The following is a 57,671-nucleotide window of genomic DNA, read 5'->3' as shown; positions in this document are numbered from 1 at the left end:
TTCAGAATTTCCTCTTTACTCTTATCTTTTTTCAACATCTTGAGTGCTTTCTGCTTCTCGTGACCAAAGATAAGGTACAAATCCTTTATTTCTATTTTACTCATATAATATATTGGTTTAGATTATAATATTTGTTTTGTTTTCAACTGCCGCATTCCTTATTCTCACTTACGATAAACAAGTTGAATGTTCGCATGGTTCAGTCATGTCACATGATAACATGACGGTCCGACGTTTTTTAAATGGTTTAAAAAAAACAGACAGAGTAGTTTAAAAGGAATAGAATTTGATAAGATTATCCTCTCAATGAACAGTAGAAAACAGTATTTTCATAAATAAATAACAGTCTGTTCTTGCATATTGTTGGCACAAAGGTAAGGAAAATAGATTAAATATGCAAATTTCATTCAGATACGGAGTAATTCCAAAGATGCTTTTTCAAGTCTACGCATCCATTTTGCTTGAAAGAGATCCCTTCTTCCAACAAGAGTTGTTTCTGCTCTGTCCACCCCGGAACAAGGCGTCCCGATGCATTGACAACCCGGTGACAAGGCACAGATAAATCATCCGGAATCTGTTTCAAAGCACGCCCCACCATACGGGAACATTGAGGCATTCCCAATAATGCGGCAATTCCCCCATAGGTAGAAACTTTACCTACCGGAATTTCCCGAGCAACCTGATACACCTCTTGACAAAAGGATGCGGAGAGACTCGCTTTGTCTACTTTATAATCTTTCATCGTTTAGACTTTATTTATTTCATTTCCAAAGCTAGATAAAAAGAAGAGAATTTGCAAATAATAAGAACAACAGTACCCAACAAACACCTGTTTCATGTTTGGGAAATTTGTACCTAAAACACAATAACATACGCTTATATGCTTGATTTACCATATCTCAATCAAAGAAATAAGTTCTATCCTTTCCTCTTCAGCAAATCTGTCGGACTTTCTCCAAACTGCTCTCTATAACATTTGGTAAAATAAGAAGGAGAGCTGAAACCGACTTCATAACCAATCTCTGCCACTGTCATATCCGACGAAGCAAGCAAGGAAGCAGCTTTCTTTAAACGAGCGATACGAAGCAATTCATTCGGAGAATAATTAGTCAAGGATTTTATTTTGCGATAGAGCTGCACACGACTTAATCCCATATCCTTACCCAAATCCTCTACATTCAAATTTGAATCTCCCATCTTTGCTTCAATTAAAGCCTTGAATTTTTCCACAAAGTCTTTATCCATATCGCAAACATCCTCTTTCGCCAACGTTTGTCCGTCACCAAAGAACTGTTTCAGGCGGCGATGTGAATCTATCAGATTACGAACGCGTGCCAACAGCAATTGCGAACTGAAGGGCTTGGAGATATAAGAATCCGCACCTCCGTCATATCCCTGAATCCGTTGTTCATCCAAAGAACAGGCTGTCAATAAGATGACAGGGATATGGCAGGTTTGCAGTTCGCTTTTCAGCCGACGACAACACTCTATTCCATCAATACCAGGCATCATCACATCAGAGATTATCAAGTCCGGGACGTATTTCATTGCTTTGCGGATGCCCTCCGAACCGTCTGCTGCTTCAATTACAGTATAATCGGTATGGAGTAATCCGCGTACATACGAACGGATATCTGCATTATCATCAATTACCAAAACGGAAGGCTTGGAAGAATCATAGCCTTTTTCCAGTTCCTCTTCTTCGGCAGCTAAAGTTTCATTCAGGTTGGAAGAGGCAGGAGAACCGGGAGAAGCAGGATTTAAAGGAACTGCAGAGATTGATGACTTTAGAGAATCTTCGGCCAGAATAGTCTCACAAGTCTGTACCGGTAAATCAACGGTAAAGACAGTGCCCTGCTTTTCATCACTTTCCACAGAAATTGTACCTTTATGCAATTCAACGAAAGCTTTGACCAATGCAAGCCCGATTCCCGAACCGGCATGGTGCATGTCTATTTTATAAAAACGATCGAAAATGCTCCGAATATGTTCGGCGGAAATCATTGAACCGGTATTGGCAACAGTAAAACGAATCCAGCGAGTATCCTCTTTCGTTAAGGAAGATAAACGAACCGTTATCTTTCCATTTTCCGGTGTGAACTTGAACGCGTTGGAAAGCAGATTAAAATAAATACGTTCCAACTTTTCCATATCCGCCAATGTATGGTAATCCGTATCCGGCATATTATCAAAAGAGAAATGAATGTGTTTCTTCCGGGCCGCTGCAAGGAATGATTCGTTCCAGCCCTCAAAAGAGGAAAGAACATCTATCTGAACAGGTGTATATTCCATCTTACCGTTCTCGTATTTACGGAAATCCAGAATCTGATTGACAAGACGTAAGAGGATATTCACGTTTCGTTGAATCAGCATCAACATTCGATGCTGATCTCCACTTAGTGTATGATCGGCCAATAAATGTTCTACCGGATCGGCAACCAATGTAAGCGGAGTACGGAAATCGTGAGATATATTTGTGAAGAACACCAGTTTGGCATGCGTTGCCTCTTCCAGTTGATGAGAAAGCTGGATGAGCTGATCCCGTTGCTCTTCCAGTTTGTCCCGCTGTTCTTCTAATTGGTCACGTTGTTCCTCTAACTTGTCCCGTTGCTCTTCCAGCTGTTTCTTCTGCTCGGAAAGTTCCTTATTCAGACGATTTTTAGCACGGAGAGATTTATAGACTACCAATAATAAGCCTGCCACCAATAGAAGAATAACCAAACCGCCATACATCACCACCTGCTGTGTAGCAACCCGAGACAGATATCCGCCGATACGTCCGTTCAATGTTTCAATCTTCTGATCCAGTTCCGAGATGTGAGTTGTCTGAAGTTGCATGACATGCGCATTCGTACGGTCGACCACCGCAGTGTTCATGACCGTTTCCCGGGGATAAGGCTTTTTCTCAAGGATATTCATTGCCAGTTGCATCACTTTGTCGCCATTGGTCGGATAAATAAAAGTTGCATTCAACACACTGTCGAGCACCATTTCCAATCCGTTGCCTTTGCCGGGGAGAGCATCGATACCGACAAAAATCATTTCCTTCTCCCGTCCCACTTTCTTTGCAGCCTGATAAGCTCCTGGAGCGATACGGTCATTATGCGCATACACGGCATCTATCTTCGGATGCCGACGGAGCATACTATCCATTTCCACTTCCGCCGGTTCACGCTCCCACGCAGCATCCGCTTTATCAATCAGTTTGATATCCGGAAAGTTACTGATAGCAGCCATAAATCCTTGATGGCGTTCCATGGCAGGAGTTGAGCCACCCAGTCCGGTAAGTTCCACCACATTCCCTTTTCCTTTCAGGCTTGACGCAATATAATTGCCTACCGCACGTCCTATTTCATAATTGTCGGCACCAATATAAGCAGTATATTTATCAGAAAGAATCTTCCGGTCTACCAGGATGACAGGTATTCCCTTTTGATAGGCTTCCTCTACAATCGGAGTCATGGGGGCCGCTTCGTTGGCAGAAATAATCAATAAGTCAACCCCTTCATCTATAAAATAATGAACGTCCTCCGCCTGTTTGCGATTATCATCCGCAGCCGACCGGATTTCAACCGATACTCCATCATAAAACATTGCTTCGCGGAGAATTTCATCATTCATCTTATGCCGCCAGGAGTCATCGCTGCATTGCGCCACCCCGATACGGAAACGGTGTGTGTCCTGCCGACAAGCCGTCATGCCAAGAAGACAGAGCAAGACTGCTATCCACTTCGTATATCCCATCATTCTAATCATTCTCATTTTTTTCGTATTTCTTTCTATGACCTAAATAGACGATTGAGAACAAAAATAAGAAATAAAACTGTGAGTATGCTATCTATCACCCAATTATTCTCATCATTACCCTCCAAAGAAATGCAAAACAGTTCCCAATATTCAACCGGAAATTATTAACAAAAGTATAAAGCGTAAGACAAACACTCAATAAATGTTATAAAACATCTCTTTTTATTTGGATTATTTGCAGATTTAGCAGAAGTCCGTATCTTTGCAATGTGTTTTTCATAGTATTAGATTTAAGGTTAACAAAGGTTGGAGCAAGGCGTTGCTCCTTTTTTTATGTCTGTACGGCTACGCCTTGCACTCTGTATAACACCTACAACCTATATGACAGTTGATAAGACCTAGTTTTCATCCCATTCCCTTTCCAGTTTGCCATCAATGGTATAAAGTTTCCAACGTCCTACCCGGTGACCGTTCTTATATTCTCCACATTCGCGGAGCTTGTTATTCTTCACATAACGAGATTCAAAAGGACCGTTTTGCCGTCCGTTGACGTATGTAGAAGTTTCCCAATAATCAAAGCGATTGTCCACCACTAACTGGCGTGCTTTTCCGTGCAGTCTGCCAAACTGATAGGTTGCCTCGTACTTCAATTCGCCATTTTTCAAGTCATATTCACGATAGATTCCGTCCTTGCGGTCATTTTTCAGATAATATTCTTTGGTACGCATCCCTGTCTCGCCACTGTATGAAACGTGCAGGCCTTCTTCTTTTCCATTCAGATAAGTTTCAATTACAATGGTATCGCCACTCTCTGCAATCTCTGTCCAACGACCGTTCTTCTGCCCATTCTTATAACTACCCAATACATGAGGAGCTCCAAAAGTAAAGATGGACGAATATTCTCCATCCTTCAACCCTTCGTTATTATAATAAACCGTTTCGTATAGTTCATAAGTACCCTTCATGAAAGTATATTGTTTCCCTACTTGTTTACCATCCTTATAATTATGGTCCATCCGCAGAGTTCCGTCATAATCATACGACAAATGTTTTCCATCCTCCTTGCCCATCCGGTAGTTTTTCTCACTTTCTATTTTTCCGTCAGTAAAGAACGTTTTGCTCGTACCGTTCAACTTTCCTTCCTTATAAGACTTTTCTTCTTTCAGTTTACCGTCAAACTTAGAATAGATTTTAAATAAGCCATTCTTCCGTCCATCTTTGTAGACGCCTTCATTTATCAGAATGTTATCCAAATGCTCTTCATATTTGCCATCATAAAAACCATCTTTAAAAGAGGCCAGTATATACGCAGAGTGATAACCGTCAATGATACGATGTTCGCCGTTGAGCGGTTTTTCCGTCATCAAGTCTCGGTACAAGAATCTTCCGTCGCCTACATTAACGACAGATACCTGATCGATTTTAAACTCTTTTTGTGCTAATGAGGGAAGGGCTATGCATAGAAGCAAAAATACATTCCAGCATTTCGAGCGGAATAAAATAGAAACGTGTTTCATAATGTGACATTCTCTTTTTAGTTATTATCTTGTGAATCGTGCAAAGATATACAATTAGCTAAAAATCTAACAATAAAAAGAGAAGAAAAGAGGTGATATCCGAAAAGATTTGAATTAAAAAAATCCTCCTTACTACAACATACCGTAGTAAGAAGGATTTTCACTTTTGGATTCTTTTCGTCCCTACATTTACATCAATAGAGAAATTACATCAGCCTGTCTTTCAAAACCTGCGGAAGTTCGGGCATTGCACCGCTTTGCGTGCAGACATAAGCAGAAACTTCAACGGCAAGTTTGTGAGCTTCGGGAACCGGTTTTCCATTCAAAATGGAAGCACAGAAAGCAGCCGTAAAAGAATCACCTGCCCCCACCGTATCGGCAACCGGAACTCTCGGCGTCTCCTGGAAAGAGACAACACCCGGAGTAAACACATAACTGCCATTAATTCCGCAAGTCAGAATCAACATCTTCAGGTTGTATTTTGCCAACAGAATCCAGCATTTGTCCTGTAAGTCGATGCCGGGATAGCCAAACATACGGCTGATGGTCACCAGTTCTTCGTCGTTTATCTTCAGAATGTTGCAACGGCGGAAAGATTCGCGCAATACCTCTTTGGTGTAGAAGTCCTGGCGGAGATTAATATCAAAGATTTTCAGTTGTCCGTCTATGTCGGGCATCGTATCCAGAAAACGGTTGATAGTGGCACGGCTCACTTCATTACGTTGAGCCAGGGAACCGAAGCAAACGGCACGCGTACTCAATGCCAAACGTTTCAGTTCATCCGTGAAAGGTATGTTATCCCATGCCACGCCTTCTTTGATTTCGTAACAAGGCACTCCCTCGTTATCCAGTGTTACCTGTACCGTACCGGTAGGATAATCCACTTGTTCAATCTGCGTTTTCAGTTTCTTCTCGTTGAATACGTTCAGAATCTCGTCTCCCAACTCATCCTTGCCCACGGCACTCACCACGCGACTATCAAAACCAAACTGTGATACATGATAGGCAAAGTTTGCCGGAGCACCACCTATTTTCTTTCCTTCGGGCAACACATCCCAAAGTGCTTCGCCCATTCCTACGATTATATTATTCATGATCTACGGATTTTATTGTTTCCAAAGTTATAAAATTATTTTTTAATACGGAACGTATAGAACAAGAGATAAAGCACGCCCACTGTCATTACGGCTACTGCCCCACTCTGTCCCATGGCATCGGATGCTACTCCCATAGCTAACGGAAATACCGTGCCGCCGAACAGTCCCATAATCATCAGACCGGAAACTTCATTCTTCTTACCCGGCAGGTAAAGCAATGCCTGCGAGAAGACTACGGAGAACACATTGGAATTGCCGAAACCAATCAGACCGATGCATACATAAATCATTGTCTTGTCATGGAATATAAACAAGCCTGCCATCGCTATCAGCATCATCACAACGCTAATGCCGAAGAAAGACTTCGGTGACATCTTACGTAAAATGAAAGAACCGAGGAAGCAGCCTGCCGTACGGAAGATGAAATAAAGGCTTGTTGCAAAAGCCGCATCGTCGAGTCCCATGCCGAGACGTTCCATCAAAATCTTGGGGGCAGTGGTATTTGTTCCCACATCAATTCCAACGTGACACATGATGCCGATGAAAGAAAGCAGGATAAACGGTTTGCCAAGCAAAGCGAGACATTGTCCGAAAGTAGACGGTTTGCCTTCTTCTTTTTCTTCTTTAATCTGTGTGACATTGAGCAACAGGATAGCGATAACGGCTACAATCATGTAAATCGGGAACAGGATGCGCCAGCCTAAATCGAAAGTCGGAATGGCTTGTGTCGCTCCCCACATGGCAATATAAGGAGCAAGGAAAGAGGCAATGGCTTTCACAAACTGGCCGAAAGTCAGGCTACTTGCCAAACGGTCGCCACGTACGATGTTAGAAAGCAACGGATTCAGGGAAGTCTGCATCAACGCGTTTCCGATGCCCAGAAGGGAGAAAGAAATCAGCATCAGCATATAGCTGTCTCCGAAAACCGGCAATAACAAAGAAGCAGAAGTCACAAGCAAACTAAGCAATACGGTTTTCTTCTGACCGATGCGGCTCATCAACATGCCTGTGGGTACGGAGAAAATCAGAAACCAGAAGAATACCAGTGAAGGGAAGATATTCGCCTGCGAGTCCGACAGACCGAGGTCTGCCTTTACATAATTGGAGGCAATGCCTACCAGGTCAACAAATCCCATGGCAAAGAAGCAAAGCATCACCGGGATTAGTTTGGAAAGGGAAGAGTTTTTACTGTTTTCCATTGTTTTATCTTTTATATGATGAATTCTGTTTCCATAAGGCGGGGAGCACACAACCTTACGGTAATGTACACGTCAGTCCTTTATATTGTTGGTGTATCTCCCGTTTCTTGTTATGCTAAAGCTACGGTATTGTTACCTTCCCACGGTCGTGGTGACTTCTCTTCACGGCTGTGGGAAGAATCTACCACGGCTGTGGTAGGATCTCGTCACGGCCGTGAAGAACTACCAATAGCTTAAGTTTAGAGCAACTATATCCCCGCTTTATGGGTACTCTCTCATTGGGAAAGAGGAACTCTGCCCTAAAGAAACAGGGAAAGAACGCATGGAGCGGAATAGAACGGGTTTATGGTTTCAACTTGTAAACTACAAATGAGTCTACCTTATAAGCTCCTCCTTTACTGTAAAAGTCGATATGATTGTAAGGCTCCGAAGGGAATACCTGATTGGTCATCGCAAAGCGTCCACCGTCTCCAAAGGCCTCAACGCTGGATTTATCAACAAACAGGCGAAGTTTTAATGCATCTTTTCCGCTTTCAATAGCTGTCCAAGTCAACATCGGGAAATTCTCATTGAAGCTGACCTTTCCGCTCTTGCGACGATCCATCGAGAATTTCTTTTCTTTCATGTCATACTGCATATCCACTTCTTCGCCTTTGTCATTGTAGAGACGGAAGCCGATTACGTCTGCATGTTGATTTTCAATCGTCAGTTCTATTTCGTATGCACCGTCATTGCTGGGAATCATTTCTTTGATTGTGCGTGTTCCGTTTACTTTGAACGAGCGTTTCTTGGAAGCATCACGCAAAGCCAGCAGTTCGGGAGAGGGAGCTGATTGGAGGTAAGTCTCACCATCTACGGTAAACAGGCTCAAGTCACGGGGAACGGAGTTCGGGCTACGGTATTGGGAGGTAGGAACATCGTTTGCGTATTGCCAGTTGCTCATCCATGCGATAGCGATGCGGCGGTTGTCGGGAGCATCACTCCAAGTCACGGTGGCATAATGGTCTTTTCCCCAGTCCATCCATTTGGTTTTGGAGGGTGATTCGTTTACAAACTCTTTTCCGTTGAAGGAGCCTACAAAATATTGAGTAGCCGAGTCACCGAAAGGACCGTCGCCGAGGCTGCAAAGCAGTACCCATTTCTTTTCATTTGTTCCTTCTACCGGGAGTTCGAATAAGTCGGGACATTCCCAAACGTTTCCGTGTGCGCCGTGTCCTTTGCCGAAGCTGCTTTCAAATGTCCAGTCTTTCAGGTTGGGGGAAGAGAAGAATTGCATTTCCTGTCCTACCGCCAATACCATGATCCAACGTTTGGTGCCTTCGTACCAAAATACTTTCGGGTCGCGGAAGTCGCGGGCTTCAGATACTAATACGGGATTGTTTTCGTATTTGGTAAAGGTACGTCCGTTGTCGGTGCTGTAAGCAATACTTTGCACCTGACGGTCGCCGTTTTGTGTATAGATGGCGACGATGGCGCCTGCACCAAAGCCGGCGGTATTATGATGATCTATCACGGCGGAGCCACTGAAGATAGTGCCGAATGCATCCGGGGCGATTGCCACGGGGCGATGTTCCCAGTTTACGAGGTCTTTGCTGATTGCATGTCCCCAGTTCATATTTCCCCATTTTGAACCGTAAGGGTTGTATTGGTAGAAAAGGTGGTATTCGCCGTCTTTATATACCATTCCGTTCGGGTCGTTCATCCATCCGTAGAGGGGAGAAAAGTGATAGGTGGGACGGAACTTTTCACGGTTGCTTGTATCGAACGTGTCGGACAATTTCATTTCCTTGCAGCAAGCAGTGTTATCCGGTGAAAGGTTGACACGCACCGGGTCGTTGGAGTTCATTTTAAATTTGAAAGAGATTAGTTTGCCGGAATAGTCGGAAAGGTCTACCGGAACAAAGTAATCGACTTTATGGATGGCCAGACGGACATCGAAGTTCTTTACCTCTTTATTATTAACAATCATGCTGATACGCACATCGGGCGATGCATCTTCTACGGGCAACAACAGATACTTCTGGTTAGTGTTGACACGTACGAGGCAATGTCCTTCTCCTAAATCTTTAATTAATAGAGGAGAGTTATCCGCACGGGCGGATAGAGAGATATTCATCACAATCATACAAAATAAAACCGCGAAGGTTTGAATTTGTTTGGAAGAGAGTCTTAAATTCATGCTTTATGGTATTAAGGTTGTTACAGTGCAAAGATAGGCGCTCCGGGATGAAACGCCTATCACTTTTGTTTCAAACACTGTAAAAGATGTTACTTTTCTATTAATAGGTGCTCACTTGAATATCTGAAACAGTGATTTCGCCTTTATAACAGCAGAGTGCCCACGGATTCTTCTGCATTTGATAGATGCGGTTCGTGAAAGATAACTGGTCGTTGATGTAAGTCACACAAACCGACTGGTCACTGTAAATCGTCACCCGGTATTCATGATCCGCCGGGATGTTGAATTTGTTATCAAACAAGTATTTGGCATTGTCACCGTCTTTCTCGAAGTTGGCTTTACCCTCGTCAGCGTTGACGTGGATGCTATACCATGATTTGGAGTCCGTTCCACGGACGAAAGAGATTCCAAAACGATCTGTATTCGAGGATGCTTTTACGGTAAAGGAAATCTTGTTGTGCACTTTCAACCGGTTGAAGATGACGGAAGCTCCTTCGGCCAACGTATAGGTTTTACCGCTTTCTGTTACGTTTCCGTCTTTAGCCATCACTTTTACCTCTTGTGCAGAAGTGTATTTACGGTCGATTGCATCGGGAACTCCAAGGGTCAACGTACCGTCTTCGTGCTGAATCAGACGTTGTGCCACCAAGTTGCCAGCCCATTCGGGTTCTACATCTCCTACGTTTCCATTATCATTGCCGGCACGGGTGGGACACCAGCCCCAAATATAACGGTTGGTTCCATCGGAAGCGGTCTTGCCTGCATAGAATGCACGGCTGTCCAACATACCTTCCCGATTGTCCGGCCATATTCCGGCATCATTGGCGGTGGTTGCTTTCAGTTCTTCAAGTGTTCTGCCTTTGAAGTATTGTACCTTGCGCATGAAGGAAGCTTGTTCCGAATAGACCAGATACCACCAGTCTCCCATCTTGAATACGTCCGGACATTCGTAGAAACGGTCCCACATCATGGTCATAAATGTGCCGGCAGACGCCCACTCTTTCAGGTCAGTAGAGGTGAATTCGGCAATGTGTCCTTTTCCGTTTTTACGGGTGGCAATCAGCATGTGATAAACGCCGTCTTCGGTCTGGAACAGGAACGGGTCGCGGAAGTCATTCTTGTCATAGCCGTACGTATCTCCTTTCAGATAGAAAGTGCGGTTCTTGGTCCATGTTTTAAAGTCGGGAGAGGTGGCTACCATGACTACCTGTGCATTCTGGTCGGAAGAAGGTTTGAATTTATTGCCGGTGTAGAAGGTATAATAGAGTTTATCAGTCGGATTGTAAATCGTACCTCCTGTACCGATGGCAGCATCCTGTTCGTCACGACCTCCACAGGGAATCAGTTCGCCGAGAGATTCATAAGTAGCACCGTCTTTGGTGGCCACCCCGAAAATGGGGTGGTAAGTAGCTTCGGGGTTCGGACGGTAGTCTTGCAGGTACATCACTTTAAAGTCTTTGGCAACCGGATCATAAAATGGCATCGGGTCACCGACAAAGCCTACCTGCGGTTTATAGTACATCGAGAAGCCATGCTCGTCGGCCGATTGGAAGTAAGTGGCTGTACCGTCCCAGTCTCTTTGAGTCAATACGGGCTCCATTTCATCACTGCAAGCGCTCATTGAGGCCAACAGCGTGGTGATTGCTATATGTAAGATCATATTTTTCATAATTATTGCTTATTCTTTTATTTACATAAGTAGTTGATTGCATTCAGAGTCATTTGCTCTACGTTGTAGTGGTAGTAGTCGGCAGAAGCGTCTACGCCTTTACCGTACCAGTCGTAACAACCGGAGCCGATACAGATCGTGCGTCCGCTGTTGGCGCGCGGCTCGAATTCGGCAATGACTACCGCACCGTCACCTCCACGTGCCAGGTCAATTCCTCCAGTCAGGTTACGCCATTCGTTCAAGTCGGCATAACCTCCCCAGTCTGTTCCGATATGCCATTGCGCTGTACTATTGGTTATCGCATAGCCGGCATCACAAGTATATACTGTCGATTTGTCGCCATCTTTCCATCTTAAATCCTGGAACAACGGATGCGATTCGCTACCGGTAATCGGGAAGCTCCACGGAGAAGACGTAATTTCGGGTGAGTCTTCGTTTCCTCCCCAACTGTTGTTGGGTACACGCTCGTCTTTTGCAATGCTAAGGTCCTTAATATAGAAAGTTGCATAGCGGGTCAGCAATAGGTTACCACCGTTTTGATAGTAGACTTTAAATTTCTCTACGGCAGCTTTCGCATCATCCGGCAAAGGAGGATTATCGCCATTGTCTGCATGGAAATGCCACCAGATTGCAGTATATTTACCTAAATCTACTTTTCCGTCTACTACATCTTTGAATGAGACGTATTCGGACATGGATATATTATCCATCATCCACTGGGCAGCGGCTTTTTCTTCAGGACTTGTCAGTTGACTCACAGAAGAAGCTGTGCCAATAAAGGCAGTCGGAATTACATTTCCTTGAGTAACTGTTACTACATAAGAAGTCACTGCCGAACGGTAAGTTGCCGTATAAGTGACAGGGTTGGTAAAGTCCTGGATGCTGCCGGATGCCGGAGTCACAGTGACTCCATCTGATCCGGTGAATGTACCTTTCAACTGGGTAATATCCACTGTCAGTGGAACAACTACAGAGATTGTTTTTGATAGCTGGTCTACTTTTCCTACATAAGTATCATTCAACTTAAAGGTCAGTATCTTTGCTTCGTCTCTCTTCACGGTAATCGTATAGCTCATCTGTACGTCGCCATTCTTCACAGTCAAAGATACGGGAAGAGAAAAGTCGATTGTTTCACCAACAGCGATGCTCGCCGTAGCACCTTCGGAAAGATTGATTTCACTGACGGCCATCCGGGTAACGTCATAATCGTAAGGTACTCCCACTACGATTGTCTTGTTTTGATAATCGATCGTTCCTGCGTATTCATCCAGTTTGATAGAGTTCACCCATACATCTCCGTCCAGACGAAGATTGGATTTGAAGTCATCGCTACATCCCGCAACTGTCAGGCATGCTACAGTCACCAACAGGATGGTATAGAGTTGTTTTATGATTGATTTCATTTTATTCTTTGTTTTAAGATTGATGATTACCAACCGAAATTCTGTGTATAATTTCCGTTACTGGCACTGATCTGTTCGAATGGAATTGGAAGATATTCGTTCTTATTTTCCGTAAAACCTGCATTCTTGTAAATAGAACAACGGGCTGCTTCGGTCACATAATAAGCATTGATAACGTCTTTGGCTTCTCCCCATCTTACGAGGTCAAAGAAACGTGAGCTTTCCATACCGAACTCTATACGGCGTTCCCATTTCAGCATTTTCATGGCTTCGTCCTGTGTATATGCTTTCAGTTCATAAGGAGTTACTTTAAAGTTTACTCCATACTCTTCTTTGTAACTGAAGATCAGCATTGTACTTCCGGCTGCACGGCTACGTACATCATTGATGAGTGAAATGGCATCGGCAATACGTCCGTCGTTCAACTGTATCAGGGCCTCGGCACGCATCAGCAATACGTCTGCATAACGAATAACGATATGATTCAGGGAACTTGCCCAATAAGAACCTTTCTTCAGGCAGTCACAGTCCGGGTCTACATTCTCTTTGAGCGAAACATAATATCCGTAAAGTCCCTTACTACGGCTCCAGTCATCATTCTTCTGAATCATGTAGCCTTCGTTATATTTATAAGGGAAGCCCGGCATACCTACCGTGTGGAATAAACGGGGGTCTACATTGTCCGTCGTAACCTCGTAGTTCTCATTATCGTAGGTATTGAACAACGGTTTTCCCTGCGAGTCGGTTTTGAAAGCGTTCACCAGATTTTGGCTCGGTTTGTGGAAGTCACAGCAGCCTAGTATCTGCGGAGTTGTCAGTCCCATTCCCCAGTTCAGATTACCGTTGTATGTTCCGTCGTTGATAGAATATTGAATCGCCCATACAGACTCTGCGCCATTTTCATATTGAGGCAGGAAGTTCATGCTATAATCATTTTCCAATCCGTAACCGGCTTTGGCCATGATGAGAGGATCGGTATATTTCACTACCTGCTTCAGGTCTTCTTCGTCGATACCGGTAAGGTTGTTGTTCACTCCATCCTGACGGTAGGCTTTAAACAGGTAAGTCTTTGCCAGATAAGCGGCAGCGGCAGCTTGTGTGGGACGTCCTTTTTCTATCTGCACTTCCGGCAGATTGTCGTAGGCAAACTGGAAGTCGTCTGCTATCTTTTGCCATTGTTCGTTATTGGTATAGGTAGTATTCGAAAGCTCGTTGTAAGCATCCGGGTCCATGTTTTCATCATTCACTATGACGATCTTCTTAAACAGTTCCTTCAGCATGAAGTGGGCGTGTCCGCGCAGGAATCTCATTTCAGCAATGCGCTGGTCCTTCAGCGGATAAGTCTTTTCATCCATCAGGTCGAGTGACTGCAAGGCTGTGTTGGCACGGGTGATGCATTGATACAGTCTTTTCCATATATCGTTGATATTCCAGTCGGTGGTGTTGATACCTTTAGAAATTTCCAGTGCGTTGAACACACCGCCGTCTTCCGTACCGGAACCGCCTTTATAACAATCGTCGGAACGTACGTCATAATTCCAAAGCGAGAAGGAAGAGTTGATGTCGTCACCTGTTGCCCAAATGGCGTAGGCTGAAATCACGAGGTTGTCCACGTATTCGGGAGAAGCGATCTGATCGCCGGTCACAATACCCTGCGGAACCTGACGATCCAGAAAATCGTTGCAACTGCTTGTCAGCAAGGTAAATCCGATGGTTGCTATGTATAGTATCTTTTTCATGATAGTTCGTTTTATAAATGAAGTGAATTAAAATCCGATGTTAAGTCCGAAGGTGATATTCACAGGGATCGGATAAGAGAAGTTCGGGTTTTCCGGGTCTTCTCCCGTAAAGTCTTTACTCTTGATCGTCAGCAGATTTTGCGCGCTGCAATAGAAACGTAAACGTTCCATTCTCAACTTCTTGGAGATTACTGCCGGAACTGTATAGCCTAATTGGATATTACGCAGTTTCAGGAAGGAACCGTTTTCAACAAAGTAAGTGGAGACACGCTGTTCATTGTTTGTATCGCTGCGGGTCAATGCCGGAATAGTAGAGTTCGGATTAGTAGGCGACCAGGCATTGAGCAGGCGGGTTCCTTTGTTCAGGAAGCCGACGTTGGATGCACTCCAGAAGTCACTTTTCTTCTTCACGTCACTGATGATATCTACTCCCTGAACACCTTGCCAGAACATAGTCAGGTCGAAGTTTTTATATTCCAGGTAGATATTCAATCCGTAGCTGAAAGCAGGAGTCGGATCGTAAATCCATTCCTGGTCTTTTTCATCAATCACACCGTTATGGTCGATGTCGCGGTAGCGGATACGGCCAACGGCTGCACCTTCCTGCGTAGCGTGATTATCAACTTCTTCTTGTGATTTGAAGACACCATCGGCAATGTAGCCCACTTGTGAGTTGTATGTATGACCGACTACACTCTTTACTCCATTACCACCAAACTTTCCATTAGCAGCCACTGTCTCCGGCAGTTCAAGAATTTCATTCCGGTAAGTGGAGATGTTTCCGTTCAGGTCGTAAGTCAGTCCGAAGGCAGTCTTATTGCGGTAGCCCAAGTTGAATTCAAAACCCTGGTTTTTCATTGCACCCGAATTAATCCAACGATTGCCACCTTCTCCCAATACTCCCACACCTGCCATTTCAGTCAGGATATCGGTTGTTTTCTTGTAATAGTATTCCAATGAACCGTACAAGGATTGCTTGAACAGGCTGAAGTCGATGCCGACGTTCGTCTGTGTGGTTGTCTCCCACTTGATATTGTCATTACCAATCTGGTTACGTTTGAATCCGGAAGGCAGAGTACCACCTCCGTTAGAACCTGTAATATCGTATGCCGTACCGTAGCTTTGACCGCCAAATGAATCTGTTGTTCCATAATTAGGAGCGTAGATAGTGTAACGGGCAAGGTTGGAGATTTCCTGATTACCGGTCTGTCCCCATGAAGCACGCAGTTTCAGATCGTCCAACCAAGTCAGTTCCTTCATAAAGCTCTCCTGTGTGATGCGCCATCCCAAAGAAACGGAAGGGAAAGTGGCATAACGATGTTTTTTACCGAAGCGGGAAGAACCGTCACGACGGAGCGTCAATGAAAGCAGATATTTGTCAGCATAAGAATAGTTCATTTTACCGAAGAAAGAGACAAGCGAGTAACCTTCACCGGCACCGTAAGCCTGTGCTGTGCCGCTACCTGCATCGGGCCACATATAGTCGGGAGTAAGGATAGAGAAATCTTCTTTGTAGCCGGAGAAATGACTGTCGTCTTCCCGGTTCAGCTCCATACCTGCCATAACATCTCCACGATGTTTGCCTATTTCCAACTGGTAAGTGGCAATGGCATTCCACATCCATTTGGTCCAGTGTTCTTGTTTGGCTTCCACTGCACTCTTGCCGTTATTGGTCTGTGTTCCTTCCTGATAAGGATAGGTGAAGTAACGGGCTTGCTTGTTTGCGTAGTCCAGACCAAAAGTAGAACGAACATTGAATCCTTTGAAGAGGCTTAGATTCACATAAGCATCACCGAACATACGCCAGTAAGTGTATCGGTTGTCTTTGTTGTATTCGAGTACGGCGCGAGGATTACGACGGTCCGGCCATCCGCCTACCGGTCCTCCCCATGAACCATCCGAAGCATAAACGGGGATAGCGGAAGGAATGTCCAAAGCAGTTTCAATAATTCCGCCGGGAGCTTGTACTTCCGAAGTCCGGTTTAAGGTGAAATGCTGGCCGATAGTCAAGATATCATCTATTAATTTATAATCGCTGTTCATACGGGCGGAGAAACGGTCGAAGTCCGTATCTTTAATTACACCCAGGTTTTTGTAATATCCCAGAGAAAAGAAGGAAGAACCTTTCTCCGAACCGTTGCTGACAGAGAGATTGTATTGCTGGATAACACCTGTACGGGTAATTTCATCAAACCAGTCGGTATCTGCCACAGGCATTGTATTCTTTGAGTCCAGGTATTTGGAAAGACTCATACCGTATAGTACAGGATTTCCGTTGGCATCGTAACCCCAATTGTAGTTATATCCCAAGGCATTGCCGTTCGGGTTCTCACCATCGTTTACATAGGCTTGCCACATGGCACGTCCGTACTGTTCCGTATTCAACACGTCCATCTTACTTTGATACATGGAAGCTGAAACCGAAGCATCAAAGTTGATTTTAATCTGGCCTTTCTTTCCTTGTTTGGTAGTAATGACGATAACGCCATTTGCAGCACGCGAACCGTAGATGGATGCTGAAGCAGCATCTTTCAGTACTTGAATGGATTCAATGTCGTTTCCGTTCAATTCGTGCATACCGGCTTTGGTAGGAACTCCATCGATAATATAAAGAGGATCGTTGTTGTTCAGCGTACCGATACCGCGAATACGTACGGTAGCCGATCCGCTCGGATTTCCATCCGCTGTAATGTTCATACCGGGCACGCGGCCTTGAAGTGCTTTCACCGGGTTGTTCTCCCCTTGCTTCTGGATTTCGTCTACTTTCACTACGGAAACAGCACCGGTCAGGTCGGCTTTACGTTGAGTGGTATAACCTGTTACAACCACTTCATCTACCATTTGAGTGTCTTCTTCCAATAATACATTAACGATAGCAGCCGATTTTACGGTCACCGGTTTATAACCAATATACGTAATCTTTAAAGTAGAGTTAGCCGGAACCGAAAGGGTGAAATTACCATCTAAATCAGTAATTGTTCCATTAGCAGTAGCTGTAGCTTCAACAACAGAGGCGCCGATGACCGGCTGTCCGTCCGTTTTAGAAGTAACGTTTCCTTTCACCGTAATGCTTTGCCCCCAAAGGACTGACATGAAAGTAAACAGGAAACAAACGCTGCAAAGAAGTTTTTTGTTCTTCATAATACGATGCATTAGTTTGATGTTATTAAATTAAAAGTACGAATTTTATCTATATCGATAATGCAAATTACGGTTGATTTATATCAAACGACTGAAAAAAATGTTTCAAAGGCTATAACATTTGTTGCATAGAACGCTATTTTATAGGGTTTTATACATGTTTTCTTTCATTATGGGAATTCTTGGATTCATATTCTTTTATAATTGCAGAAAACGCTACCTTTGTATAGTGATATGAGCCCAAAGAAAGAACGACTCTTCATTAAATAATAAACTCTAAAAATAAGATTCATGACTAAGCAACAAGCTTTAAAACTCTTTGAAGAAAGAAGAGTACGTACGGTATGGGATGATGAACAAGAGAAGTGGTATTTTTCGATAGTAGATGTGGTGGCTGTTCTGACAGACAGCAGTAACCCTCAAACTTATTGGCGTGTGTTAAAAAAGAGACTACTAGCGGAAGGAAACGAAACCGTTACAAATTGTAACGGTTTGAAAATGCAGGCAGCGGATGGTAAAATGCGCCTAACCGATGTTGCCGATACCGAACAACTTCTCCGCCTTATCCAATCTATTCCTTCTCCTAAGGCAGAACCTTTCAAACTATGGATGGCTAAGGTTGCCAGCGAACGGCTCAACCAAATACAAGACCCCGAATTATCAATTGATCAGGCCTTAATGGATTATAAACGTATGGGATACTCTGATAGCTGGATTAACCAACGTCTGAAATCAATAGAAATCCGTAAAGACTTGACTGACGAGTGGAAGAAACATGGATTGCAAGAAGGCGTTCAATTCGCTACACTCACAGATATTATTTATCAGACCTGGTCGGATATGACATCTAAAGAGTACAAACAATTTAAAGGATTGAAAAAAGAAAACCTACGGGATAATATGACCAATAAAGAATTGGTATTAAATATGCTTGCCGAACTTTCTACTAAAGAAATATCCGAAATCAGCGATCCCGAAACATTCAATGACCACATGGATATTGCTCAACAAGGTGGAGAAGTTGCCCGCAATGCCCGACTGGAACTGGAGGCTAAAACGGGCAAGAGAGTAATCTCTCCTCTTAATGCAAAAAGTGGTATTCTACTGAAAGGTAAATCTGAAAACATCTCGAAAGAAGGATCGGAAGATGAACTTAAAGATTAACTCTAAAATAATCCAATAAATAAACGACATGAAAACAATCTCCAACAAACAACTCACGATTCAAGTATCTCCTCACGGAGCTGAACTCTGCAGTATCGTCGCCAATGGAAAAGAATATCTGTGGCAAGCCGATCCTGCTTTTTGGAAACGCCACTCTCCTGTCCTATTCCCAATTGTCGGAAGCGTATGGGAAAATGAGTATCGGAATGAAGGGATTCCCTATACGCTTACTCAACATGGTTTTGCCCGTGACATGGAATTTATGATTGTTGCTGAAAAAGAGGATGAAGTGCGTTACCGTCTTGTTAGTAATGAAGAGACTTTAAAGAAATATCCGTTTCCATTCTGTCTGGAAATAGGCTATCGCATCCAGGGAAAGAAAATTGAGGTTATGTGGGAAGTAAAGAATAGCGGTAAAAAGGATATGCATTTTCAGATTGGGGCACATCCAGCTTTCTATTGGCCGGAGTTCGATGCAAGCAATTCTGAAAGAGGGTTCTTCGGATTTGACAAGGAAAACGGTTTGAAATATATTCTCATTTCAGAAAAGGGATGCGCTGATCCTTCTACAGAATATTCTTTAGAGTTGACAGACGGATTATTACCACTGGACACGCATACGTTTGATAAAGATGCTTTGATACTGGAGAATGAACAGGTCCGTAAAGTTACCTTATATAATAAAGAGAAACAGGCTTATCTTAGTTTACATTTTAACGCTCCGGTAGTCGGTCTTTGGTCTCCACCTGCAAAGAATGCTCCTTTCGTCTGCATCGAACCTTGGTACGGACGTTGCGACCGTGCACATTATACTGGTGAATATAAAGATAAGGACTGGATGCAGCACTTACAACCGGAAGAGATATTCCAAGGAGGATATACAATTGAAATTGATGAATAATTGATGAATAAAAGTAGCTGCCGGATTTCACATCTGACAGCTACCAAATACCTAATTCTAATCTACAAAACCTAACTTACAAATCTAACCTATGAATCTTTAAAAAGCAATCAATACTTGTTGCTTTCACTGAATCTATGCAAACATCTATTGTGTAACTTCTATTTCTATTATAAACCCAACCGATACGCATTGAATGAATCTACTTGAAATGAACCTCCTTTGCTATAAAAACACATACGGTTGTATGGTTCCGATGGAAAGATAAGATTAGTCATTGCTACCTTTCCTCCATTCAGGAATATTTCTACAGAACATTTATCAACAAAGACATCCAACGTATATTTATTCTCTTTCTTTATCGGTGCCCAGGTAGCTAATGCGAAATCATCTATATAATTGATGGAAGTCGTCTTTCTACGGTCGTGAACCTCTATTTCATGAGGTACACTCTTCTTTCCGAAATCCACGATACCACTTTTCGTCCGGTCCATAACCAATCTCTTTTCCGGAAGATTGAAGTAGATATCCACCTTTTCCCCTTTATCATTAAAGAGGCTGAATCCCATAATCTCCGCTTCCCCGGCGGTAATTTCCAATGCCAGTTCATAAGCACCATCATTATCAGCCAATAAAGAATCAATATGATAATCATTGGCAACCGTAAATGCCGGAATCTCTTTCTTTTCTTTTCGCAGAGTCTTTATCTCCGGTACCGGAGCTGCTGAAAGATAAATTTCACCGTCTTGTGTATAAAGACTTAACTCACGCGGCAAAGCGTTAGCACTACGGAATTGCTTTGTCGGAACAATATTACAATATTGCCAGTTACTCATCCAAGGAACAGCAATCGTCCGTTCTCCAGCATTTGAGAAACAAACGGTAGCATAATGATCCTTCCCCCAATCCAGCCATTTGGTGACATTCGGCTGACTGTCACAACTGAATTTCTTTCCATCAAAGTCTCCTGTAAAGTATTGAGTGGCACTTCCTCCGAAATAACATCCCGGATTGACGTTCACTATCAATGCCCATTTCTTACGGTTCAGATCTCCATCCACTGGAAGTTCCACCATGTCCGGACATTCAAATTGACAAGGCTGTACCCCGTATCCTTCTCCGAAGCTGCTCATATAGTTCCAGTCCTTCAGATTCTTAGAGTCATAGAAACGCATTTCTTTATCGGCGGAGACAATCATCACCCATTTATCTTCCGGTTCATACCGGAACACTTTCGGATCACGGAAATCTCTCAAACCATCAGCAGGGCACAAGATGGGGTTCTTCTCATATTTAATAAATGTCCGTCCATTATCCTTGCTAAAAGCAAGACATTGGACCTGCCCGTTTTTATCACTGGCAGAAGTATAAAAAGCCAGGATACTCCCTGCTCCGTAACCGGCTACATTTTCCTGATCGACAATAGAGCTACCGGAAAAGATATGTCCCAATGTATCGCGGGCGATAGCTGGTTCCAGATGTTCCCAATGCATCAGGTCTTTGCTGACAGAATGTCCCCAATGCATATTTCCCCATTTAGAGCCGTAAGGATTATATTGAAAATACAAATGATATTCTCCATCTTTATACACCAATCCGTTGGCATCATTCATCCAGCCATAGAGAGGAGTATGATGGAAAACAGGACGGAACTTTTCTGTATTGGTAGTATCAAATGTATCAGATAACTTGATTTCTTTCCAGCAAAGTGCCTCCTTTGATTTATTACGAATACGCACGGTGGCAGTCTTCACTCCGGCAGGCAAGGCAAAGGGAACGAAATAGTCCACTTTAGTCTGTGCCAAACGAATATCCATATCAGTATCGGCAGCTTCTCCTGTATTGAGGAGAACCTGACTCTCCGCTGCTTCCTCTTCTATAGGAAGCAATATATAATTAGTCGGATTAGTGATGTGGATGACAGTCAGGCTATCGCTTTTCTGTTCCAAGGTCAACTTGCTTTTAGTTGTGTGGCAATAAGTCAGTCCATAAGAGACTGCTAACGCAAGTATTGCACCTTTACATAGTTTCATCCAAGGGTTTGTTTTCATGGCAACAAAGTATTCCTAGTTTATACAAGCTTTTAATCTAAAAGACGAAGGCAAAGATAGGGGGTATCTTCGCCTTCGTCTATAAACTTTGTTTCAAAGGGTATCAAATTTGATACAAATCCTAAGAATTTTCTTTTATCATCCAAGAATAAAGACCTGTAACCTCTTTGTTTTCCTGAATTTATTTTTCTACTTTTGAAGCAAATCTTTATTCTTCTACTTATGCCAGCAAATAGAAATGCCTTAATCCGTTATAAAACAATTGATAACTGTCTGCGTAATCCTTATCGACGCTGGACGTTGGAAGATTTGGTAGATGCTTGCTCGGATGCCCTTTATGAATACGAAGGCATCGATAAAGGCATAAGCAAACGTACGGTACAAATGGATATACAGATGATGCGCAGCGAGAAGCTGGGTTATAACGCTCCGATTGTGGTGTACGAAAATAAATACTATAAATACGAAGATCCGGAATACAGCATTACACAAACTCCGCTGAACGAACAAGACCTGAAAACGATGTCGGAAGCAGTGGAAGTGTTGAGGCAGTTTAAAGGCTTCTCCTATTTTACGGAAATGAGCGATATTATCAACCGCCTGGAAGATCACGTTGCTTCTGCCCGGATGAAAACCACTCCTGTCATTGACTTTGAAAAGAATGAATCATTGAAAGGACTGGATTATCTGGATACGATCTATCACGCGATTGTAAACGAGCATCCGATACAGCTCAAATATCGTTCGTTCAAGGCACGTTCGGCCAACAGCTTTATTTTTTATCCTTATCTATTAAAAGAGTATCGCAACCGATGGTTCGTTTATGGTGTCAGAGGAAACGGACGGATCTTGCAAAATTTAGCTTTGGACAGAATACAATCATTGGAGGTTCTGCCACAAGAACATTACATAAAAAATACGTTCTTCGATCCGAACACGTTCTTCGATGATCTGGTAGGAGTCACTAAAAACACTGGAAGTGTAGCGGAGAAAGTCGGTTTCAAGGTAGCGGCTGCCGAAGCACCTTACATCATAACCAAGCCTATACACCGCAGCCAGCAAGTGGTGGAAAGATTAGCTGACGGAAGTGTCATACTGGAAATTGAAGTCGTCATCAACCATGAGTTAGAACGAGTATTCTTCGGATATGCCGAGGGAATACAAGTTCTTTATCCGAAGACTCTGGTAGAATTGATGGGTAGGAAACTAAAAAAGGCTGCTGAACAATATACCCATTCGAAATGAAAAGGGAACACGCCCAATTATCCTATCTGACATTCAAGAAAAACAAAAAAGCATGGAGAACCTGTCTATTGTTCAACTATGGAAACTTTATTCTTCAAGTAAGGCTCTCGCACATTCGTACCCTTCCTGATAAAACTCTGTCAGCTTTTGCACATCTTTCTCGATGCGGTCTACGGCTACAGGTTTTAACGGGCGAATAACGATAATCTGTCCTTCATCCTCCATGCGCTCTACCATTTCCAACTGCTCATTATAAACAGCACACCGCCGACTTAACGCTTCGCGCAACTTCGGATATTTCCGATATACAAACGAAGGGATACGAATGTCTTTCGAATCTTTCCGATACCCCCGGTTACGGGTGAGTACCACAACATTTCTCGTGCAGCCATCCGTAATGGCTCTTTGCAAAGGAATGGAATCTACAATTCCTCCGTCGAGCATGGGAATCCCGTCTACATAAGTAATAGGACATACAAAAGGGAGACTGCTGGATGCGCGGACAATATCAATCACCCTGCGACTGTCTTTTTTCTCTTCGAAATAGTTGGCTTCTCCCGTGATGCAATTCGTAGTCACCATCACAAAACGTTCCGGTGAAGCAAAATATGTTTCATAATCGTAAGGAAGAATATGTTCGGGGAACTCATTGAATAATAGATCAAAGTCCAATATATTACGCTTTTTGAGCAAATGTTTCAGACCGATATAATCATACTTCTCCAACAAGTCAATGTTGCTGTACTTGGCACGTCCCCGTTGCCGTGATGCATACGACAACCCGTTGCACGCACCGGCAGACACTCCTATCGCATAGGGAAACCGGATATCGTGATCCATAAAATAATCAAGCACACCGCAGGTGAATACTCCGCGCATTCCCCCGCCTTCCAACACTAATCCCGTAGATTCATCAATTTTCAAGTCCTTCATTTTTATCTCCCGTATTCTTATTCCGGCGGATTACCAGCAAAGATGACAATTCACGCATCACAGCCTCATCCTCGGATAATTTCGTATAAGAAAGATGGCTCATTATCAATAACCCGTCTTTCTCTTCAGTCACTAAATCTTCTACTCCCGCAAACCACACTATCATCGTTTGTTCCGGATAACGCACCTGCAAATCGTCAATGCGTCCACGGAACTCTTCATCATCCGTATCAAAAAGGAAAAGACGCACCGAATGTCCGTTCTGCAACATCTTATCCAAATAGGAAAAAAGAAACAGATCAATCATTCCGCCGAGTACGAAACTGACCGTCGAGCCTTCCCGATACTGACGATTGACAAATACGGCCACGGGACATTTCACCTGCTCCATAATCTCATCAATCTTATCCCGGAAGAGCGTTAACCATAAAATTGCTCCCGGAGTTCCCGGCATATCCGAACGATAATGACTCCCGGCTCCCAAAAGCAGCATATCAGGATGTTCGTTACGGACAAAATGGATGATTTCCTGTACAAGTTTGTCTGTCACCCGATAATGGTTATCTACCTGGATATTCAATTTCGCTGCCTGTTGATTGAGCAAAGCAAAACTCTCGCTGGCATAATGTTCGGCATTCAACGGATTCAGATCCGTGCCCACCGTATAGTGTGCTGCAATCAAATGATTTTTCTTCAACTGCTTCCCAAATAACAAATCATAAATGGAAAGCAACACACGCCCGGATTCCGGACGTCCGAAACAAAATATCAATTTGTGCTTCAAAGATAATTTTTCTTCCCGACGTACGAAAATATGTTCCACCAAATGAAGCAAAGGAGTAGTCATAAAGGTCGTAACTAGCGCCATAATGACCAAAATTACGAATATAGAGGGAGGAAGAACTCCCATTTCATAACCGATATTCAAAGCGACAAGCTCCATCAATCCCCGTGTATTCATCAATGTTCCTATCGTCAAACTATCCTTCCACGACTCACCCACCAAACGGGCGGCAATGGCACATCCACCCAGTTTGCCGACAACAGCAACCGTCACCAACAGTAAACATACCATCCACAACTCCGGACTGTTTATCAAACCGATTTCCGTGCGCAATCCGGTGAAGGCAAAGAACAGAGGTAAAAAGAATACTAATGAAATATCCTCCACCTTTTCCATCATCACCTTCCGGAAACCCAGATTGGACGGCATCACTAGCCCTGCCATAAAGGCTCCGAATAGTGCATGAATACCAATAATTTCGGTCAGACAAGAAGAAATAATAAGAATGAGCAGAATAAATGCCACGAATGTTTTATTGATTGCTTCCCGGTTGGCATATACTTCTCCCACTTTCTTCAGAAACGGTCGAACAACCAAAAACATGACCGCAATATAGACAACTGCCAGCCCCACTGAATAAAGTGCGCTGGCAAAACTTCCTGCTTTGGAGATAGCAATCACCACTGCCAACAGACACCAAGCGGTCACATCATCATTGGCAGCGGAAGCAATGGCCAGCGTCCCTAAAGGAGTCTTCGTCATATTCCGCTCCTGAATGATGCGCGCCAATACCGGAAAAGCGGTGATACTCATAGAAATACCTATAAACAAGGCAAATGGAAGAAACGGAGTTTGGGCAGCTGCATATTCTTCGTACACCCAGTAAGAAGACAAGATGCCCAGGAAGAAGGGTACTAGGATTCCGGCATGGCTAATCACCAGCGTTTCATTGATTTTATTTTTCAGTACACTGAAATCCAGCTCCATACCGATGACAAACATAAAAAGGATCAGTCCCACCTGACTCAACAGTTCAAGATTGGTAAGCGAGTGTGCCGGAAAAAGGAAATGAAAAGCATCCGGAAAGAAAAAGCCGAGTACGGAAGGTCCTAACACAATACCGGCAACAATCTCTCCAATCACTCCCGGTTGCCCGATCAGACTGAACAAATAGCCAAAAAGACGCACCATCAGCAGTACGGCTATAATCTGAATCAACAAGGTAGTGAGCGGATGATGAAGATTATCCTGTATAAACTGGAGAAACATAGTGAATGGATTCCCCTGTACCATGTTCTGCGCATTTACCGCATAGTGCGAAAACCGGTCACCCTCTTCAATAGCAACATAAATCAACCCTCCAAACAGGAGTAACATCAGTACATAAATGACATAATTCTTCCGGGCCCTGTTCCGCATAAACTTTATTTTTACGATTTGTGCATATTTATGGTAAAAACAAACGAAAAAGGCAGATAGTTTGGCGAAAATAACAAATTCTCAAACAAAATCTTGTTTTTTTGCTTCAATCTATGTAACTTTAGGCTAGCTTAATTGTTTAAGGAGGAAAAAATCAAAAAAGTCCTGCCCGCAGGCAAGCACCATGAGAATACAGTTTGAGATTAAAGAAAATTTGCCGGAAATTATCGAAGAAATCTTACACTCTGATAAGTGGCAAACTTCCGTGAAGGAAGAACTGAGCGGTCGGACGACCGTTGTGATCCGTGACCAAGCGTATGGTTCAGAAGCTACCATTGAAATTTATGCTACATCTATTGAAATCAAAACCGCATGGTCAAAGTACTCCTATCGTATATTTGTAACCAACGATATCGTATGGTGCGAATATAACGGTGCCTATCGTGGTCTGTTGGAACAAGTGCTCCTACCTACTATTACTCCTAAAGAAAACCTGCTCAATTCTGACGTGACTGAAAGTTCGCTCTACGGAAATGAGCATAAGAAATTGAGAGAGTATGCAGAAGATAACCTGAAACTGAAACAATTCCGCCGGGAAAACTTCAATGAACAGAAGAATGGAACCGCTCCATTCGATCATCCCAAGCGTGTGTATGATGAGTTTATTAAAGAAGATTATGTAGTAGCACCCAAAGAAGAAGAGAACAAATAATCTGTACTTAATGCTTTACCTTGTGCCATCGTATTGGCACTCCAGTGCCACCATATTGACACAGTCGTGCCAGTAAGGTGGCATGATTGTGCCAATAAAAAAGGTTGAACAATTATCAAACGCTCTCTCTCATAAATTTTATAGCCGTACCCACTACCTCCAACCCGGGTCACTTCCAAACGGTATCTATTTACCGGATGCACATACGCATACATGATTCCCACTAAAAGCAGTAAGACAAAGCAACTAACACCTATTACTTTTTTATTTCTCTTCATATTCGTATGGTTTCAACTCCCAGGTATCATCGTAATAATAAGTGGAAGATCCTCCTGTAGCTATAATTCCCCGTTTTCCGGTAGAAAAACATACAGCTTTCGAGCGTGTGCTTCCTTCGAAATCGGTCAAATCCTCCCCATCCCACAGGTCTGTCAAAGGGTCGTAAATCCAGTAGTTAGAGCGGTAACTGCTTCCTGCAGTCTGTCCTGATCTCAATTTTCCTTTATCTTCCTCTGTGTCCTCTGCGTCCTCTGTGGTGAAATAATCTGTGTAAATCTGTGTAATCTGTGGTGAAACTTTCCTATATTTGTAGCCAAAACAATTTAATATTAATTTCATAGGAATGAAAAAGACAATCCTTATTGCTGCTTTAGGCTTGTTCAGCCTAAACATCATGGCACAAGATGCAAAACCTGAAGAAGGTTTTGTTTTCACGACAGTGAAAGAAAACCCGATTACTTCTATCAAGAATCAAAATCGTTCGAGCACTTGCTGGAGTTTCTCAACTCTCGGATTCATTGAATCAGAATTGCTTCGCTTAGGTAAAGGCGAGTATGACCTGTCTGAAATGTTTGTCGTACACAAAACGATGCAGGATCGCGGAGTAAACTATGTACGCTATCATGGTGACAGTTCTTTCTCCCCGGGCGGAAGTTTTTATGATGTAATGTACTGCATCAAGAATTATGGTATTGTTCCTCAAGAAGTGATGCCGGGTATCATGTACGGTGACACGTTGCCGGTACATAACGAGCTGGATGCTGTTGCTTCCGGTTACATCAATGCTATTGCGAAAGGTAAGTTGAGCAAACTGACTCCGGTATGGAAAAACGGACTAAGCGCTATTTATGATACTTATCTGGGAGCATGTCCGGAGAAATTCACATACAAAGGCAAAGAATATACTCCGAAGACTTTTTCTGAATCACTGGGATTGAACTGTGACGACTATGTATCACTGACTTCTTATACACATCATCCATTCTATTCTCAATTCGCAATCGAGATTCAGGATAATTGGCGCAATGGTTTATCCTACAACCTGCCTATCGAAGAGCTGATGGCTGTAATGGACAATGCTATAAAGAAAGGTTATACTTTTGCATGGGGTAGCGACGTCAGCGAACAGGGATTCACACGTGACGGTATCGCCGTTATGCCGGATGTAAACAAAGAATCTGAACTTTCCGGTTCGGATATGGCTCGCTGGACCGGCCTGACTGCTGCTAACAAACGTCAAATGATGACAACCAAACCATACCCGGAAATCGATGTCACTCAAGAAATGCGCCAAGTTGCTTTCGACAATTGGGAAACTACGGACGACCACGGAATGGTAATCTACGGTATCGCTAAAGACCAAAACGGAAAAGAATACTTCATGGTGAAGAATTCTTGGGGTAAATCAGGCAAATACAATGGTATCTGGTATGCTTCCAAAGCATTCGTTGCTTACAAGACTATGAATATTCTTGTACACAAAGACGCACTGCCTAAAGAGATTGCTAAAAAACTGGGAATCAAATAAACGAGTACCCGTCCTTTATAAATAAAAAGCCTCATTAGCTACAAATAGCTTCTGAGGCTTTTTTAAGCAGTTATTTTCCGGGATTACTCCATGTTATCGAAACAAAAGTAAGACTGCTGTTTTCTTCCTCCAAACATAATCGACCAAAGAACGGATTTCAACGGTAAACAGTTTTGTTCTATTTTTAAGATTCTACCGTTTGACAGTGGCTATGAATCAAATCAAGCAGAGAATAAAATGCATAAATTAATGCAAGATTATACACATACAGCCCCTTATTATGCATAAATACAAGGAAAAACAGACGGTCTTTATGGTATAAATGCACCCTTGCTTTTAATGAAACGCAGGCTTGGTCGGTGAGAAACGCATCCTTGCTCACCGACCAAGCCAGCGTTCATCGGTGAGAAAGGATTTTTGGGCTGAAAGAAGAGCCATTTCTAAGTTAATTCACTTCAGAATCCATTGATTCTTTATATAGCAAATAGCTATATAATAGGAAAAGAATCAATCATTTACTCCGACTCTGAAAGCAAATAAGTACCAAAAAGATCTTCCATCAGCAAAGCGCTGTCTTTTCGCATTTCCCTGATACATATTTAAGCGATTTTTTATCAACCTCTTGCATACCGGCTCTGATTGACAGCAGGGAGAATGTATAAAACATCCCATTTTTATGTATAGTCCAATTTTAAGCAGACGCAGATTTATTTCTCGCGATATTCCAGCGGAGTCATCTTCACCTTTTTACGAAAGTATTTATTGAAAAAAGAATGATTGTTAAAGCCTAACGAGAAAGCTATTTCTTTCACCGGCAACCGGGTGGTTTTCAATTGGGCCTTCGCATTCATAATAATAATTTCTGTAATGATTGCCAACGGACTGTATCCGCTTGCCCGACGGATGGCACTTGAGAAATGTGCCGCAGTAACCCCACACTTCTCCGCATAAAACGCCACTTCATGCTCTTTGGTATAATGAGCCATCAACAACTGTATAAACTGCCTGTACAACTCCTGTTCTCTTCTCAAAGGTTCATCGAGCTTCTTGCCATAGCGTTTATACAATTCTTTCGTTCCCTGCAAAAAAATAGCCAGTACGGAACGGATGATCTCTTTATTTTCTAATGAATGTGGGAGTGTATAAGCACGAATCAATAAAAGATATACATTCCGGTATAAGCCGGCAACATCGTCTTGCAGAGAAATGACCGGACTGTTCAATATCATAGGCATAGAGTCCAGCAGGATTTCCACATAATTGCCCGAAAGCATAAAATCGGACGAGAAACCGGCAAAAGAAATACGGGTATCAGACGAAACTTCGTGTATCTGAATGAATGAATTAGGAAGAACAACGATGAAATCATTCTTACGAATGACAATCTCCAGCAAATTAATGGTAGCTCTGACCATCCCTTCCGTACAAAGCACAAAGACACCGGCTTTTATTTTACAGGGGAAATTACCATAGTAGTTTAAGATATCTCCGGTGATACTGTCATCTGCTATAAAGTCAACCGGAAGGTCAAATTTAGGAAAGGATTCGTTCGTTGTCATCGTCAGTTCTTTTTTAGTTTACCAAAAATATCCATTCCATCCGGATTCCGGACAACAAGTTCAAAAATGGTATATTATATCTTACAAATAGAACATTGTTTTCTTCTTTATTAGGATTGTATTTAAGAAAATAGCAAATATAGAATATTGAATCCCAAGAATGGAGCTTGACGGCAGTCACCTATTAGCCGTACTTTGCATTGTTTTAATAAATATGTTGAAATAAAACCTAGAAGAGAATGAGAACTTTAAAAAGACTTTTTTATGTAGCTTGTACGGCTTTCCTCCTTACATCTTGCGAGGAAACCTATAATGACAAGCTATTCTGGCCGGGTGAACTCTGCCAGGAGTATGGCTCATACATCAAACCGGCGAACTTAAACCTGACCTACAGCGGGGAAAAACTCGTTGGAAAAACTGTCGACTTTAAAACAGAAGACAGTGAAAAAGGAACCTTGACACTGAATGACATTATTCCGGGAGAGAAACAAACTCCTCTTCCAATCAGTCTGTGCGAACAGGAAGACTCTTATACATTTAGCGGCAAGAACATCACGATGGGAGGAGCAACCGTGACATACAGCGGTGCCATCACTCCGAAAACAATGAAACTGGATTTGGATGTAGTAATGCCGCAAAGTAAATGGAAGAAAAGTTATGGCATATCCAATTTCACTAAAGGAAAGAAAATGACTGTCACTTACAGCGGAGGGCAATATGTATGGAAAGAAACGAATGAAATCTTAACCGGAGGATTCTATGTCCATCTGGATGACGTGGAACTGACCAAAGCGGGCAGTACACTGTTTTTAAGGATGAAACTGATTCAAAATGCACTTTGCTATTTCATACCGCAACTTCTTCAGACAATCACCCTACAACCCGACGGTAACCTTGTAGCCAATTATACGACGAGTCCCGTTTACATCGGCAGCGTACCGATCAATAACATAGATCCGGATAAAGACGTCGGTACCATCGCAACATTTGTCACCAAGTTTATGATTGGTTTACTGACGGAAAAAGATATCAATAATGCATTGACAGACCGTACGTGGACCGCTTCACCAATTAATCTAATCACCTGGACAGAGGAGAGCGGTAGACTTAAAATAAACCTGAACTTACCGGCAATTATCAGTCTGGCAACCAAGGACGGTGAAACTCCTATCGATTCAGGACTGGTTTCCGGAATTATGGAAGCTCTTGCCCAATCCAATCCTGTGCAACTGAAACTGTTGCTCGGAATCGTGAACTCCATGATCGACAATCCACTACTCGGTATCATAACCAGTATGGATACGGCGAGCTTCCAGCAGGTATTCTACTTACTGACTGAAGGAATTATCTTTCATATAGAAGAGGAAGACGGACATACCCATCTTTACTTAACCAAAGAGTCGACAACTGCTTTCATTCAATTATTGCCCGGGCTACAACCGATAGTGGAAGGAATGTTGCCGGAAAGCATGGCTAACAATACTGTATTTAAAAACCTGCTCGGACTTCTCATGGGAAATGACGAAAACGGTCTGCCGGTTTTATGGAATGCAGCCAATACTATTGACCTAGGATTGGATCTTCTGCCACAAGAATAAACATCAACTATGAATATCAAAAAAGAAAACAATGAAGAAAATATATATTCTAACTTTGCTACTATGCTTCACCAGCCTTGGGAGTAGTTTTGCCCAAACGCTGAAAGGACATATATATGATGCAAATACCAATGAGCCATTGGTGGGAGCAGCCGTTACGTATAAGTTACAGGGTAATCAGGGAGTAGTGTCCGACATTCATGGGGCTTATGAAATCAAGCTGCCCGAAGGGGGTGTCGATCTCGTATTCAGTTATGTGGGCTACGAAGATGTACTGATGCCGATCGTAATCGACAGGCGTGAGGTAATCACCAAAAACGTCTACATGAAAGAAAGCACCAAGCTGCTGGAGGAAGTCGTGGTCAGCGCCGGACGCTTTGAACAGAAATTGAGTAATGTCACTGTTTCCATGGATGTAGTGAAAGCGGGTGACATTGCCCGTCAGGCACCAACGGATATATCGTCCACCCTCCGCACTCTTCCGGGAGTGGATATTGTAGACAAACAACCTTCCATACGTGGTGGTAGCGGATGGACATACGGAGTAGGTGCACGCAGTCAGATTCTGGTGGATGGTATGAGTACCCTGAATCCCAAGACAGGTGAAATCAACTGGAACACCGTACCTTTGGAGAATATCGAGCAGATTGAAGTAATCAAAGGAGCCTCTTCCGTTTTATATGGTTCATCGGCTTTGAATGGTATCATCAATATCCGCACCGCACGTCCGGGGTTAGCTCCGAAAACACGTTTCAGCGCATATCTCGGTATCTATGGTGATGCGGAGAATGACGAATACCAATGGAGTGACAAGAATTTCTGGAAAGAAGATAAATATTCGGTCAAACCGATTCTGCGCGGAAATCTTCTTAGTGGTGTGCGTAATCCGATTTACGAAGGATTCGATCTCTCCCACGCCCGTCGTATCGGTAATTTCGACGTCAGTGGCAGCCTCAATCTTTTCACCGATGAAGGATACCGCCAGCAAGGATATAACAAACGTTTCCGCATGGGAGGTAACCTAACCTATCACCAACCGGACATGGGAATGAAACTGTTGAACTATGGTTTTAATATCGATTTCCTGTCTAATCAATATGGTGACTTTTTTATCTGGCGTTCACCGACAGAGGTGTACAAGCCCTCTCCTTTCACCAACATGGGCAGGGAAGATAATAATTTCCATATCGACCCGTTTGTCAACTACGTGAATCCGGAAAACGGTACGTCACATAAGATCAAGGGACGTTTCTATTATAGTGCCGACAATATCGTACGTCCTACCCAGGGAGCATCCATCATGGATATTCTGGGCAATATGGGGACAGATGCCCAAACGATACAGAATATTGCAGGCGGTGATTACAGCTCGCTCTATCCGGCATTGGTGGGAATCGGTTCAGGACTAATCAATGGTAATCTGGAAGACGCCATGAATGGAGTATTCACTTCATTAGGCAATATCTTCCCTAACGCGACAACTGCCGATTATTGTGATCTGATTTCCTGGGTGATGGACAACGGACTACCCAGTGATTTGGGAGGACTGACGAACGGACAATTGCCTGGTGACCTGATTCCCTGGGTGTCCGACGTACTCAATCCTTCACGAAACACTCCTAAGACGCAGACTGATAAAAGCACTAACTATTATCTCGATTATCAGTTCAACAAGAAATGGGACAGTGGCGCACAAATCACTACCGGAGCCACTTATGAGCATGTACGGTATAATTCGGCCATCATGGACGAAATCTACAAAAGCGATAACATAGCTGCTTTCTTCCAGTACGACCAACGTTTCTGGGACCGTCTAAGCGTATCTGCCGGTGTGCGTGCCGAATACTATCGTGTAAACAATCACCATCGTGAAGCAGAAACAAAGATATTCGGAACTAAAGTTCCATTCCGCCCTGTGTTCCGTGCCGGACTGAACTATCAGTTGGCTGATTACAGTTTTATCCGTGCCAGCTTCGGACAAGGTTACCGTAACCCGTCCATCAACGAGAAATACCTGCGCAAGGATATTGGAGGAGTCGGCGTTTACCCGAATCTGGATATCAAACCGGAAAAAGGGTTTAATGCGGAATTGGGATTCAAGCAAGGATATAAGATTGGCAATTTCCAGGGATTTGTAGATGTTGCAGGATTCTATACACAATATAAGGATATGGTCGAATTCCAGTTCGGACTATTCAATAATGCGGACTATACGATGATTAACAGCATCAGTGATGCCATCCGGATGATAACCGGTGGTCAAGGTTTCGGAATCGGAGCACAGTTTCATAACGTATCGAAAGCACAAATCTACGGAGTAGAAATATCGACAAACGGTGTTTTTAACTTCAATAAGAACACAAAGTTGTTCTATAACTTAGGATATGTATACACCGAACCCCGTGATGCGGATTATAAGGAACGCAATGATGCGGAGGATCTTTATACCGATCCTCTTCAAATGAAAGAAAAATCGAACACCGGAAAGTACCTGAAGTATCGTCCGAAACACAGCTTTAAAGCGACGGTAGATTTCCAGTGGAAACGTATCAATCTGGGTGCGAACGTTGCCTGGAAGAGTAAAATCCTCGCAGTGGATTACCTGATGATGGATGAACGTCCGAAAGCACAACTCGACTTGATGGATTACGTTCGCGGCATCGCTTTCGGTTATTCTAAAGGAGAGACTTTGGCTACTTATTGGAAAAAACATAATACGGACTACGCCACTGTGGATATGCGCCTTGGAGTAAAAGCGTCCAAAGAAGTAGCTTTTCAGTTTATGGTCAACAACTTGTTAAATAAAGAATACAGCTACCGCCCGATGGCAGTTGCCGCTCCACGCACGTTTGTTGTTAAGATGGATATTACATTCTAAAAAGCTATCAACAGTCAGATATATAAACAAAAGGCAAACGGTTTCTCACTTGTGTTTACAGGTGGGAAACCGTTTCTTTTTTCCTAATGCTTCTTTCTCTTTTTTATGATCTGTTCTTAAAAGAAGAACAATATATATTAAAAATAGAACATAATAATTATTCTTTTCAAGCAGTTAATCCAGCAATAATTAAAAATAGAACATTAAAAAGAAATACAGACCTTGCTAATAAATAATTGTTAGCCGAACTTTGCAATGTTTATTAAATACACAATAAAAGCAAAAAACAAAATGAGAAACTTACGGAAACTATTTTGTATAGCCTGCACAGTGTTTTTCTTTACAGCATGCGAAGAGACTTACAATGACAAGCTATTTTGGCCGGGAGAAATCAGCCAGGAATATGGCTCGTATATTAAGCCATATACGTTAGACCTAACCTACAGTGGAGAGAAGTTAATTGGAAAAACTGTCAGTTTTAAGACAGAAGACAGCGAGACGGGGACGTTGACACTGAATGATGTGATTCCGGGGGAAGCCAGTACTCCTATTAATGGTATCAAACTTTATGAGAATGAAGAAAAGGGTAACTACACGTTCAGTGGAACTAATATCACGATGGGGGGAGCTACGGTAAAGTATAGCGGTAGCATTACTCCGAAAGCGATGAAGTTGGATATAAATACTCAAATATCTGATAAAGCTAAACTGGCTGCAACATATGAATTAAACACATATGTTTGGAATCCGGAAGATTATTCGACAGTGGGTGGCTATTTCAATGAAATAATAATTAAAGAAGGAGAAGAAGATAACCTGGGATTCTTCTCAATAATAGTCCAATTATTACCTCCTATTTTAAATCAGGTTTTGCCACAAGTTCTACAAGATATTACACTCGCCCCCGACGGGAATATCATAGCTAACTATTCTTCTGATCCGTTAGATATGGATGAAATTATGGATATGATATCAACAGAAGAAATGGTTACAAAAATTAAAAGCAGAAAGTATCAGCCTTCTCCCAAAGGATTAGCATTTTGGAGTAAAACAGGTAACAAGTTACTTGTGAAACTAAATCTTCCGGCAATTATCACAGAAGTTGCAAAAAACAGCAACCAAAATATAGAACCTCAGTTAATAGCAGGAATTACGGATGCCATCCTAAAAAGTGATCCTTTAAAATTAAAGAGCATGTTAAGCATCATAAACAGTTTATTAAATAACAAAATGTTGGGTTATTTAGTAAATACTGACAACGTTACATTTTTATCTCTATTCGATTGTATCAAAAATGGAATTCCTTTGAATGCTATCCAATCCGAAGACAAACATATTTACCTATATCTTGATTACCAAACTTTGACTCCCATTATTAATGTTCTATCAGGAGTCAAAATCAGTCTTGGAGAAGGAGAACCATTAGAATTATCCTTATTATTTGACGGTTGGAAATTTCTACAGACATTCAATGTGGGCTTAAATATTGTCCCTATCACTGAATAACAACCTATAATTATAAAAGAAAAAACAATGAAAAAGATATCAATATTTTTGTTCGGCAGCCTGCTCTGCCTTACAGTTCCTTTCATCACGTCCTGTGATGAAGACTATCCCGGCCCCGATCCGGTAGAAGTAACCGCAAACTACTCTAACAAATTAACCAATCCGAATCCCAATCTGGCATTGACATACAGTGGAGAAGAATTGATTGGCAAATCAGTCGACTTCAGTACAGTGAAAGGAGAGGATGCTAACATCACTCTATATAATATTATCCCTAGAGAAGAAACACTGAAACTGACTAATGTTCCTATCATCGGAGATGAAGAAGGATATTCTTTTTCAGGTAACTTGACCACGGCGAGAAATATCTCGTTCAAGTATGAAGGAAAGGTGACAAAAGGCAAACTGACATTAAATGTGAGTGAGGTGAAACTGCCGGGAAACATGCTGTCCGGTAATGGTGGAAACGGAACATGGTACTTGGTGCATAATGCTCCAACAGAAGATGAAGAGAATGAGGATTTAGTTTTGTTGACAACATATTCTTATTCAAGCTATTATCAGAATGACAAAACAAACACAATCAATTGGATCTTCGCCTTTTTCGCAAAGCCTTTATTGGATAATATCTTCAGCATTATGCTAAATGATATAACTTTTCAATCTGACGGGAATATTACAGCTCATTATGCCGGATTTCCTGAAGGAGTAACATTCACAGATATTCTACCCACCAGTCCTACAACCACAGGAGGACTTTACGTAAACGAACGTCCTGATTCGGATTATAAACTATCCGGCATCAATCTTGCGAATTATTATATGGAAGACGCTTCTACTTTTTATATAATTCCCAATATTGATATGATTTTACGTCAGATACAAAGTGATAAAACAGAAACACGCAGCATATCAATAGATATATTAAAAGATTTGTATTCCAAACTGGCTCAATGGACAACGACCGGAATTAAGTTTCATATTGAAGAAAATCCAATGCGTGATTTTGTAGGTGACGAATTCGAGCAAACCAAGATAAAAGGTGATTACATTATATATATGGATCCTTCGGAAATAAAAGTTCTGATACCTATACTTGATATACTCCCCGACATACTGAAGCTAGTTGCTCCCGATATGCTGGATAAGACAATTGGTGAGTTGGCAGGTGATATGCTTCCTCCTATGTTGAAACCGACCCTAGGAAATCAGAAGATCACCGATTTATTACCTACACTTAGAAAAGATTTGAACGAATCGAACATAAAAATAGGAGTTTACTTATATAAATCAAAACAATAAAACTGTAACGAATATGAAGAAGATATATTTGATTATGTTGACTGTTCTCCTTGCAGGAGCAAGTATGAACGCGGAAACTCACACCACTGTGAAACCGGAAAGTACAATCAACAATTCTCTAAACGAGGATTGGACATTTAATGGAAATCTGAATGTAAAGGCAGGTCTATTACCCTTATCTAATGGTTCGGCTACGGTAACAGCGACTCCTAATGGTAACACAATCAGCTTATCTATTAGTGGTCTCACAATTTTAGAAATACCTATTGATCTGACTATGACTGATTTGACTTATGACGGAATTAAGATTCCAAAGGGTACAAAATCAACAGCCATGGGCTATCCTGTAACCTTCACACAAGATTGTTATATTAACGCAAATTCTTGCCAAGGAATATATTTGCGGATTACTGGAACACCTTCCGGCACCATAACTGCTGTTTTTAATTAAATGTGATTTATTCAAGTAACTCCTATTTCATAATATAGAACAATGAAAAAACTATATACACTATTAACTTTTCTCACTCTTTTCTCCGTCTGCGCCACTGCACAGACTCTGAAAGGACATATATACGACGCCAAAACCAACGAACCATTGGTGGGAGCAGCCGTTACCTACAAACTCCACGGCAACCAGGGAGTAGTATCCAACATCAACGGAGAATATGAAATCAAACTGCCCGAAGGCGGAGTTGACCTTGTATTCAGTTATGTAGGTTATGATGATGTACTGATGCCTATCGTCATTGGCAAACGTGAAGTAATCACTAAGGACGTCTACATGAAAGAAAGCACTAAACTACTGGAAGAAGTAGTGGTCAGTGCCGGACGTTTCGAACAGAAATTGAGTGATGTCACCGTTTCTATGGACGTTATCAAATCAGGAGACATTGCCCGCCAGGCGCCAACGGATATTTCTTCTACTCTCCGCACGCTTCCCGGTGTAGACATTGTAGACAAACAGCCTTCTATGCGTGGTGGTAGCGGATGGACTTACGGAGTAGGTGCACGCAGCCAGATTTTAGTAGACGGCATGAGCACGCTCAATCCGAAAACAGGAGAAATAAACTGGAACACCGTTCCTTTGGAAAATGTGGAGCAAGTGGAAGTGATTAAAGGAGCTTCTTCCGTACTATATGGTTCGTCAGCTTTGAACGGTATTATCAATATCCGTACCGCACGTCCTGGATTGACACCGAAAACACGTTTCAGCGCATACGTCGGTGTATATGGAGATGCAGAGAATGACGAATATCAATGGAGTGACAAAAGCTTTTGGAAAGACGACAAGTATGCAGTGAAACCGATTCTGCGCGGAAGCCTTCTTAGCGGTGTACGGAATCCGATTTATGAAGGATTCGACCTCTCCCACTCCCGCCGCATCGGTAATTTTGATGTCAGTGGCGGTATCAATCTTTTCACGGACGAAGGATATCGTCAACAAGGATACAACAAACGTTTCCGCATGGGTGGCAGCCTGACTTACCACCAACCGGATATGGGAATGAAAATCCTGAATTATGGATTTAATGTGGATTTCCTTTCCAACCAGTATGGTGACTTCTTCATCTGGCGTTCACCGACGGAAGTGTACAAGCCCTCTCCTTTCACCAACATGGGACGTGAAGAGAACAACTTCCATATCGACCCGTTCATCAACTACGTGAATCCCGAAAACGGTACATCACATAAGATTAAAGGACGTTTCTATTATAGTGCCGACAATATCGTGCGCCCGACCGACGGAGCATCCATTACTGATATTTTAGGAAATATGGGAACAGACGCCCAAACCATACAGAATATCGCAGGCGGTGATTACAGTTCGCTCTATCCGGCACTGGTAGGTATCGGTTCAGGACTTATCAACGGAAATTTGGAAGATGCCATGAACGGAGTATTCACTTCACTGGGCAACATCTTCCCGAACGCAACAACCGCCGATTACTGCGACCTTATCTCATGGACAATGGATAACGGATTACCGAGTGATTTGGACAAGTTAGTACAGGATGGAAAATTACCGAGCGACCTTGTTCCCTGGTTATCCAATGTAATCAATCCCTCACGTAACAATCCGAAAACTCAGACTGACAAGAACTTCGACTATTATCTCGACTACCAGTTCAACAAGAAATGGGACGGTGGAGCACAAATCACTACCGGAGCTACTTTTGAACATATCCGTTATGATTCTGCCATCATGGATGAAGTGTACAAAAGCGATAACATCGCCGCTTTCTTCCAGTACGACCAACGTTTCTGGGATCGCTTGAGTGTATCCGCCGGCGTACGTGCCGAATACTACCGTGTGAACAACCACCACCGCGAAGCGGAAACTAAGATATTCGGAACCAAAGTTCCGTTCCGTCCCGTATTCCGTGCAGGATTGAACTACCAGTTGGCAGATTACAGCTTTATCCGCGCCAGCTTCGGACAAGGTTACCGCAACCCGTCCATCAATGAGAAATATCTGCGTAAGGATATTGGTGGTGTCGGTGTTTATCCTAACTTGAACATCAACCCCGAAAAAGGATTCAATGCAGAACTTGGATTCAAACAAGGATATAAGATTGGTAATTTCCAGGGATTTGTAGACGTTGCCGGATTCTATACACAATATAAGGACATGGTTGAATTCCAGTTCGGACTGTTCAACAATGCCAATTATACGATGATTAACAGCATCGGTGATGCCATCCAAATGTTGTCGGACGGCAAAGGTTTCGGCATCGGTGCCCAATTCCACAACGTATCGAAAGCTCAAATCTACGGAGTTGAAATCTCGACAAATGGCGTGTACAACTTCAATAAGAATACGAAGCTGTTCTATAACTTGGGATATGTATATACTGAACCCCGCGACGCAGATTATCAGGAACGCAATGCCGTGGAAGGTCTTTATACCGACCCATTGCAAATGAAAGAGAAATCAAATACCGGAAAGTATCTGAAATACCGCCCGAAACATAACTTCAAAGCTACGGTAGATTTCCAGTGGAAACGTATCAACGTAGGTGCCAACGTGGCATGGAAGAGCAAGATTCTTGCAGTGGATTACCTGATGATGGACGAACGTCCCAAAATGCAAAATGACCTGATGGATTACGTACGCGGTATCCTCTTCGGTTATTCAAAAGGCGAGACGCTGGCTACTTACTGGGACAAGCATAACACGCCCTATGCTACCGTTGATTTCCGCTTCGGTGTGAAAGCAACCAAAGAAGTGGCATTCCAATTTATGGTAAACAACCTGTTCAACAAGGAATACAGTTACCGTCCGATGGCAGTAGCCGCTCCACGTACTTTCGTACTGAAGATGGACGTGACATTCTAAAGGAAAGAAAAAGTAATAATTGTCGTAATTTGTAGGGCAGTTATTACTTTTTTTGCTTATTTTTGGGGAGAAATAATAAACACTCACGCAACAAAACATCCCCAAAATGAAAAAGGCTGTTTACATATCATTTATCATCAACCTGCTTGTATGTATTCCATTACATTCAAAGGACAGGATTTCCGAACATTTGTACACCTTACAGCATCTTATCAACGCCAACCTTGCTTATGATTCGATAGCCCCTATAGACAGTATCATTATCTGGGAACAGCAGCTAAGCCCGATACTCGAACAAGAGAACCAAACAGAACTTTTCTTCCGAATCAAACAACTACTAGTACATGTACACTCTTTACATGGCAACATCGGACAAGCTATCGATGAAGCACGACTTATGTATGAAAAAGCCGAAACCCTGAAATATGATTTAGGAATAGCACTTTCCAATACAGCTATCGGAGATGCCTATTACTGTTCAAATATGTCCAAGGAGGCAATCGACGCTTACAAAGAAGCAATCCTTCAGCCCGTATCTTCTTCGGAAGGCAACTATTACAAAGAAATGGCTATATTGCACCTGAAGGCTATCTTTATCAGGGAACGCAACCCGAAAGAAGCGAAAGTCTACAGGGAAATGTTACTGAAATCGGATGCCATACATACCAACCGAACCATCCTGTTCTTCCATTATTGTTCCGATGCGGCATATTATATAATGGTAGGAGAACTGCAGAAAGCACAAGACAGTTTCCATGAAGCGGAAAAGATTTATGACTCCTGCAAAGAGCCCTATTATTACTCCCCTTTGCTCTGCTCCCGAGGATTATACTACGAAGCAATCGGGGAAAACGAACTCGCCTTGTCATGTTATGACAACGTGTTGCAAAGTATCAAACAAAAAATGCAGTCGATAAGCTACTTACAGGTATCCTACCTGAAAGCAGACTTGCTCGCAAAAACCGGAAACCCTCAAGAAGCCGCCCGACTATACGATAAAATCAGCCATATCACCGATTCTATCGCTTCTCCCAGTTATACACACCGCATCAACAGCCTGCGCGCCTCTTATCAGGAAAGCCGGATGAAAGTGGAGAACAAGATTGAGCACAATCGTATTTTCATGGGCGGTATCCTTATCGGAACTGTCATCCTGGCTGTCATTATTTATCTGGCGTTACATATATTGAAACAAAACAAGAAGATTGCCGAATCAAAAAAACTCCTTGAGCAGTCACGGCTAAATGCGGAAAGTGCCATGCACGCCAAAAGCCTTTTTCTCTCCAACATGAGTCATGAAATCCGTACTCCGCTTAGTGCCCTTTCCGGTTTCTCCAATCTGCTGACCGACCAGAAACTGGATACGGAAACTCGTCGGCAATGCAGTGATGTCATACAACAAAATTCGGACTTGCTGCTTAAACTGATTAATGACGTAATCGACCTGACTAATCTGGAAGTAGGCAAAATGAAGTTCAGCTTCGGCTACCACGATGCTATTGCCGTCTGCAACAATGTTATCGACACCGTCAACAAAGTAAAACAAACCCGGGCTGAACTCCGCTTTAAAACACCGCTCACCTCACTGCAACTATACACAGATGATTCACGTTTGCAACAGTTGCTCATCAATCTTCTCATCAACGCCACCAAATTCACTGCCGAAGGCAGCATTACCCTTGAAGTAGGATTGCAATCGGATGAGTATGCATTTTTTTCCGTGACGGATACAGGCTGCGGGATTCCTTTGGAAAAACAGGCGAACATCTTCAGCCGTTTCGAAAAGCTGAACGAAACGGCACAGGGATCGGGACTCGGTTTGTCTATCTGCCAACTGATTATAGAACGCATTGGTGGAAAAATATGGATAGACCCGGCATATACCGGCGGATGCAGATTCTGTTTCACACACCCTGTCCGCCCGGTGGAAGAAAGAAAGGAGGAACAGGCATGAAACGAATCAGCATATTCTGCATCATATTATTGGGACTAATAAAAATCCAGTCAGCCCAAGCAATGACTGTCAAAGACAGCCTGATACATGTACTGGATACCATACCCGCCAACGAGGCAAGGCTGGACGTCCTGTATTTATTAGCTTACCAAGACCCCATGTCACCGTCCTGTCTCAATTACCTGGACCGGCTGCTGAAAGAAGCGGCCGCGCAAGATGACAAAAAGTACCAGTGTCTTGCCATGTATGCGTATGTTATCTATTATTTCAATCACCAAGACGGGAAAAACGCCAAATTATGGATGGACAAACTGACCGAAATAGCCCTGAAGTATAAATACTATAATTCTTATTTTTCTGCCAAACGGGCGGAGATATTGATACATATCATAGAACACAAAATAGAATACAGCATCACACAGGCTGAAGAAATGTATCGTCTCGCCTCTAAAACAAATAATATAAAAGGAATGCGTTATGCGAAACTATGCCTGATGAACGCTTATCTGATGTCCGCCCGATATAAGGAAGGAGAAAACGCAGGATTTGAGGCTTATCGCCTGCTGCCTGCCACCGCTTCTCTTGAAGAAAGAAAGGATATCTTACAGGAGATATCCCTGGCATGCGCATCGATAGAGAGCGAAGAGTCGCTGAAATATCTAAAAGAATTTGAGACTGTGCTGGACAAACTGTCCCAACAAGATAAGAAATTCAAATTAAAGGTTCATCACACCGGTTATCTCTTATTGGAAACTTTATACGCCAAGTATTATCTGCAAAACGGAAAAATAGACGAAGCCCGTATTCACCTCAAGAAGATGAACGGATATTTCTCTCCTACGGATTATATCCCCTGCCGCGGACTCTATTACGACGTATATGCCCAATATTACCAAATTACGCAAATGTATGACAAAGCACTGATTTATGCAGACTCCGCCGTCAATCTGCTTTCAGGAGTGTCGGACAACAACGGGCTAGACTACCGGATAAAACGGGCAGGAATACTTGCCGACGCAGGACGGACAGATGAAGCTATTCCCTTATTCCGCAGTCTGTTGGCTAAGAAAGATACCTTCTACCGGCACTTGTCCACCACCCAAATAGAAGAAATCTACGAAATGAAAGAAATAGATGAATTGCTCCTTGAAAAGGAGAAGCACCGGTCGATTATCCAAACAATTGAACTGGTATTAATCATTATTGCATTAATCATTCTGATACCTGCTACTATCCGCATCTTTTACGTAAAAAAAAGGCTGAAAAAGGAGGAGGAAGAAATCAGGAAAATGACTCATATAGCAGAAGAAGCAAATGAAGTGAAAAGCCATTTTCTTTCCAACATGAGCTATGACATCCGCAGTACGCTCAACAACGTACTGGGCTTCTCACAATTGATGACCCAAGACCCCGACAGCATAGAAGCCAACCAGTGGGAAGAGTACTCCGAAATTATCCAAACCAATTCGACCGAACTGATACAACTGGTGAATGACGTACTTGACTTGTCGAGACTGGAAGCCGGAAAAACAAAATGGCAAATACAGGAGTATGACATTATTCCTTTATGCTCGGACATTGTCAGCATAGCGCAAATGAGAAACAGTGGAAAGATACAGATTGATTTCCAAACCACTGTCAAAGAGCAGGCTTTCCAACTGGATATCGCCCGCCTCACACAGGTCATTCTAAGCACGCTCATTTATCCGGTTTCCTGTGACTTGCAAAGACACGTCACATTCTCCCTGTATTGTAATGAACAGGAAAAGCTACTTGTATTCCGTATCATAAATACTCCACTTGCAGATGTGGAGTTTCAGATCCGAAAAACGGATGTCCGCCATCGGATTAATCGTCTGACAATCGAATATTTCGGAGGGACATACACGGTTATTTCCAATCTGAAAGAAGAACCGGCTATTATTATCACATATCCATACTCAAAATTACCGGCAGAAGATGCCGTATGATATAATTTTCATAGACAGATACGCTTATGAACAACCTAAAAGTACAAATCAGCTTTATCTCCGGAATTTTACTTATGATTCCATGCATTCTGTTTGCAACGGCAATATCTACCCCAGCAGATAGTTTACGAAACTTATTAAAAGATTGCCCGGATGCCGGAAAGAGGGCTGTCATCTACGTACATCTGGCTGATATTTATGTCGATAGCATAAATATCGCTCCTACATATTGGAACGAAGCACTCACCGAAGCGGTCAAGGCTAAAGACGAATATATTACGAAACTTGCTTTGGACGCACTCGTCAAAAGCTATGCCGCGAAGGATGAGGAAAAAGTGAAACAGTATATAGATATCGCCAGACGTGTGCTTCCGGAAAGCCACAACACGCTATTCGTCAATTATCTGTATTGTTACAATATTTGGATGGAAATGAGAAAAAACAACTCATTGGAACTTATCGAACAGGAACTGAATGAACTGAAAGATGAAGAAGTGAAAGCAATGACAGTTGAGGAACAAATCCGGTGGGAATACCTCACAGGAGTATCGTTGGATTATTTATCTCTACTGACTCATGCATACCGCGAAATCGGCAAAGCTATACCTTATATAGAACGAGCACTGGACAAAGTTTCAAAATTCCCTATGAAAGACAGAATCCATTTTGAAATATTATGCCGTTACGAATTGTCGGACTTATACACGGCAACAGAGGATAAAAAGGCAGCGGATGAAATAAACAAAATGATTGAATTAAACAGAGAATGGAACAGTCTGAATACCTCTTTCGAGAGAAAGTTTCTTGACGAATCAGACTATTATATGAAGCAATATTCATTAATCATTTTTCTCGGAGACCTTATTGATAAAAAGGAAACCCAAAAGTATTATGAAAAATACATCGGAATAGCCCGAAAGAAAAACAAGATGAAAAGTACATACGAAACCAGGGCAAGATACTATAAAACGATTGGAGACTACCAAGCCTCCATCACCTACATCGATTCTACTATCCTTACGAAACAGTATGAACCGGAAGTCCTTATCCCGCTCTACACAGTAAAAGCAGGGCTCTACTACAAAATGAAAGATTATAAAAACGCATATCTGACTTTAAAAGAGGGCAATAGACTGCAAACAAAAAACAAATCAACAAAGAGGGAACAACAAATGGCGGAAATGCAGACACGCTTTGATGTCAGCAAACTGGAACTGGAGAAAATGAGCCTTGCCTATAAAAACAAACAAATAGCGCTCATCGCTTCCTGTATTTTATTAATAGGACTAATTGCGTGGAGTATCTACCAACGCTATATGGTAAAACGACTGAAAAAGATGCATCGGAAATTGATGGTCGCCAATGAAGAGGTCAAAAGACAAAGTGAGAAAGCTACCGAAAGCGAAAAAATGAAAACCGCTTTTCTTAATTCTATCTGCCATGAGATACGGACTCCATTGAATTCTATAGCCGGATTTTCCGAACTAATCACGGATGATTCTCTGGATACTGCGACTCGTGAAGAATTCAAAGAATTAATACTAAACAATTCCACCGTATTGCTTTCTATGGTGAACAATATACTGGAACTATCCGAACTTGTCAGTTCTTACGAACCATTACCGGTTGAACCTACCGACATACACGGACTTTGTATAGAAGAAATGGAAATACTGAAAGGCAGGATATTGAATCCTGACATATTATGTATCACCGAAGCAGATAAGAAAGAAATAATCATACCGACTAACGCTTTTTACCTCTCACGAGTGATCGGTAACTTATTGGGTAATGCAGCTAAGTTCACTGAAAAGGGAACAATCACATTAACCTGTCGGATTGACGAAGAACAGGGAGTAGTGGTTATTTCCATAACTGACACGGGAATAGGCATACCGACCGACAAGCAAGAGTGGGTATTCGAACGGTTTACCAAAGTAGATGATTTCAAACCCGGTACAGGGCTTGGACTTTACATTTGCCGTATCATTATCCAACGGCTCGGCGGTAGTATAAGTATTGACACCTGTTACACTAAGGGCTGCAAAGTATTGGTATGTATACCGATAAAATAGCAATTTTTCATTCCTATCATTTTGACAGAACATAATTAGTCAGTTACGATTCATGCATTTTTTGTATCTTTGGCATCTGTAAATGAAAGGAACAATCGATAAAATGAAAAAACAAATCATACTTATTGCTATCTTATTATGTACAGCCTTTGCACAGGCACAAGAAGTTTTTGTAACCGCAGATTTTGTAAGTAGCTACATCTGGCGTGGTATAGAAAACGGCAATGCAAGTGTACAACCCTCGCTCGGCCTCAACTGGAAAGGATTGACCGTCTATGCATGGGGTTCCACCGAATTTCGCAAAAAGAATAATGAAATAGACTTGTCACTGGAGTACGAATACAAAAACCTGACTCTCTACGCCAACAACTATTTTACCCAAACAGAAGAAGAACCTTTCAAATACTTCAATTACAGTTCACATTCCACGGGACATACTTTTGAAGTAGGAGCCGGATATGTGCTTAGTGAGAAATTCCCATTGTCAGTCAGCTGGTACACCACCTTTGCCGGAAACGACTATCGTGAAAACGGAAAACGTGCCTGGTCCAGCTATTGCGAATTGAGTTATCCGTTCAGCGTGAAAGATGTAAACATGAGCGTCGAAGCAGGTTTTACCCCTTGGGAGAGTATGTACTCCGACAAATTCAATGTAGTCAATATCGGATTATCCGCAACGAAAGAAATCAAAATAACGTCCAACTTCTCTCTGCCCATATTCGGAAAGCTAATAGCCAACCCCTATGAAGAGCAACTTTATTTTGTATTCGGAATTACGTTGTAGATGATTCTTACACTCAATTATTAACTAATAAATTACCCCCATGAAAAAACACATTCTTATTTTCGGAGCAGGCCTCCTTCTATTAAGTGCCTGTAATTCGGTCAAAGCACCGGAAGCTATCTTGCCCATTCCCGAAGCCAAGCAGGTAGAATGGCAAAAAATGGAAACATACGCTTTCGTACACTTCGGACTTAACACATTCAACGACCGCGAATGGGGATACGGTGATTCCGATCCTAAAACATTCAATCCTACCCGACTGGATTGCGAGCAATGGGTACAAACCTTTGTGAAATCCGGCATGAAAGGAGTGATCCTGACAGCCAAACATCACGACGGGTTCTGCCTGTGGCCTACTCAACTAACAGAATATTGTATCCGCAACACCCCGTATAAGGACGGAAAAGGCGACATCGTTCGCGAACTATCGGATGCCTGCAAGAAGTACGGCATTAAATTCGCAGTTTATCTGTCTCCCTGGGACAGGCATCAAGCCAATTATGGTTCTCCCGAATACGTAGACTACTTCTATAAACAACTCAACGAGTTATTAACCAACTATGGTGATGTTTTTGAAATCTGGTTTGACGGTGCCAATGGCGGAGACGGCTGGTATGGCGGAGCAAAAGACAGCCGTACTATCGACCGCAAAACTTATTACGATTATCCGCGAGCCTATAAATTGATCGACGAGTTGCAACCACAAGCTGTTATCTTCTCGGATGGAGGTCCGGGCTGCCGTTGGGTAGGTAACGAAAACGGATTTGCAGGAGCTACCAACTGGTCTTTTCTCCGTGCCGGAGAAGTTTATCCAGGTTACCCCAAATATCGTGAATTGCAATATGGCCATGCCGACGGCAACCAATGGGTAGCCGCAGAATGTGATGTATCCATCCGTCCGGGATGGTTCTATCATCCGGAAGAAGACGACCGTGTGAAAACAGCAGATGCATTGACCGATCTGTATTACCGTAGCGTAGGTCATAACGCAACATTGTTACTCAACTTCCCGGTCGATCGTGACGGACTGATTCATCCGACAGACTCTGCCAACGCCGTAAACTTCCACCAGAACGTACAAAAGCAACTGGCACACAACCTATTGGCCGGACTTTCCCCCAAAGCATCGGACGAACGGGGAAAAACATTCTCTGCAAAAGCGGTGACCGATGGTGAGTATGATACTTATTGGGCTACCAATGACGGTGTCAACTCTGCCACAATCGAATTTGACCTGCCTCAAACGGAAAAGATTAACCGCATGATGTTACAGGAATATATACCTCTGGGGCAACGTGTCAAATCATTCGTTGTAGAATACAACCAGGAAGGCGAATGGCTTCCGGTAAAATTGAATGAAGAGACGACCACTATCGGATATAAACGCCTTCTTCGTTTCGAAACAGTCACCACAGATAAGATTCGTGTCCGTTTTACAGATTCGCGAGCTTGCCTCTGTATCAATAACATAGAAGCCTATTATGCAGGAGAGACTTCCGATACATATACTGCAAAAGCAGAAGAGTTGAAGAGTTATCCGTTCACGCTCACCGGAGTAGATGCGGAGGAAGCACAGAAATGTATGGATAAAAACAATCAGACCACCTGCTTCATCAACGGAAATACATTATTGATTGATTTGGGAGAGGAACGCACAATCACCTCCTTCCATTATCTCCCCGACCAGAGTGAATATAATAAAGGAATAATCAGCTCTTATGAAATCTCTGTCGGCACGGATAGTAATGCTGTCAATCAGGTAGTAGCCAAAGATGAATTTTCCAATATAAAGAATAATCCGATTCTGCAATCGGTTTACTTTACTCCGGTCAACGCCCGCTATGTCCAACTGAAAGCAACACGGATGATACATGACGGGGAGCCAATAGGATTGGCCGAAATCGGTATACAATAAAATAAGTAACTGCCATTTTAACACTTAAAGAGAATAAATAGCTGTATCTCTTGACTTCTCGAATAATTTATATAACTTTGTTCGTAAATAAAAAGCAATAAATATGAAACGTCCACAAATTGTAGAACGAATACGGAAGGCTTTAACACAGGTGGCACCGGAAGCTCAAGCCATTTTATATGGTAGTGAGGCACGTGGGGATGCCCGTCCTGATAGCGATATTGATTTATTGATATTGGTTGACGGTAATAAATTGACCGTCAAAGAAGAAGACCGTATCATCACTCCGCTCTACGATATAGAAATAGAAACGGGAGTGCAAATAAATGCACGTGTCTTGCTGAAAAAGATTTGGGAAAACCGTCCTTTTCAGACACCTTTTGCTATGAATGTAATGAAAGAGGGGATCGTACTATGAAAGAACAATTAAACAGGGAAAATATTGAGGCACTGTCAGCTTACCGTTTTCTACGTGCTAAAGAAACGCTGAAAGAAATACCCTATCTAAAACAACAAGGCTATTATAATACGGCTGTAAACCGTCTTTATTATGCCTGTTATTATGCAGCAGTCGCTCTGCTTATTAAACACGAGATAAATCCTGGTACCCATGCAGGTGTCAAACAGATGATAGGATTGCATTTCGTCGCTACCGGTCGTATGTCACGTGAATTGGGACGTTGTTTTTCCCTACTTTTCGAACGTCGGCATAGTAGTGATTATGATGATTTTGCCTATTCAAGCGAGGAAGAAATAGACGAATTGATGCCTAAAGCAACTGACTTTATTGGAGCCATCGAAGTTCTGCTGAAGGAGTCAAACGCTTGAGTCATGTTATCATCACTCTTACGCTCATCTTCCAGGAAGCAAGCATCTCATCTGACAAATACCCGCATTTCATATGCATTTCCCTTATTGTTTATGTGTCTTTGCTTAATAGTTATCAAGGGCTCACCTGTGTGAACAAACAGGCTATCAGTTGTAAACAAATATATCCACATACGTAAACAGCTTTGTTCACATGGGTGAGCCCTTGCAAAGCATTAGAGCTTAACAAAAGAACTACTAAGCATTAACGCATAAATACCTAAGAGAATACATAACAAGAATAGTTACTTTAAAACCAACATAAAGTGATGCCAATATTATTTTGGGTGAGGGTAAAAAGTTACCCTCACCTACCCTCACCTTTACCCTCACACCTACAACCCCGATGAATAAATGGATTGAGCCAGAGGGTGAGGGTGTGAGGGTAAAAGTATCACCAACTTAATAGGAGGAAGAATGAAAGGTTTATGGATGCACATTAATTATAAGTAATTAAAGAGGAACCCTGAATTAAATCTATAAAAACCCTCCTATTTTGCTCAAAATTCTTAAACCTGTGCATTTTTTACTCGGATTTCTTGTCAGAACCAAGTGTTTGAGTAAATTTGCACGCTGATAGTTAACCGGATAGTTTGGATAGCAAGAGATTACTACTTGACTACTGGCTGCTAACTTGTAGAAATACTAATACTAAAATTTATAGCATGAGTTTGAAAATTGTTGTATTGGCAAAACAAGTTCCCGACACACGTAACGTTGGGAAAGATGCCATGAAAGCCGACGGAACGATTAACCGTGCGGCACTCCCCGCCATCTTCAACCCCGAAGACCTGAATGCTCTCGAGCAAGCTCTCCGATTGAAAGATGCTCATCCAGGCTCTACCGTAACCGTTCTGACAATGGGACCGGGACGGGCAGCCGACATTATTCGTGAAGGACTTTTCCGTGGTGCAGATAACGGTTACTTATTAACTGACCGTGCTTTCGCTGGTGCAGACACACTGGCTACGTCTTACGCACTTGCCACTGCCATCCGCAAAATCGGTGAGTATGACATTATTATCGGTGGCCGTCAGGCAATCGACGGTGACACGGCACAGGTAGGTCCGCAGGTAGCAGAAAAGCTGGGATTGACGCAAATCACATACGCAGAAGAAATTCTGGAAGTAGGCGATGGTAAGATTAAGGTGAAACGTCACATCGACGGTGGTGTTGAAACTGTAGAAGGCCCGCTGCCTATCGTGATTACTGTCAACGGTTCTGCAGCTCCTTGCCGTCCGCGTAATGCTAAATTGGTTCAGAAATACAAGCATGCCAAGACTGTGACTGAAAAACAGCAAGGCAATCTTGATTATACCGACCTGTATGACAAGCGCGATTATCTGAATCTGGCAGAATGGAGCGTAGCCGACGTAAACGGTGACCTCGCACAATGCGGTCTGTCCGGTTCGCCGACAAAAGTGAAAGCCATCCAGAACATCGTGTTCCAGGCTAAAGAGAGCAAAACCATCAGCGGCAGCGACCGTGACGTGGAAGACCTGATTGTTGAACTATTAGCTAACCACACCATCGGATAATCATGAATAACTTATTTGTATATTGCGAAATAGAAGAAGGTAACGTTTTAGACGTTAGCCTCGAACTTCTGACCAAAGGTCGTTCGTTAGCCAACCAGTTGAACTGTCAGCTCGAAGCAGTGGTTGCCGGAACCGGCCTCAAAAATATTGAAAAACAAATCCTTCCTTACGGAGTAGACAAACTTCACGTTTTCGACGGCGAAAGACTTTACCCTTATACTTCACTTCCTCACACAGCTATCCTGGTGAACCTTTTCAAAGAAGAGCAGCCACAAATCTGTCTGATGGGTGCTACTGTAATCGGTCGTGACCTCGGTCCGCGCGTTTCTTCTGCTTTGACCAGCGGATTGACTGCCGACTGTACTTCACTTGAAATCGGTGACCACGAAGACAAGAAAGAAGGCAAGACTTACAAGAACCTGTTGTATCAGATCCGTCCGGCTTTCGGCGGTAACATCGTTGCTACGATTGTGAACCCGGAACACCGCCCGCAGATGGCAACCGTTCGCGAAGGCGTGATGAAGAAAGAAATCCTCTCTCCGACTTATCAGGGAGAAGTGATCCGTCACGATGTGAAAAAGTACGTAGCTGATACGGACTATGTAGTGAAGGTAATCGAACGCCACGTAGAAAAGGCAAAGAACAACCTGAAAGGTTCTCCGATTATCGTAGCCGGCGGATACGGTGTAGGCTCGAAAGAGAACTTCGACCTGTTGTTCGACCTCGCCAAAGAACTTCACGCAGAAGTAGGTGCCAGCCGTGCTGCTGTTGACGCAGGTTTTGCAGATCACGACCGCCAAATCGGTCAGACCGGTGTTACGGTTCGTCCGAAGCTTTACATCGCTTGCGGTATCTCCGGACAGATTCAACATATTGCCGGTATGCAGGAAAGCGGTATCATCATCTCCATCAACAACGATCCGGAGGCTCCTATCAATACGATTGCAGATTATGTAATCAACGGAACAATCGAAGAAGTTGTACCGAAGATGATTAAGTATTATAAACAAAATAGCAAGTAAGGAAAGATGGCTAATTATTATACAGACATACCGGAACTCAAGTTTCACTTGAACAATCCGATGATGAAACGTATTTGCGAACTCAAAGAACGCAATTACAGAGATAAAGATGAATTCGATTATGCTCCGCTGGACTTCGAAGATGCTGTAGACTCTTATGACAAAGTGTTGGAGATTACCGGAGAAATCACAGGAGAAATCATTGCCCCTAACGCAGAAGGTGTAGACGAAGAAGGTCCTCACTGTGCCAATGGTCGCGTAGAATATGCATCAGGAACCAAACAGAACCTGGACGCAATGGTAAAAGCCGGCTTGAACGGTATGACCATGCCACGTAAGTTCGGCGGTCTGAACTTCCCGATCACCCCGTACACCATGTGTGCAGAAATCGTGGCTGCTGCCGACGCAGGTTTCGGAAACATCTGGTCATTGCAGGACTGTATCGAAACTCTTTATGAGTTTGGCAATCCCGACCAACACAGCCGCTTTATCCCACGCATCTGCCAAGGTGAAACGATGTCAATGGACTTGACAGAACCGGATGCCGGTTCCGACCTTCAATCTGTTATGCTGAAAGCTACTTACAGCGAAAAAGACGGATGCTGGTTACTGAACGGTGTGAAACGTTTCATCACAAATGGTGACGCGGATATTCACCTCGTACTGGCACGTTCGGAAGAAGGAACGAGAGACGGCCGTGGTTTGTCTATGTTCATCTATGACAAGCGTCAGGGTGGCGTGAACGTACGTCGTATCGAAAACAAACTCGGTATCCACGGTTCTCCTACCTGCGAATTGGTATATAAGAATGCAAAAGCTGAACTTTGCGGTGACCGCAAACTCGGTTTGATTAAATACGTAATGGCTCTAATGAACGGTGCCCGTCTGGGTATTGCCGCACAATCTGTAGGATTGAGCCAGGCAGCTTACAATGAAGGTTTGGCATACGCTAAAGACCGTAAGCAGTTCGGAAAAGCAATTATCGAATTCCCGGCTGTATATGACATGCTGGCTATCATGAAAGGCAAACTGGATGCCGGACGTGCTTTACTGTATCAAACATCTCGCTACGTAGACATCTACAAAGCATTGGATGACATCGCCCGCGAACGTAAACTGACTCCGGAAGAACGCCAGGAACAAAAGAAATATGCTAAATTAGCAGACAGCTTTACTCCGCTGGCTAAAGGTATGAACTCTGAATATGCGAACCAAAACGCTTACGACTGTATTCAGATTCACGGCGGTTCAGGTTTCATGATGGAATATGCTTGCCAACGTATCTATCGCGACGCACGTATCACCAGCATCTACGAAGGAACTACCCAGTTGCAGACAGTAGCCGCTATCCGTTACGTAACCAATGGTTCGTACATCGCTACCATCCGCGAGTTCGAAACCATTCCTTGCTCACCGGAAATGGAACCGCTGATGTCTCGTCTGAAAAAGATGGCTGACAAATTCGAAGCAAGCACCAATGCAGTGAAAGAAGTACAAGACCAGGAATTGCTTGACTTCACCGCTCGCAAACTGGTGGAAATGGCTGCTGACATTATCATGTGTCACCTGCTGATTCAAGATGCCAGCAAGGCTTCCGAACTGTTCTCCAAATCTGCACATGTATATTTGAACTATGCAGAAGCGGAAGTAGAAAAGCACTCAAACTTCATCGAAAACTTCGATAAAGAAGACTTGGCATTCTACAAAAAGTAATAAATACTCTATCAAATCTCATAAAAGCATCCCTTCTTAGGAAGTGGATGCTTTTTTATTTGTCACATTCTATTATTTTTCATTATTATTCTATACATTTGTCAGTGAGATAAGTAATTTTTAATCGACGACTCTATATAAGAATAGAAATATGGCACTCAAACCTTCATATAACGACCAACTGCATTTACCGGGTTTATCAAAAACAGAAATCCTTATACTAGCTCTCGAAGCTTCGCAAAAGCTGGAGTGGAATATCGAGGAAGTGACTCCGGAAGGAGCACGATTCGAAGTCCCGTTCAATATGTATTCTCATGGAGAGGAAATAACCTTCACCATAGAACCGGGAAGCGACGGAGAAGTAGCTGTGCGCAGCCAATCCTCTTCCGTACAATTTGTAGACTATGGAAAGAACAGAAAAAATATACAAAAGCTACGCGAGACGATGGAAGAAATAAAAACATCCCTTACCCCGGAAGAGCTAACCCAAAAGGCAAAAGATTTCGAGGAAGAGTGTAACCGTCCGCTCACAGAAGAAGAGAAAGCCTATCTGGAAGAAGAAAAGAAAAGGAACTCTTTCTGGTCGTTCTTTATTCCCCGCAAAGGTTTTATGGCAACACCTATCCTGATAGACCTCAACCTCCTTGTATTTATTGTGATGATTGCATCCGGAGTGGGAATTATGTCTCCTTCCACCTTATCACTGCTGAAATGGGGAGCCGACTTCGGACCGCTGACCCTTACAGGCGACTGGTGGCGTGCAGTGACCTGCAACTTCATACACATCGGTGCTTTTCATCTCCTGATGAATATGTATGCCTTCATGTATGTAGGTCTTCTACTGGAAGATCTGATAGGAAGCCGTCGGATGTTCATGTCCTATTTACTGACCGGACTATGTTCGGCAGTATTCAGTCTTTATATGCACGGCGAGACAATCAGTGCCGGAGCCTCCGGAGCTATCTTCGGACTTTACGGTATATTCCTCGCCTTCCTGTTCTTCCATCGCATCGCAAAGGAACAACGGAAAGCGTTATTGACCAGTATCCTTATTTTTGTCGGTTACAATCTGGTTTATGGCATGAAAGCCGGGATTGATAACGCTGCACATATCGGCGGGTTATTAAGCGGTTTCCTACTGGGAATCATCTATGTATGCAGCTATAAATTTGAAAAAGCCGATGCGCAACGCACCGTTTCAATCCTTGGGGAGCTTGGTATCTTTTGTATTTTCCTGTTCAGCTTCTTGATGCTTTGCAAGAACGTTCCCCCTCTTTATCAGGACATACGCGGCGAATGGGAAAGCGGTATTGTAGAAGCCTATCTGAATGGTGAACTGGAAGAAGAAAACGAAAATGGTAACCAATCAGGCAGGGAGACTGCCAACAGTTCTTCTACCAGTCAATATCCTCCATACGTTCCGGTAGGCAATAACGATACATGGCTTTCTTATTACGATGCAGAAACAAATTTCAGTTGCCAGTATCCTACCAACTGGAGGAAAATAACAGGAGCGAAAGGATTGACTCCCAGCGCAGAACCTCCGTTGCTTAGGCTCGTCAACGGCGCCAACCAACTGACGATTACCGCTCTGACCTACGATACACAAAAAGAGTTTGAACATATCAAGAAGTTATCGCTCACTCTCCCGCGAAATGCACAAGGAGAACCAGCGGAAGACTATAAGCAGAGCAATGTCAACATCAACGGGCTATCCATGACAAGAACTACAAACCCTCTGCACATCGGAGCTCCTGATGAACCGGGAGAAGACATACAACAAATTGTATTACACTATTTCCAAGAAAGCAAGAAGCGAACTTTTACCATTGTTATGCTTGTCTATGACGAAGAAGCCGAAACCGATCTGAATGCTATTACATCAAGTATTCAGATCACCCAATAAAGAGAATATGAGAGTATATGTCCAAGTCAAACAGTTAGGAAAGCGAAAGTGCAATATCGAAAAGATTCCTGTCGATTTTCCTGTTCCGCCTGTCGATGTACAGGGGTTGATTGAAGCCATCGTCAGTTGGCAAGTCTGTGAATATAATGAACGCTTGCAACAAAGCGAAGTACTGAAATACCTCACACAGGAAGAAGTGGAAAATAAAGCAACTTCCGGCAAGGTTGGGTTTGCAGTAAACTATAACGGCAAACCTGCCGCAGAAGTAGAAGCAATCACCAACGCCCTGCAATCTTACGAGGACGGAATTTTCCGTATCTTCATTGACGATACGGAAACTGAAGACTTATCCTCTCCCACCGGACTCAAAGAAGAATCTACCATCACCTTCATCCGATTGGCTATGCTGTCGGGAAGACTTTGGTAATCATTTTCTTATAAACACACTTAAAACGAAAATAATCATGAGACTCATTTATAATGACGCATTAAACAAACGGATTGCTCCGTACCTGGAAAGGTTAACGAAAAAGAGAACCAGTTTAGACAAAGAGACAATGACACTGTTGGATGTATTTATGCAATACTTCAACATGGATACCCGGTATGGCACATACAGCGATAAACTAGAGCCTTGCATCATACATATTATTCAGGAAGAGAAGATAAAGAGTGTTGCCAATCTTTTCGACGGAAAGTTGAATAAAGTGCTCCGTTATCTATTGGGAGACGAATATGCCAACCTGTTCCACACCTATCTGAAGCTCAAAGCACGGTGTCCGTACACTCATGGATATTCGCGCCGGTCACAGCGGTCGGCGAATCCTCTTCTGCATTTCAGCCACATCATAGATGCGCTGACGGAATTTCTAAAACTACGTGCCACCGGATTCAGCGAACAAGCCATACTGAACGGAGGAAACACTCCGGAAGAAATAGAAACATACAAGGATGCGATGAACTGCCAAAACTGGATGGCCGCCCAAATAGCAGAAGGCAACCAGACTGTCATTGAATACCTTAACAACGTATTGACC

41 protein-coding genes and 1 pseudogene (2 of these 42 cut by a window edge) are annotated in these 57,671 nt (G+C 42.9%); 25 read left to right on the top strand and 17 right to left on the bottom strand.

Going from position 1 to position 57,671, the window contains the following annotated elements:
* The 6 genes from HMPREF9009_RS22855 to HMPREF9009_RS22830 all read right to left on the bottom strand — a co-directional run.
* Nucleotides 1–104, bottom strand: the beginning of a protein-coding gene (locus tag HMPREF9009_RS22855; protein ID WP_049703480.1) for a quaternary amine ABC transporter ATP-binding protein. 1,123 nt of this gene lie to the left of the window's left edge; only the first 104 of its 1,227 coding nucleotides appear in the window; it begins with the start codon at nucleotides 102–104; its stop codon lies off the left edge, out of view.
* A 299-nt stretch (nucleotides 105–403) separates the two neighbouring features.
* The gene (locus tag HMPREF9009_RS22850; RefSeq protein WP_049703479.1) at nucleotides 404–742 is read right to left on the bottom strand and encodes an MGMT family protein; all 339 of its coding nucleotides are present in this window, start codon (nucleotides 740–742) and stop codon (nucleotides 404–406) included.
* Nucleotides 743–918: 176 nt separating this feature from the next.
* Nucleotides 919–3,699, bottom strand: coding sequence for a substrate-binding domain-containing protein (locus HMPREF9009_RS22845; protein ID WP_369798504.1), 2,781 nt, complete (start codon nucleotides 3,697–3,699; stop codon nucleotides 919–921).
* Nucleotides 3,700–4,145: 446 nt separating this feature from the next.
* Nucleotides 4,146–5,264 (bottom strand): toxin-antitoxin system YwqK family antitoxin, encoded by a 1,119-nt coding sequence (locus HMPREF9009_RS22840; RefSeq protein ID WP_008025950.1) that lies wholly within the window; start codon nucleotides 5,262–5,264, stop codon nucleotides 4,146–4,148.
* A gap of 206 nt (nucleotides 5,265–5,470) precedes the next feature.
* The gene (locus tag HMPREF9009_RS22835; protein ID WP_008025948.1) at nucleotides 5,471–6,358 is read right to left on the bottom strand and encodes a carbohydrate kinase family protein; all 888 of its coding nucleotides are present in this window, start codon (nucleotides 6,356–6,358) and stop codon (nucleotides 5,471–5,473) included.
* 35 nt (nucleotides 6,359–6,393) lie between these two features.
* Nucleotides 6,394–7,560, bottom strand: a complete 1,167-nt coding sequence (locus HMPREF9009_RS22830) for an MFS transporter (RefSeq protein ID WP_049703477.1) — start codon at nucleotides 7,558–7,560, stop codon at nucleotides 6,394–6,396.
* A gap of 15 nt (nucleotides 7,561–7,575) precedes the next feature.
* Here HMPREF9009_RS22830 and HMPREF9009_RS25530 point away from each other — a divergent pair, with 15 nt between their 5' ends.
* On the top strand, nucleotides 7,576–7,797 hold the full coding sequence (locus tag HMPREF9009_RS25530) for a hypothetical protein (RefSeq protein ID WP_083444244.1): 222 nt from the start codon (nucleotides 7,576–7,578) through the stop codon (nucleotides 7,795–7,797).
* A gap of 106 nt (nucleotides 7,798–7,903) precedes the next feature.
* Here HMPREF9009_RS25530 and HMPREF9009_RS22825 read toward each other — a convergent pair whose 3' ends face one another.
* The 5 genes from HMPREF9009_RS22825 to HMPREF9009_RS22805 form a co-directional block, all read right to left on the bottom strand.
* A complete protein-coding gene (locus HMPREF9009_RS22825; RefSeq protein ID WP_049703476.1) occupies nucleotides 7,904–9,739 on the bottom strand; it encodes a glycoside hydrolase family 32 protein in 1,836 nt (611 codons plus the stop codon).
* A gap of 100 nt (nucleotides 9,740–9,839) precedes the next feature.
* Complete coding sequence (locus HMPREF9009_RS22820; protein WP_049703475.1) at nucleotides 9,840–11,408, bottom strand: glycoside hydrolase family 32 protein; 1,569 nt, start codon at nucleotides 11,406–11,408, stop codon at nucleotides 9,840–9,842.
* Nucleotides 11,409–11,425: 17 nt separating this feature from the next.
* The gene (locus HMPREF9009_RS22815) at nucleotides 11,426–12,811 is read right to left on the bottom strand and encodes a DUF4960 domain-containing protein (RefSeq protein ID WP_049703474.1); all 1,386 of its coding nucleotides are present in this window, start codon (nucleotides 12,809–12,811) and stop codon (nucleotides 11,426–11,428) included.
* Between the two features lie 26 nt (nucleotides 12,812–12,837).
* Nucleotides 12,838–14,550, bottom strand: coding sequence for a RagB/SusD family nutrient uptake outer membrane protein (locus HMPREF9009_RS22810; protein WP_049703473.1), 1,713 nt, complete (start codon nucleotides 14,548–14,550; stop codon nucleotides 12,838–12,840).
* Between the two features lie 27 nt (nucleotides 14,551–14,577).
* The gene (locus HMPREF9009_RS22805; RefSeq protein WP_049703532.1) at nucleotides 14,578–17,691 is read right to left on the bottom strand and encodes a SusC/RagA family TonB-linked outer membrane protein; all 3,114 of its coding nucleotides are present in this window, start codon (nucleotides 17,689–17,691) and stop codon (nucleotides 14,578–14,580) included.
* 291 nt (nucleotides 17,692–17,982) lie between these two features.
* Between HMPREF9009_RS22805 and HMPREF9009_RS22800 the strand changes: the two genes are divergently transcribed.
* Together HMPREF9009_RS22800 and HMPREF9009_RS22795 are read left to right on the top strand one after the other, a co-directional pair.
* Complete coding sequence (locus HMPREF9009_RS22800; protein WP_049703472.1) at nucleotides 17,983–18,855, top strand: BRO-N domain-containing protein; 873 nt, start codon at nucleotides 17,983–17,985, stop codon at nucleotides 18,853–18,855.
* A gap of 28 nt (nucleotides 18,856–18,883) precedes the next feature.
* Nucleotides 18,884–19,756 carry an aldose 1-epimerase family protein gene (locus HMPREF9009_RS22795; protein WP_049703471.1) on the top strand — a complete coding sequence of 291 codons (873 nt, stop codon included), beginning with the start codon at nucleotides 18,884–18,886 and terminating at the stop codon, nucleotides 19,754–19,756.
* Nucleotides 19,757–19,926: 170 nt separating this feature from the next.
* Here the strand turns inward: HMPREF9009_RS22795 and HMPREF9009_RS22790 are convergent, their stop codons facing one another.
* A complete protein-coding gene (locus HMPREF9009_RS22790; protein WP_049703470.1) occupies nucleotides 19,927–21,807 on the bottom strand; it encodes a glycoside hydrolase family 32 protein in 1,881 nt (626 codons plus the stop codon).
* 222 nt (nucleotides 21,808–22,029) lie between these two features.
* Between HMPREF9009_RS22790 and HMPREF9009_RS22785 the strand changes: the two genes are divergently transcribed.
* Nucleotides 22,030–23,052: a helix-turn-helix transcriptional regulator gene (locus HMPREF9009_RS22785; protein ID WP_015531547.1), complete on the top strand. Its 1,023-nt coding sequence runs from the start codon at nucleotides 22,030–22,032 to the stop codon at nucleotides 23,050–23,052.
* Between the two features lie 87 nt (nucleotides 23,053–23,139).
* Here HMPREF9009_RS22785 and HMPREF9009_RS22780 read toward each other — a convergent pair whose 3' ends face one another.
* A complete protein-coding gene (locus HMPREF9009_RS22780) occupies nucleotides 23,140–23,985 on the bottom strand; it encodes a patatin-like phospholipase family protein (RefSeq protein ID WP_004314255.1) in 846 nt (281 codons plus the stop codon).
* Entirely contained in the window at nucleotides 23,966–26,188 is a 2,223-nt protein-coding gene (locus tag HMPREF9009_RS22775) for a cation:proton antiporter (protein ID WP_049703469.1), read from the bottom strand. The genes HMPREF9009_RS22780 and HMPREF9009_RS22775 overlap by 20 nt, the downstream gene beginning before the upstream one ends.
* Nucleotides 26,189–26,372: 184 nt before the next feature.
* Between HMPREF9009_RS22775 and HMPREF9009_RS22770 the strand changes: the two genes are divergently transcribed.
* On the top strand, nucleotides 26,373–26,900 hold the full coding sequence (locus tag HMPREF9009_RS22770; protein WP_004314253.1) for a hypothetical protein: 528 nt from the start codon (nucleotides 26,373–26,375) through the stop codon (nucleotides 26,898–26,900).
* Here the strand turns inward: HMPREF9009_RS22770 and HMPREF9009_RS25525 are convergent.
* Complete coding sequence (locus HMPREF9009_RS25525; RefSeq protein ID WP_083444243.1) at nucleotides 26,864–27,178, bottom strand: hypothetical protein; 315 nt, start codon at nucleotides 27,176–27,178, stop codon at nucleotides 26,864–26,866. The two genes, HMPREF9009_RS22770 and HMPREF9009_RS25525, sit on opposite strands and share 37 nt — an antisense overlap.
* Nucleotides 27,165–27,389, bottom strand: a pseudogene (locus HMPREF9009_RS26275) (hypothetical protein); the annotation flags it as partial. The pseudogene HMPREF9009_RS26275 and the gene HMPREF9009_RS25525, both read right to left, overlap by 14 nt.
* A 133-nt stretch (nucleotides 27,390–27,522) precedes the next feature.
* Between HMPREF9009_RS26275 and HMPREF9009_RS22760 the strand changes: the two are divergent.
* Complete coding sequence (locus tag HMPREF9009_RS22760) at nucleotides 27,523–28,707, top strand: C1 family peptidase (protein WP_049703468.1); 1,185 nt, start codon at nucleotides 27,523–27,525, stop codon at nucleotides 28,705–28,707.
* 707 nt (nucleotides 28,708–29,414) lie between these two features.
* Here HMPREF9009_RS22760 and HMPREF9009_RS22755 read toward each other — a convergent pair.
* On the bottom strand, nucleotides 29,415–30,266 hold the full coding sequence (locus HMPREF9009_RS22755) for a helix-turn-helix domain-containing protein (RefSeq protein WP_049703467.1): 852 nt from the start codon (nucleotides 30,264–30,266) through the stop codon (nucleotides 29,415–29,417).
* Between the two features lie 239 nt (nucleotides 30,267–30,505).
* Here HMPREF9009_RS22755 and HMPREF9009_RS22750 point away from each other — a divergent pair, with 239 nt between their 5' ends.
* The 19 genes from HMPREF9009_RS22750 to HMPREF9009_RS22660 form a co-directional block, all read left to right on the top strand.
* Nucleotides 30,506–31,864 carry a DUF4925 domain-containing protein gene (locus tag HMPREF9009_RS22750; protein ID WP_049703466.1) on the top strand — a complete coding sequence of 453 codons (1,359 nt, stop codon included), beginning with the start codon at nucleotides 30,506–30,508 and terminating at the stop codon, nucleotides 31,862–31,864.
* Between the two features lie 31 nt (nucleotides 31,865–31,895).
* Entirely contained in the window at nucleotides 31,896–34,742 is a 2,847-nt protein-coding gene (locus tag HMPREF9009_RS22745) for a TonB-dependent receptor (protein WP_049703465.1), read from the top strand.
* A gap of 291 nt (nucleotides 34,743–35,033) precedes the next feature.
* Nucleotides 35,034–36,248, top strand: a complete 1,215-nt coding sequence (locus HMPREF9009_RS22740) for a DUF4925 domain-containing protein (protein ID WP_049703464.1) — start codon at nucleotides 35,034–35,036, stop codon at nucleotides 36,246–36,248.
* A 27-nt stretch (nucleotides 36,249–36,275) separates the two neighbouring features.
* Entirely contained in the window at nucleotides 36,276–37,550 is a 1,275-nt protein-coding gene (locus HMPREF9009_RS22735; protein WP_049703463.1) for a DUF4925 domain-containing protein, read from the top strand.
* 13 nt (nucleotides 37,551–37,563) lie between these two features.
* Nucleotides 37,564–38,001, top strand: coding sequence for a hypothetical protein (locus tag HMPREF9009_RS22730; RefSeq protein WP_049703462.1), 438 nt, complete (start codon nucleotides 37,564–37,566; stop codon nucleotides 37,999–38,001).
* A 42-nt stretch (nucleotides 38,002–38,043) separates the two neighbouring features.
* Nucleotides 38,044–40,890 (top strand): TonB-dependent receptor, encoded by a 2,847-nt coding sequence (locus HMPREF9009_RS22725; protein WP_049703461.1) that lies wholly within the window; start codon nucleotides 38,044–38,046, stop codon nucleotides 40,888–40,890.
* A 106-nt stretch (nucleotides 40,891–40,996) separates the two neighbouring features.
* Nucleotides 40,997–42,844, top strand: coding sequence for a tetratricopeptide repeat-containing sensor histidine kinase (locus tag HMPREF9009_RS22720; protein ID WP_049703460.1), 1,848 nt, complete (start codon nucleotides 40,997–40,999; stop codon nucleotides 42,842–42,844).
* Complete coding sequence (locus HMPREF9009_RS22715) at nucleotides 42,754–44,814, top strand: ATP-binding protein (protein WP_232313721.1); 2,061 nt, start codon at nucleotides 42,754–42,756, stop codon at nucleotides 44,812–44,814. Before HMPREF9009_RS22720 ends, HMPREF9009_RS22715 begins: the two co-directional genes overlap by 91 nt.
* A gap of 26 nt (nucleotides 44,815–44,840) precedes the next feature.
* Nucleotides 44,841–46,889, top strand: a complete 2,049-nt coding sequence (locus HMPREF9009_RS22710) for a sensor histidine kinase (RefSeq protein ID WP_049703458.1) — start codon at nucleotides 44,841–44,843, stop codon at nucleotides 46,887–46,889.
* 103 nt (nucleotides 46,890–46,992) lie between these two features.
* Complete coding sequence (locus HMPREF9009_RS22705) at nucleotides 46,993–47,673, top strand: hypothetical protein (protein WP_049703457.1); 681 nt, start codon at nucleotides 46,993–46,995, stop codon at nucleotides 47,671–47,673.
* 40 nt (nucleotides 47,674–47,713) lie between these two features.
* Entirely contained in the window at nucleotides 47,714–49,588 is a 1,875-nt protein-coding gene (locus HMPREF9009_RS22700) for an alpha-L-fucosidase (RefSeq protein WP_049703456.1), read from the top strand.
* Between the two features lie 103 nt (nucleotides 49,589–49,691).
* Complete coding sequence (locus tag HMPREF9009_RS22695; protein WP_049703455.1) at nucleotides 49,692–50,006, top strand: nucleotidyltransferase domain-containing protein; 315 nt, start codon at nucleotides 49,692–49,694, stop codon at nucleotides 50,004–50,006.
* Nucleotides 50,003–50,416: a HEPN domain-containing protein gene (locus HMPREF9009_RS22690; protein WP_049703454.1), complete on the top strand. Its 414-nt coding sequence runs from the start codon at nucleotides 50,003–50,005 to the stop codon at nucleotides 50,414–50,416. Before HMPREF9009_RS22695 ends, HMPREF9009_RS22690 begins: the two co-directional genes overlap by 4 nt.
* Before the next feature lie 704 nt (nucleotides 50,417–51,120).
* Complete coding sequence (locus HMPREF9009_RS22685) at nucleotides 51,121–51,993, top strand: electron transfer flavoprotein subunit beta/FixA family protein (protein ID WP_004314244.1); 873 nt, start codon at nucleotides 51,121–51,123, stop codon at nucleotides 51,991–51,993.
* Between the two features lie 2 nt (nucleotides 51,994–51,995).
* A complete protein-coding gene (locus HMPREF9009_RS22680) occupies nucleotides 51,996–53,015 on the top strand; it encodes an electron transfer flavoprotein subunit alpha/FixB family protein (RefSeq protein ID WP_049703453.1) in 1,020 nt (339 codons plus the stop codon).
* Between the two features lie 6 nt (nucleotides 53,016–53,021).
* Nucleotides 53,022–54,728, top strand: coding sequence for an acyl-CoA dehydrogenase family protein (locus HMPREF9009_RS22675; RefSeq protein ID WP_007748504.1), 1,707 nt, complete (start codon nucleotides 53,022–53,024; stop codon nucleotides 54,726–54,728).
* 151 nt (nucleotides 54,729–54,879) lie between these two features.
* A complete protein-coding gene (locus HMPREF9009_RS22670; protein ID WP_049703452.1) occupies nucleotides 54,880–56,634 on the top strand; it encodes a rhomboid family intramembrane serine protease in 1,755 nt (584 codons plus the stop codon).
* 7 nt (nucleotides 56,635–56,641) lie between these two features.
* A complete protein-coding gene (locus HMPREF9009_RS22665; RefSeq protein ID WP_004314240.1) occupies nucleotides 56,642–57,061 on the top strand; it encodes a hypothetical protein in 420 nt (139 codons plus the stop codon).
* A gap of 37 nt (nucleotides 57,062–57,098) precedes the next feature.
* Nucleotides 57,099–57,671, top strand: the start of a protein-coding gene (locus HMPREF9009_RS22660) for a DUF4132 domain-containing protein (protein WP_049703451.1). It continues 4,488 nt past the right edge of the window; the window shows 573 of its 5,061 coding nt (coding positions 1–573); its start codon is at nucleotides 57,099–57,101; the stop codon falls past the right edge of the window.

This window comes from Bacteroides sp. 3_1_13 (assembly GCF_001185845.1).
Classification (GTDB): Bacteria; Bacteroidota; Bacteroidia; order Bacteroidales; family Bacteroidaceae; genus Bacteroides; species Bacteroides xylanisolvens.
This window is presented reverse-complemented; position numbering and strand designations above follow the sequence as displayed.

What these genes read in the sequence shown, in the direction of transcription:
- HMPREF9009_RS22850 (WP_049703479.1), bottom strand. Translation starts at nt 742, where the DNA reads ATGAAAGATTATAAAGTAGACAAAGCGAGTCTCTCCGCATCCTTTTGT.
- HMPREF9009_RS22845 (WP_369798504.1), bottom strand. Translation starts at nt 3,699, where the DNA reads ATGACGGCTTGTCGGCAGGACACACACCGTTTCCGTATCGGGGTGGCG.
- HMPREF9009_RS22840 (WP_008025950.1), bottom strand. Translation starts at nt 5,264, where the DNA reads ATGAAACACGTTTCTATTTTATTCCGCTCGAAATGCTGGAATGTATTT.
- HMPREF9009_RS22835 (WP_008025948.1), bottom strand. Translation starts at nt 6,358, where the DNA reads ATGAATAATATAATCGTAGGAATGGGCGAAGCACTTTGGGATGTGTTG.
- HMPREF9009_RS22830 (WP_049703477.1), bottom strand. Translation starts at nt 7,560, where the DNA reads ATGGAAAACAGTAAAAACTCTTCCCTTTCCAAACTAATCCCGGTGATG.
- HMPREF9009_RS25530 (WP_083444244.1), top strand. Translation starts at nt 7,576, where the DNA reads ATGATGAATTCTGTTTCCATAAGGCGGGGAGCACACAACCTTACGGTA.
- HMPREF9009_RS22825 (WP_049703476.1), bottom strand. Translation starts at nt 9,739, where the DNA reads ATGAATTTAAGACTCTCTTCCAAACAAATTCAAACCTTCGCGGTTTTA.
- HMPREF9009_RS22820 (WP_049703475.1), bottom strand. Translation starts at nt 11,408, where the DNA reads ATGAAAAATATGATCTTACATATAGCAATCACCACGCTGTTGGCCTCA.
- HMPREF9009_RS22815 (WP_049703474.1), bottom strand. Translation starts at nt 12,811, where the DNA reads ATGAAATCAATCATAAAACAACTCTATACCATCCTGTTGGTGACTGTA.
- HMPREF9009_RS22810 (WP_049703473.1), bottom strand. Translation starts at nt 14,550, where the DNA reads ATGAAAAAGATACTATACATAGCAACCATCGGATTTACCTTGCTGACA.
- HMPREF9009_RS22805 (WP_049703532.1), bottom strand. Translation starts at nt 17,691, where the DNA reads ATGAAGAACAAAAAACTTCTTTGCAGCGTTTGTTTCCTGTTTACTTTC.
- HMPREF9009_RS22800 (WP_049703472.1), top strand. Translation starts at nt 17,983, where the DNA reads ATGACTAAGCAACAAGCTTTAAAACTCTTTGAAGAAAGAAGAGTACGT.
- HMPREF9009_RS22795 (WP_049703471.1), top strand. Translation starts at nt 18,884, where the DNA reads ATGAAAACAATCTCCAACAAACAACTCACGATTCAAGTATCTCCTCAC.
- HMPREF9009_RS22790 (WP_049703470.1), bottom strand. Translation starts at nt 21,807, where the DNA reads ATGAAAACAAACCCTTGGATGAAACTATGTAAAGGTGCAATACTTGCG.
- HMPREF9009_RS22785 (WP_015531547.1), top strand. Translation starts at nt 22,030, where the DNA reads ATGCCAGCAAATAGAAATGCCTTAATCCGTTATAAAACAATTGATAAC.
- HMPREF9009_RS22780 (WP_004314255.1), bottom strand. Translation starts at nt 23,985, where the DNA reads ATGAAGGACTTGAAAATTGATGAATCTACGGGATTAGTGTTGGAAGGC.
- HMPREF9009_RS22775 (WP_049703469.1), bottom strand. Translation starts at nt 26,188, where the DNA reads ATGCGGAACAGGGCCCGGAAGAATTATGTCATTTATGTACTGATGTTA.
- HMPREF9009_RS22770 (WP_004314253.1), top strand. Translation starts at nt 26,373, where the DNA reads ATGAGAATACAGTTTGAGATTAAAGAAAATTTGCCGGAAATTATCGAA.
- HMPREF9009_RS25525 (WP_083444243.1), bottom strand. Translation starts at nt 27,178, where the DNA reads ATGAAGAGAAATAAAAAAGTAATAGGTGTTAGTTGCTTTGTCTTACTG.
- HMPREF9009_RS22760 (WP_049703468.1), top strand. Translation starts at nt 27,523, where the DNA reads ATGAAAAAGACAATCCTTATTGCTGCTTTAGGCTTGTTCAGCCTAAAC.
- HMPREF9009_RS22755 (WP_049703467.1), bottom strand. Translation starts at nt 30,266, where the DNA reads ATGACAACGAACGAATCCTTTCCTAAATTTGACCTTCCGGTTGACTTT.
- HMPREF9009_RS22750 (WP_049703466.1), top strand. Translation starts at nt 30,506, where the DNA reads ATGAGAACTTTAAAAAGACTTTTTTATGTAGCTTGTACGGCTTTCCTC.
- HMPREF9009_RS22745 (WP_049703465.1), top strand. Translation starts at nt 31,896, where the DNA reads ATGAAGAAAATATATATTCTAACTTTGCTACTATGCTTCACCAGCCTT.
- HMPREF9009_RS22740 (WP_049703464.1), top strand. Translation starts at nt 35,034, where the DNA reads ATGAGAAACTTACGGAAACTATTTTGTATAGCCTGCACAGTGTTTTTC.
- HMPREF9009_RS22735 (WP_049703463.1), top strand. Translation starts at nt 36,276, where the DNA reads ATGAAAAAGATATCAATATTTTTGTTCGGCAGCCTGCTCTGCCTTACA.
- HMPREF9009_RS22730 (WP_049703462.1), top strand. Translation starts at nt 37,564, where the DNA reads ATGAAGAAGATATATTTGATTATGTTGACTGTTCTCCTTGCAGGAGCA.
- HMPREF9009_RS22725 (WP_049703461.1), top strand. Translation starts at nt 38,044, where the DNA reads ATGAAAAAACTATATACACTATTAACTTTTCTCACTCTTTTCTCCGTC.
- HMPREF9009_RS22720 (WP_049703460.1), top strand. Translation starts at nt 40,997, where the DNA reads ATGAAAAAGGCTGTTTACATATCATTTATCATCAACCTGCTTGTATGT.
- HMPREF9009_RS22715 (WP_232313721.1), top strand. Translation starts at nt 42,754, where the DNA reads ATGGATAGACCCGGCATATACCGGCGGATGCAGATTCTGTTTCACACA.
- HMPREF9009_RS22710 (WP_049703458.1), top strand. Translation starts at nt 44,841, where the DNA reads ATGAACAACCTAAAAGTACAAATCAGCTTTATCTCCGGAATTTTACTT.
- HMPREF9009_RS22705 (WP_049703457.1), top strand. Translation starts at nt 46,993, where the DNA reads ATGAAAAAACAAATCATACTTATTGCTATCTTATTATGTACAGCCTTT.
- HMPREF9009_RS22700 (WP_049703456.1), top strand. Translation starts at nt 47,714, where the DNA reads ATGAAAAAACACATTCTTATTTTCGGAGCAGGCCTCCTTCTATTAAGT.
- HMPREF9009_RS22695 (WP_049703455.1), top strand. Translation starts at nt 49,692, where the DNA reads ATGAAACGTCCACAAATTGTAGAACGAATACGGAAGGCTTTAACACAG.
- HMPREF9009_RS22690 (WP_049703454.1), top strand. Translation starts at nt 50,003, where the DNA reads ATGAAAGAACAATTAAACAGGGAAAATATTGAGGCACTGTCAGCTTAC.
- HMPREF9009_RS22685 (WP_004314244.1), top strand. Translation starts at nt 51,121, where the DNA reads ATGAGTTTGAAAATTGTTGTATTGGCAAAACAAGTTCCCGACACACGT.
- HMPREF9009_RS22680 (WP_049703453.1), top strand. Translation starts at nt 51,996, where the DNA reads ATGAATAACTTATTTGTATATTGCGAAATAGAAGAAGGTAACGTTTTA.
- HMPREF9009_RS22675 (WP_007748504.1), top strand. Translation starts at nt 53,022, where the DNA reads ATGGCTAATTATTATACAGACATACCGGAACTCAAGTTTCACTTGAAC.
- HMPREF9009_RS22670 (WP_049703452.1), top strand. Translation starts at nt 54,880, where the DNA reads ATGGCACTCAAACCTTCATATAACGACCAACTGCATTTACCGGGTTTA.
- HMPREF9009_RS22665 (WP_004314240.1), top strand. Translation starts at nt 56,642, where the DNA reads ATGAGAGTATATGTCCAAGTCAAACAGTTAGGAAAGCGAAAGTGCAAT.